Here is a 52775-nt window from a genome sequence, read left to right as displayed (position 1 = left end):
GCCGTGAGGGAGAGGCCGTAGTACTTCGTTATCGCGAAGGAGAGCAGAGTAGCAAAGACCATCGCCACGACTATGCTGACCGTCTGGCCGAGGAACTTGCCGAGCAGGTATGAAACCCTCCCCAGTGGCTTGCTGAGTGACACCCTCACCGTTCCGTCCTCAAGGTCCGAGTTCACGGCAGTTGCCCCCGCCATGAGGGCGTAGAGGCCGATGAAGAGGAACGCACTGACCGCTATGTAACCCACGACGCTCGTGACGAGCACTTCCTGCGGGTTCGTGGCACCTTCAAGGTTGTCCCGCACTTCCCTGAAGGCCATGGCGTAGATTAGCAGAATCAAAACCAGTATCAGCCAGAACTTCTTCGTCCTTAGACTTTTCTTCAGCTCAAGCTCGAACCCCCACATTCTATCACCTCAGGTCGGCTTTTCTGAATGCGAGCCACGAGATGGTTAAGTAGACAAGCGTCGGGACGACCAGCATAGCCAGATTGCCAGGATAGCTTAGAACCTCCGATACCGATTTGGGCGGAAGGCCCCTACTCGGAGAGACGGCCATCGCAAGCACGGTGTAGTGCAGGTTAGGACTCGGCACGGGGAGGGAGTTTTTGGCCAGAGCATCGTGGAAGGAATCCCCTACCGAAGTTGAGGCCGCGGTGATGGAGATTGGAACGGCGAAGCCCAGCAGGAAGGCCAGAACCAGCGAGGAGAAAAGCGCCTTCCTGCCCCTCATGAAGACCGAGAGCAAATAGCCGAGGGCCAGGTACTGGACGAGCGAGAGGAAAAGGAGGGAGCCAAAGGCAAGGCCGAGCTCAAGGGTTTTACTCAGGGGGGCACCCAGGTGGAGGGCGTAGGCAACGAGGGTGGCCAGATAGAGGGTAGCCCCGATGAAGACGGCAGAGATATCGCTCAGGAGCGTCCCGAGGAAAAAGTCCCTCCTCCTCAACGGCTTGCTCAGCAGAACTCTAACAGTGCCGTTCTCGATGGCCGAGCCTATCGAGACCGCCCCGAGGGGGAGGACAACAAAGGGGAGGAATACACCGGCCAAAGCCGAAATTAGGGCGTTCAAAATGCCGGGGACTCCCCAGCTGGCGTAATAATCCCCAAGCATGTCCAAGTTAAAGAAGGCCGTTAGGGTTGCCAGAGCTATGAAAGCCATGAAGCGCTTGCTCTGGAGGCTCAGCCCGAGGAAAACGCCGTAGAGCCCGCGTGGAGAGAAGGAAAAACGGGGGGCCGAGAACGATTCAGAAGCCCTCAGCTCCCTCCTCCGGAAGGCCTCCATTCCCGCGAGCGACAGGCCAACGGAAAGGGCCAAAAGTCCTCCAACGGCCTTATGGGAGACGGAAACGCTCCCCCCGATGGAGATTGCCCCATCAAGATAAGCGGTCGGGATGAAGGAATAATCGAACTTTCCAAGGAGAAGGAGAACTACAAACGCTCCCAGCCCGAGGAAGACCCCCGAATCGCGGGAGGTCGCTAAAGGGAGGAGGAGCAGGGCGATTCCGACTACACCAACCAGCGAGAGCGAAAGGGCGAGGGAGCCGATGATGTAGTCCCTAACCTCGAGACCGTGGGCGAGCATCGCGAGCGCTCCCGAGAGTGAAATCCCAAGAGCGGAAATTAGTGCGAGCTTCAGCCCCTCAAGAGCCCAGCCGAGGAAGTAGCGCCTCCTCGTGAGGGGCTTTGAGAGGAGTAAACGGACATTGCCCCGCTCGAATTCCGACCCAAAGCGCGAGAGGAGAAGGACTAAGACGAGTGGAATCAAAAGGAACTTGATGAAGTTTGGAAACCACTTAGAGAGCAAATCGGCCGTTATCAGGTAGCCGAGTTTTTCGGGAGACACGTTGGGGTAGTGAGCGGTAAACCTGTTAACGTCTACCTCTACCGCTACGGCCGGGAAGAGGGAAAGGAGGAAGAGCAGGAGTTTGGTTCTCACCTGACACCACCCCAAGCGCTGAAGTCCATCCTCGAAAGCCTGAACGCTGAAAGGATGAGCGGGATAGCAGAGAGCACCATAAGAACCAGAGACGCCTCCGCTGAGCTAATCGCCGGAGCGAAAAGGAGCGCGAGCACCGGAATAAGGATTAGAGCACCTTTCCTCGTGAACAGTCCTATGAAGAAAGTCAGGGACGCTAAAAAGAAGGCCACTCCAAAGGAAAACCTGCACACGGGGATTGAGATTCCAAAGAGCAGGGAAGTAATGAGAAAGCGCCTCAGGAGGTAGCTCCTACCAACTGGTTTGCTGAGTATTAAAACGGGGTTCTCCGAGAGAACTTCAAGGGAGGCGAGGGGCAGGAGGAATAGCAGTGCGAAGGACTTCAGTGTCCCGTCAACGGGAAGAATCAGGAGAACGAGAAGGGCCTGAAAAGTTCTTGAGGCCCACAGGCCAGCGAGTTCTTTTCCAATCCACCAGGGAAGGGAGGGGATATACAGTGCAGGGAGAGAGGGTTTGATAACGGTTCCTGGCTCAAAGCGCAGGAAGAGGAGGAAGGTGAGCACGGTGAGGGCCAAGAAGGTGGCCAGCGTTATGGAGAGCCTGAGGAAAGCATCGCTGTCGCCTGTTTCGACGTCCTTCGCGAAGAGCTCAAGCTGTGCACCGGGAGAAAGGAAGGCGTAGTTTGAGTAGCGTCTCTCAAGCTCAGTAACGAGCCTGCCATATTCTTCTTTATTAGCCTTGTAGTCTTCCAGGCTCTTTATCTCAAGGGCACTCTGGGCCTTTTCCTGGGCCTTAAGCTGGACGATTCCCGGTGGAACGAAGGTGAGCAGGAGAAAAATTACAATGCCCGCGGTCATGGCCTTTTTGGGGCTCTTAATTGCAAGGGAAGTCAAATAACCCAGGGGGAGGAAGGGGATGGCAAACAGGGCAAAGACCACAGAGCGGACGTCAAAGAGAGCAAATGGGGCAATCATAAGGAAAACCATCAGCAGGTGGGAGAGAAAGAGCTCAAAAAAGAGGTGCAGTCGCCGGTAAGGCTTGGAGAGAAAAACCTGGGCTGTCTCCCAGAAATCACCGGAGAACGCCACGAAGAGAAAACCCGCAACAAAGTAGGGTAACACGAGGCGTGCATCATCGAGGAGGGGATAAAGGGCTAATCCCACCGCGTAGAGCAGGAACACGTTCCACTTGAGCTTCAGCAGTTCGACCTTAAACACCGGATATGCCCCGCGCCAGACAACCCCCGACATTAAACCACATCCCTCCAGACAGAAGCTACAAAGACTTTTATAAGATTTTTCTATCTCTGAAGAGTTATCCGGGTGTTAAAATTTTTCCAACCACCCAAAACCAAAAAATAAATGAAAAGCCGCCCGAAGCTCCGTTAGCTCCTCAGCGCTTTAACGACGTCAAGCCTGTTAAGCACCCTCTCCGTCAACAGGACTATGAAGACCCCATAGAAGGGGTAAAGCACCAGCAGTAGAGGGAATATTTTAGTCAAATCGCCCACACCAAGCTCCGCTGGCAGAACGATATTCCCGATGTACTCCCCGACCTTAAGGCTTACCGGCAGGGCCAGGAGCGAGCCTGCAATCAGCGAGGGCAGAGCCTTTCTCAGGGACTCTTTCCAGACGTGGGAGTTCGGGATTCCGACAGCTTTGAGCGTTGCGTAGACCTTCTCGTTGCTCTCGATTTCGAGGTAAATTAAGGCGAAGAGCGCGAAGAGGCTTATGAGGAAGATTATGCCCATCACCCCGTAAGCCGCGGCCTTAAAGAGCATTAAGTTGTTCTCCGTCTGCCTCTTTAAATCATCTATGGTATGCACCTTCAACCCAAGCCTCTCATATTCCTCCTTTAGCTCCTCCGGGTTTTCCGCGTTCAGAAAGGCGACTCTATCTGGGACAGCGTTAATCTTCGGAAGAAACACTGCTTTGAAGTCGTAGAAGTACATGTCGCTTATCCCAACAACGCGGTATTCCCTCTCCTCCCCGAGAAGCTGGACTTTAATCGTATCGCCCACCTTCAGGCCGAGCTTCCTCGCGAGGCCCTTCTCAATGACTGCCTCGTCTTCCTTCCCGAACCACCGGCCGGCGATGAGGGCTTTCTCAAAGATGCTTTCATAGTCAAAGAAGTATATCTCCGTGGTCATTCCGTTAACCTTTTGCCCGCTCAGATAGCCGGCCTTCTCCCCGGGAATCTGTGCTATTTTCGAAGGATCACCCCACACCTCAAGATTATAGGGAAGTTCAAGGGTTAGTGTGTTTTCAATCCCCTTGACGCCAAAGTATGCCGAGGAGGAGGCTAAGAAAACGACGAAAAAGGCGGCGAAGAACCTGAGCCGGGAGCTCTTTCTGGGGGTGAAGCGCAGGGCCTCGATCGTCCGAATCCTCGAAACGTAGAGGTAGGGGAGCGAGAGGATTAAGGCTGTGCCGAGCAGAATTATGACATCGAACTTCAGCGGGTAGAGACAATCCGGACTCGTTGAGAGCGGGAATCTTGAAGATACGTAGGAATGGCCGAGTTTTATTCCAAGCGGAATGCCGACCAAATATGCAGTTAAAGCGATGAGAAGATAGTCTCCAGCAAAGAGGGAAAACGTGAAGGAATCTGAAAGGCCCAGCGCTTTTAAAATCCCGACCTCTCTTACATTTCCCTTGACGTGCGTCACCGTGAGGAGGACGATGACGACCAGCGAGGCACCGAGGAGCAGGTAGAAAAAGCTCATTGCGAAGTTTTTGATGTTCTTCAAGCTGTCCATGTATGGAATTTCACTGTCTTCATAGACCTGGAAATAATCAACCTTCGCGTTCTCCATTAAGAACATGGCCAGGGCTTCCGTGTTGTTGCAACGCATAAGGGCGTAAAGATGTTGACCCTTTTTATTTACCAGCACAAATGGAACGCCTGAGAGATAGTAGTACGAAGCCCTGACTTCATACTCCCTGTCCCCAATCTTAATTCTATCGCCCTTCTTTATCCTTAGGAATGCCAAAACAACGGCACCATCTTCAGGTGTTTTCACGTGGAGGGACTTGAACTCACCGTAGCCAACCGATGCCCGGTATTCTTTCCCGTTGAGCTCCACCTCCGTGTCGTTAAAGTAGACGTAGTTCACGACTTCCCCAAACCTGCCCAGCTCCTCGACCGTGACCCCCTCGACGGCAAGCTCCACGTTCCCCCGCTTGGCAAAATCCTCAACGGCCTTGCTTATACTGCCAACCGCCGAGAGTGTAAAGTTGAAACCGAGGCTTACAAAGAGAAACGCCAGGAATACAATAGCAACCCTTTTCTTTTCGTGCCTGAGCTTTCTAAGGGTTACTTTTAACTTCATGAACCTCACCGTCCCTGAGGATTATTAAAACGTCGGCGAACTCGAAAAACTCCCTCTCGTGAGTTGAAGCTATAACAGTAACGCCCTCTTCCTCGTTTATTTCCCTCAGCAGACGCCAGATTCTCATCTTGTTCTCCCAGTCTAAATTGGCAGTCGGCTCATCCGCGAAGAGGTATCTCGGCTTATTAGCTAAAGCCCTCGCGATTGCAATCCTCTGCATTTCTCCACCGCTCATGTGTTCGGGCAGTTTGTCCGCTAAGTGCTCCGCGTTGACCAGCTTCAACAGCTCCCTAGCTCTCTCTTCAGGATTTTTAATCTTCTTGGAGTATTTCATCGGAAGCAAAACGTTCTCCAGTCCCGTCAGGTACGGCACCAGGTAGAAGAACTGAAAGATTATCCCGAAGTTCTCCAGGCGATAGCGCCTAAGCTCCTTTTCCTTCATTTCCGTGATGTCCCTTCCATCAATGAGAACCCTGCCTTTGGTGGGCTTGTCAATGCCCGTCAGGATGTTGAGCAAAGTCGTTTTCCCGCTCCCAGAAGCCCCCGCTATAATGTAGAACTTCCCGTCCTCAAAGGTCAGGTTTATGCCCCGGAGTGCCCTAACTTTTCCGAATTCGTAAACCTTTTCGATATTATGAGCCTCAATCATTTTTATCACCTTAGACGTGACTGAGAGTGCCCCCCATCACCGCAACCTGGATTAGAAGGCCTATCAGGTAGCTGACCACGTCCCAGCGGTAACTGAAAAAGACCTCCCTCTGAATGTTGAAGAACTCGCGGACTATTCCAACACCGTCCCTCATTCCCACCAGAAGAAGTCAGCAGAAAGAACTTAAAAGAATATCGGAGGTATAGGCTCACTTGTTCATCATCAGCCTTATCCTCTCGGCGGCGTCCTTGGCCTTGTCCGAGATGTTGCTGAGGGTCCTCGCGATGTTGAGGATACACAGACCGGTTCCCCAGTCAAGCCTGTCCGAGTTCTCGAAGACGAGCCTCATCAGCTTCGTGTCGAGGCCGTCGATTTTGCTCTCAACCTCCTCAATGGCGCGAATCAGTTCATATTCCCTCGCTATTTCCTGTTCTGCAAAACCGCTCTCTATCACCCTGTCCATCTGCACTATGGCCTCGTAAACGAGCTTCGCCGCCTTGATGCTCTCAGTACCCATCTGGAGGACTACATCTTTTATTTCTTCGGGAATACCGCAGGGGCTCTTGACGAGGAGCCACTTGGCCGTGTCCTCGGCAGAATCGGCGACCTTGTCCTGCATGTGGAGGTATATGAGGACGTCCTCCCTAGCGACGGCCATCATGAGCTTTGAGCTCAAGGTGTCGCGGATTTCCTCCTTTATCCTGTCGGCGACGTCCTCAAGCCTGTCCACCTCGACGGCAAGCCTCTCCATCTCCTCCGTTTTCCCGTCGTGCCAGGCCTGGAGGGCCTTCTCAAGAGTTTCAACCGTCTGAATGACCACTTCCGCGTGCTTTATCAGGGGCTTGAACGGGCTCTTTGCGAAGAGCTTAGTCCACACCTGCATGGTATCACCCCACGATCATCAGGAGTTTGAAAATGGCCGCGCTTATCAGCCCAGCGACCGGGACGGTAACGAACCAGGAAATTATTATGTCCCTAACGATGTCTTTATTTATTGCCTTTACTCCCCTCGCAAGGCCTATTCCTATGACAGCTCCAACGACGGTGTGCGTCGTCGAAATCGGCATTCCGAGCCAGCTCGCGATGAGGACGACGGTTGCCGCTGAAAAATCTATAGTGAACCCGCGGGTGTTCGTCAGTTCTGTTATCTTCTTGCCAACGGTCTCCATGACACGGTAGCCGTATGTGGCGACGCCGACCGCTATGCCGAGACCACCGAGGGCCAAAATCCACCTCGGCACGGGCACCTTCATTCCGGCCAGCCCCATCGTGGCAACGGCGTAAACGGCCGCAACAGGGCCGATGGCGTTTGCGACGTCGTTGGCACCGTGCGCGAGGGCAACGTAGGCGGAGGTAATCACCTGTGCTTTCCTGAATATTGCCTCGACGCCAATGAACGGGTCACTGCTCGGGAAGCGGAGCCTTATCAGAAGGTAGGTCATTGCAAACACGACTACTCCCAGAGGAATGCCATACAGCAGAACTCCGGTCTTGAGGTCGTTTCCATGGAGAACCTTAAGATAGAACATAGTTCCGATCACGACAAACGCCATACCAATCCAGAAAGGCGACCATATCCGAGCACTCCTAACGGGGTCTCTCGTCTCGAAGATGCTCTTCGTGAACATCTTGAATATTAAATATGCCATTACGGCACCGACTATGGGCGAGAGAATCCAGCTGAGGACGACCTGGCCCATTTTGCCCCAGTTGACTATCTCAGTACCGGCGTAAACTATTCCATAGCCTGCTATTCCGCCTATGATGGAGTGTGTTGTCGAGACGGGCAGGCCAAACTTGGTGGCTATGATGAGCCAGATGGTCGCGGCCAGGAGCGCTGCCACGGAGCCATATATGAGGACGTTCGGGTCAGTTATCATAGACGGGTCGAGGATGCCCTTCCTAACCGTCTCGGTAACGCTCTTTCCAAAGAAATAGGCGCCAGCGAACTCAAGGACGCCGGCTATCACAACAGCCTGCTTCGGGGTTATAGCCTTTGCACCCACGGCCGTGCTCATCGAGTTAGCGGCGTCGTTCGCACCTATCGCCCAGGCCATCGCGAATCCAAGGGCAATCGTTATCAGCAACCAAGGGTCCATCAATCACCACCGGACTGGGCTGAGCACCCTACAATAAATATCTTGCCGCAGTAGAATATAGCCAGCTAAAGGTCTCTATATAGATGCAAATAGAAAAGAGAGAAGTCACTCGGAGACCTCAACGGGCTCAACGGTAATGTTCCCATCGGCCCCCATTCCCAACCTGACGTAGTGGTAGAAGCCTCCCTCATCATGCTTAGCGTAGAGGGGAGCCCCTCCTCCACCGGTTATGACGAAGTGGACGCCGTCATAGGTTCCGTTCCAGAAGATGTGGATGTGGCTGAAGATTCCGAACGCGTTGTACTCCCCCATCAGTGCAAGCAGTTCCTTGGCGCTTTCCTCGTCCATCGCGTGGTCGTGGCTATGCCTCGGGTCGTAGGGCGGGGCATGCATAACTATTACAGGCCTCTCACCACGCTCCTTAGCTATTTCAAGCTGTTCTTTGAGCCAGGCAAGCTGCTCCTCGGTGAGGCGGTAGCCGTTGTCTACGTTGTTGGCAAAGATGTAGCGGTAGCCCCCGAAGCTGAAGGCGTAGTCGGTCGGGCCGAAGTAGTAGTGGAAGATGCTGACGCCTTCTCCCTGATACTCGTGGTTTCCAACCGCTATAAAGACCGGCTTGTTCCAGCGCCAGACCTTCATGAGCTCGGCCCACTGGTAGATTGTTCCGGAGTAAACGAGGTCTCCGCCGTCTATGACAAAGGCCCCGTCCTCTTTGTTAATCTCTTCCATAATCTTGAGGAAGACTTCAGGGGGCTTTTCCCCGCTTCCCGGCCTGTGGTCTCCGAATGCGAGGACTTTGTAGCCAGAGACGTCCTTTGCAACTATGGAGAAGCCCGGCTCGTCAGTGGTGAACTTTATGGTAGTGTTGTCAACGACCTTCGTTCCCTCCGGAAGAACCATGAGCTTGGGGTTGACGTTTTCGAGGACGTAGGTGAGCGGAACCCCCTTCGGGTTCTCAATCTTAACGGTGACGTTGAAGCCGAGGGCCCTTAAGTAAATCGTCGTGCCGTTTACGAGCCTTATGAAACCACCGCTGACGGTGACGTTCTCACCCTTAACGACGCGCCAGTAGTAGTTGAAGGGCTCGTCGAAGAGGAGCTGGTGGAGTTCGTAGTACTCGTCATCGTCCGGGAACCCGTTAAAGTTCACGTCGCCGAGCTCCTTGAGGAGGACTCCCTCAAAGGACTTCGAGCGCACCACTGCGTTGCGGTCAACGGAAAGCGTTCCGTCTTTGAGGCCCTTCAGGAAGTAGAGCGACGCGCCTACCCCGGCCCTGCTCGTTCCCGTGATGACCATCATTGAGCCATTTTCGGAGTTCATGACAGCCACCACACCGAGCCAGGGGCCTGGTAGGTGGGTCCCCTGCTTGTAGGCGATGTAGCCAAAGGGCTCAAGCTCCTGAACCTGGAGTGATTTCCCGAAGAGGAGCCTCGACTTAATCGCGTCTCCGGGGGAGAGAACGGCTATTCCGCTCCCCTCAAAGGCAGAGAACGGCTCGACCTTTGCGTCCGGGAAGTAGTGCTTCACGAGGTCGGCGTAGCCGTCGCTGACGTAGAAGGTCTCGTTGAAGAATTTCCACCAGGCTCCAACAACCTTTCCAGTGGGATGCTGGGAGAAATCGATTCCAGCTACCGTTGAGGTTGAAGTCGTTGAGCCCTCGTCAGAGCCAGAACCAAGGCACCCGGCCGATAAGACAACAAGGATTAACACAAGCCCAAGCAACCGCTTCATACAACCACCATTAAAAACGCGCCGGCGAACCTTAAAAGCGTGAAGGTTTAAATAGGACGCTCCCCAAGAACTAAGCGGTGATACCATGTTCGTAGGCCACTACCAGGACGTCCCCGAGAAGGACACCGGTTTTGAGGGCGTAACGATAAGGTGGCTCGTTTCTCCGAAGCTCGGCGCCAAGAACTTCGCGATGCGCTACTTCGTCCTCAAGGAGGGCGCCGAAATCCCGATACACCAGCACGACTGGGAGCATGAAATCTTTATCGTTAAGGGAGAGGGCATAATAACCAACGGGAAGGAGGAGTACCACGTTAAGGAGGGCAACTTCCTCTACGTCCCGCCCAACGAGCCCCACGGCTACAAGGCCCTGAGCGACACCCTGGAGTTCCTCTGCCTCATCCCCGCCAAGAAGGAGGCCATCCCAGAAGACGAGTGGTGATTCTTCTCATTCTCCGAGCCATTCCCTGTTCTTCTTTATTAACAAAAGGCAAAAGAAAACTTATTCAAGAGCGCCAAGCAGGTATGTCGCGGTGGCGCGGGTGACCTTCGCCTTCACGAGCTCACCAGCCTCTCCTGAGTCGAGTATTACCTCCTTGTAGTTGAACGTCCTGCCCTCGACTCCGCCCTTTTCGCCCGGCCCGTGGACGAGGACTTCGACGGTCTTTCCGATGTAGGCCTCGTTTATCTCGTGGGCTATCTGGAGGCGGAGCCTGTGGAGGAGCCTTGAGCGCTCCTTGGCCTTCCAGCCCGGTATCTGCTTCCACCTCGCCGCTATCGTGCCGGGCCTTGCAGAATAGCGGGAGACGTTTACCTTGTCGGGCCTCACGCGCTTGATGAGCTCGACCGTGTTCTGGAAGGCCTCGTCTGTCTCCCCGGGGAATCCGACGATTATGTCAGTGTTGAGGTTCAGCCCGGGAACTTTCTTCCTGAACTCGCTGACTATCTCCTCGAACTCCTCCACCGTGTAGGTCCTGCCCATCTTCCTCAAAACTTCGTTGTCCCCGCTCTGGACTGGAAGATGGAGGAACTTGTAGACCTTTTCGTCCTGATAAGCCTCAATGAGCTCGTCGAGGAACTCGAGGACATGGTTGGGATTCATCATGCCGACCCTGACGCGGAAGTCACCTTCAATGGCCGTTATCTCATCGAGGAGCTTTGCCAAATTAGTTCCAATGTCAAAGCCATAACAGCCGGTGTCCTCGCTGGAAAGCTGTATCTCCTTATAACCTCTCGCCAGAGCTTCCTTTACCCACTTGACGACTAGCTCGGGTTTGTAGCTCTTGAGGACTCCCCTGGCGAAGCGTGTCGCACAGTAGGTGCAGGCGTTGAGACAGCCCTCACTTATCGGCACAACGAAGGCCACGCCGGACTTCCAGAGGCGCGGGAGCTCAAGCTTGTCGGGATTTCTCTCGCGCCAGCCCTCGACGCTCACGAGCTTTCCGCCATGCTCCGCGGTTTCAACGGCTTCAGCTATCCTGTCTATGCTCTTGACCCCGAGGATTCCGGAAACGCGAGGGTCTATGACGTCCGGATTGACGTGGACGAGACAGCCGGTGACTATGACCTTCTTTCCAGAGTCGAGGAGCTCCCTTATGCGCCTCGCCATCTTGACCTCTGTCGGGTCTTTCACGGCGCAGGTGTTCACAACGACGTAGTCCGCACTCTCAGGAGTCTCGGCTAGCTCGTAGCCCGCACTGAGGAGGAGCGCTTCCATTATCTCGCCGTCTGCCTTGTTCCTCGTGCACCCGTAGCTCTCGACGTGAACCCTGACCATCGGGCCAGGCTGGGCCGAGGTGTTTAAAAAGGGTGCGGTTCAGAAGTGGGAAATTGCATCAGCAAAGACGTGTCATAAGCTTCACTATAAGATAAGAAGTAGAAGAGGAAAAAGCCATCACTCGATGACCGAGGCGAAAGCGAACTTCCTCTTGACGGAGTTAATCACAATCTCAACTTCGTCCCCGACCTGGGTGTTCGGGACGAATATAACGAAGCCCTGAATCTTGGCGATTCCATCGCCGCCCTTTCCAAGGCTCTCGATCTTGACAGTGTAGCGCTCTCCAACCTTAACCGGGGCTTCGCTCCCGTAGTCCCTTCCATATCCACCAAATCTATCTCCGTACATACACAACACAACCTTTCCATTTTCGGAACCTTCTCGAAAGACTCCGAGAAGAGTCCCATTGGGGAGTTAGCTGGAGGGTATATAAAGGTTTGCATTGAGAGCCGGCATCATTCTGGCCAACAGGTATTTCACGGATTCATAATGAACATCAGACCGTAAGTTCTCCACATGCAAAGCAAGGACCGAGAACAAACTCAAACGCTTCGTTGAAAACCCCTGGTTCAGTAAAAGCGGTTCAAAAAACGCCTTTTAACCTCAATAATGGAAAGTCAAGTGTACAGAAAAAGGATTTGACAAAAATAAGAACGATTTAGACCTTTCACACTGCTCCCTTTTTAAATTTCAGCGGCTTTGACGTATGCTTTCAAGGCACTCTGAAATTAGTTAAATAAATCTGCTTTAATTAATAAAAAAAAGAAAACAAATTCGTGTTTAGTAAATTCCGTAATATTTTTATGCTTTTGTTTACCTTATTGGTTAAAATAATCAGAACTTTACAGAACGTATTGTTAGAAACTGTTGGTTGTACATTTCTGGTTGTAAAAAGGCTTTTATCCTGCCCAAAGTATCTATGAATGAACACATTTGGAGGAATGTACAATGTTGTGGGAGTCCCAGATCCCCGTAAACCAGGTGTTTGAACTCCGTTGCAGGGCCCTGACATACTTCGGCGTGGGGGCCATCAACAGGTTCTACGACATAGCCAAGAACCTTAAGGAAAACCGCGGCATAACCAAGGTCATTCTCGTTACCGGAAGAAGCTCGTACAAGAAGTGTGGCGCCTGGGACGTTGTGAAGCCGGCCCTTGAGGAATACGGCATTGAGTACGTTCACTACGACAAGGTCGGCCCGAACCCAACCGTTGACATGGTCGACGAAGCCGCCCAGCTCGGTAGGGAATTCGGGGCACAGGCCGTCATTGGCATCGGTGGTGGAAGTCCGATTGACACCGCCAAGGGCGTTGCAATTCTGCTTGAGTACACCAACAAGACCGCCAGGGACCTTTACGAACTTAAGTTTACCCCGATGAAAGCGAAGCCCATCATAGCGATAAACACAACCCACGGAACCGGAACCGAGGTTGACAGGTTCGCAGTGGCTTCGATTCCAGAGAAGGAGTACAAACCGGCCATAGCCTACGACTGTATCTACCCGCTCTACTCGATTGATGACCCTGCCCTCATGACCAAGCTCCCAGCCGACCAGACGCGCTACGTAACCATTGATGCTCTCAACCACATTACTGAGGCAGCCACCACCAAGGTCGCCAGCCCGTACTCGATACTCCTTGCCCAGGAAACGGCAAGGCTGATATTCGACTACCTGCCTGAAGCTCTGAACCACCCGGACAACCTGCAGGCCAGGTACTACCTGCTCTACGCCTCCGCAATTGCGGGGATAAGCTTCGACAACGGCCTGCTCCACCTGACTCACGCCCTCGAGCACCCGCTCAGCGCAGTAAAGCCGGAGCTTCCACACGGACTCGGTCTCGCCATGCTTCTGCCAGCGGTTATCAAGCACATCTATCCCGCCACCGCCAGGATACTCGCCGAGGTTTACAGGCCTCTCGTCCCAGAAGCCAAGGGGGTTCCAGGGGAAGCCGAACTCGTGGCGAAGAAGGTTGAGGAGTGGCTCTTCAACATCGGTATAACCGAGAAGCTCACCGACGTTGGATTCAGCGAGGAGGACGTTGACAAGCTCACCGAGCTGGCTATGACGACGCCAAGCCTAGACCTGCTTCTTTCGCTCGCCCCCATTGAGGCCACCAAAGAGAGAATCGCGGCCATATACAGGGACTCACTGTACCCACTGAACAGATGATACCGCAGGTGATACCCCTTATTCTTTTTTCTTCGTGCAAAGCCCGAACTTCTGCAATATCATATCCCGTTCTAAACCTTTAGTTCAAAAAACGCTTTTATCGTGCGTTTCGAATTCAAAAACGGAGTGAGAAGAGGAGGTGAGCGCTTTGGGCGAAGTAACCCTCGACAAGGTGTGCAGGATTGCAGGTGAGGCCAAGCTCATCCTGTACGAGGAAGACGGAATCGTTCAGGACGCCCTCTTCATAGCGACTGCCCCTGTGAGGGGCTTCGAGAAGATGGTGATCGGAAAGAACCCCCTCTTCGCAGTCGAAGCGGTCATGAGGATATGCGGCCTCTGCCACGCCTCCCACGGCATAGCGGCTAGTGAGGCCATAGAGCACGCCATAGGCGTTACTCCCCCGAGGAATGGAAGGCTCATGCGGGAAGCCCTCGGCCTGATAAACAGGGCCCAGAGCCATGCACTGCTCTTCCTGATGGTCGCGGGCGACTTGATTAAGGAAGAGAAGAGGAACGAAGTGCTCTTCAAACTCATGGACTTCCACGCGAAGATTAGCGACTACCTGCTAAAGCTCGGTGGCGCTGCGACACACCCACCGAACCTGACGATAGGCGGCATGCTCTCAGTTCCGAAGTGGAGCGTTTTCAACAACCTGAAGGCAAGGTTCAACGACCTCGTGACAAGCTGGGAGAGAATCGAAGAACTTTTGGTTGACGAGGACATTCAGACGGAAATTGCAGAGGAGCTCAGAGAGGCCAAAAGGCCGTTCAAGTACCTTACAAGCGGCTTTTTCTACGGGGACAGGTACAACATCGAGTGGGAAAAGGTCTCAAGTGTTCCGTACTATGAGTTGCGGAAGGAGGAAGCAGCAAAGGAATCAACGACGCTCGTTTCATTCTACGACGGCGAGAAAGTTGAGACGGGGCCGAGGGCGAGGATGGTCACCTACCGTGAGTTCAAGGACGAGTCCCTCTACGGCCTGCACCTCGCGAGAATCGAGGACACGAGACTGGCCATCCAGAGGCTCGGCGAAATCCTTGACGAGATAAGAATGGAGGAGCCCTTCAGGGCTGGTGACATAACGTTCAGGCCGGGGAAGGGCGTTGGAGTTTACGAAGCTCCAAGAGGGACGCTCATCCACTACGTCGAGCTCGGGGAGGAGGGAAGGGTTCTGAAGTCAAGGATAGTCGTCCCGACGATGTTCAACATCCCCGTTATGGAGGAGATGGCGAAGGGTCTGAGCGTTAAAGCCGCTGAGGCAGTTATGAGGCTCTACGACCCGTGCATACCCTGCACAACCCACGTCGTGAGGATGAGGTGATGAGTATGGAGAAGCTCAAAGTTCTTCACGTGGACTTCGGCGGGTGTGAGGGGTGCAACGTCAGCATAATCAGGGCGTATCCAAAGCTGATGAACGAGGTAGAGCTCGACATATCCTACCTCCGCGACGGTCCATGCAAGTACGATGAGTACGACGTAGCTTTGATAACCGGTGGGGCCTGCATGAACGAGCCGAGGGTTCTCGAGGAGCTGAAGGAAATAAGGGAGAAGGCCAGGGTCGTTGTCGCCTTCGGCTCGTGCGCGGCACTCGGCGGAATATTGCGCTTCTGCCGCGGAGGCCAGGAGCCGAGGCCCGACCACAGGAACTTCCAGCCGATAAACAGCGTAATAACAGTTGACTACTCCATCCCAGGCTGTCCCCCAACACCGCAGATGCTCCAGTCGTTCTTCAAGTTCTTCATGGCGGGGAACGAAGCTAGGCTCAAGCTGTTCAAGGTAACCGCCGGCCTGAAGAAGCTGAGCGGGTTTGACCTCATCGACGACATAGTCCTGACGGGCCTCTGCATAGGCTGTGGCGCCTGCGAGCTTTCGTGTCCAACCGGCGCGATAAAGCTTGTGGACAAAAGACCGACCTTAATCCAGGAGAGGTGTATCCGTTGTGGAACCTGTTACATCCGCTGTCCGCGTGCGTCCCAGTTAATGTGCCTCGGGGGTGAAAAAACATGATGCCCGTTAGTGAAAGCCTTCTCGGGCAGTTTTATGGGGTTTACCTCGCCCGGGCGAAGGACGAGGAAATACTCAAGAGGAAGGTCGCGAGCGGTGGAGCGGTAACGGCGCTCCTCTGCTACGCCCTCGACAAGGAGCTCGTTGATGGAGTTGTGACTTCAAAGAGGGTGAAGGGGTTCGAGGGCAGGGCTATTGTCGCCCGCAACAAGGACGAACTGCTCGATGCAGCAGGAAACAGCTGGAGCATTGTCCCATTTGCGGCAAGGATAAAGGCTAAGATTGAAGAGGAGGACCTCAAAGAAGTCGCGGTAGTCTGCCTCCCCTGCCAGGCGCAGTTCTTCGGACAGATGAGGGACTTCCCGATACTCGAGACGGACTTCGGCAACAGGATTAAGTACATAATCAGCCTGTTCTGCATGGGCACGTTTGCATTCGAAGCCTTCCTGAACTACCTGCGCGTCAAGTACGGGGTTAGAGCTGAGGAGATAGAGGACATAAGGCTCTCAAGAGAATCCCTCGAAATCCACAGGGAAACGGGGGTTCTCGCGATACCGCTCAAGGAAGCATACTCCTACCTCCAGACTGGCTGTCTGGTGTGCACCGATTACACGGGGCTGTGGAGCGACATCTCGGCTGGGTTCGTCGAAAGCGAGCCGGGCTGGACTGTTCTGATAACGAGGAATGCCCGCGGAGAGGAGCTCGTCAGGAGGGCAGAAAAGGAGGGATACATAGAACTTCGCGACGGTTCTTACGTCCTTGGAGACGTTCTAAAGAGGGCAAGGGAGAAGGTCGCCAGGGCTCAGAGAAACATGGCACATCTGTTCTGACTCCTATTTTCTCATATCTCTTCTACGTGAGACCATCGCAGAAGACAGTGGAGCACCCAAAAACTGAACCTGGACTCAAGCACTTCTTTAACTTTTGGTTTACAACGAGCAGTTTCCTACCTTTTTTTGCCAACACAGAGCTTTAGAAAACTGTTTTAAGCGAAAAAAGAGAAGTCTACATTGAGGGTAAACAAAAGCGTTAATGTGGAGGTGATAGCTTGCCCTTCATAGCCGCGTTCGTCTTTGCCTATATACTCTGGCTCATCTTAACGGCCGGGAGCAAAGGACTTCTCTGGAGCACGCAGGAACTCATAGCGGGCCTGATATTCGCAGGGATAATAGGATACACAACCAAAGACATCATCGGAGAAAAATCAACCCGCTTCCTCAACCCGATCAGATGGCTCGAGTGGATAGCCTACATCCCGGTCCTGTTCTGGGGAATGGTCAAGGCAAACTTCCACGTTGCGTGGCTCGTCATAACGGGGAAGATAAGGCCCGGAATCGTCAGGGTTCCCGTTGACCTCGAAGAGGACGCCCAGTACACGATACTCGGCAACTCGATAACTCTCACGCCCGGAACGCTAACCATAGATGCCTGTCCCAAGGAAAAGGCCCTATACGTCCACTGGATTGACATACCGGAGGGAATGGAGAGGCCCGAGAGCTCGGAACCCGTCGCGGGACCCTTTGAGAAGTGGGCCAGGAGGTTGGGAAAATGATTGAGCCCGTGTTCTTCTACTCGGCACTGATAATCTCGTTTGCAGCGTTCTTAGCTATACTCAGGGTTCTCCTCGGTCCCAGTGTTCCGGACAGGGTCGTCGGAGTTGACACCCTCAACACTCTCGTCGTCGCGGGAATGGTTCTCCTGGGAGCCGCATACGACAGGACGATTTACATCGACATTGCAATAGTTTATGCGCTCCTCAGCTACATCGGGACGCTCATAATCGCGAGGTACCTCCAGGGGGGATTGAAATGAGCTGGGTTAACTACCTGATTTACGCCTTCCTCGCGGTAAACATCACCTTCAACCTCCTCGGGAGCATAGCCCTCCACCGCTTCCCGGACGTTTACACGAGGCTTCATGGAGCAACCAAGTGCACGACCTTCGGAACGATATTCGCCGTCTTCGCGGTTGCGGCCCACGCCCTCTACCAGCTCCACGTCACCGGCGACGCGAAGTACCTCCAGATGACCCTTCACAGCTTCGTAGCTTTGATAGCGCTCCTCCTCACGAACCCGGTCGGAGCGCACGCCATAGCAAAGGCCGCCCACCTGAGCGGTTATAAGCCCGCCAAGGCTGTCGTTGACGCCTACGAGGAGAAGCTCGGGGGTGGAAAGGAATGAACGCCCTGACCCTTGACATGATAATTCAGGCAATCGTCCTCATAGGAGTCCTAATCACCGCTTACCTCACGGTTAGGTTTAGAGACCTGCTCGCGGCAGCTCTGTCTTCCACAGCCATGAGCCTCCTCCTCAGCCTGGAGTTCTACATGCTCCACGCGCCGGACGTTGCGATAGCAGAGGCGGCGGTTGGTGCGGGCGTTGTTACTGCCATAGTCGTGTATGGAATTGCTAAGACTGAGAGATGGGAGCGTGAGGGACCATGAAGAGAACAATCGCTTTCCTCTCGTTGCTGTTCGTCCTTGGGGCGCTCCTTTACATAGCCAACCCCGATTACGGCCTCAAGTTCGGCCTCGGCAGCGAGGACTGGAAGAACCTCCGCTACACCGACGACTACTACATCGAACACGGTGTGGATGAAGTCGGAGGTACCAACATCGTTACCGACATAGTCTTCGACTACCGTGGCTACGATACCCTCGGAGAGGCCACCGTCCTGTTCACGGCCATTGCCGGTGCGGTGGCCCTTGCGAGGCCCTGGAGGGGGGACGAGCAATGAGGCCGAAGTGCGGTGGCGATATGGGGCTTATCGTTAAAACCTCGGCGAGGGCCATAATCCCGCTCATCGGAATATTCGGCGCCTACGTGGTCTCCCACGGTCACCTCACCCCCGGCGGTGGATTCCAGGGAGGAGCCACCATAGCGGGGGCCGGAGTGCTCTTCCTCGTCGCATTCGGCCTCAGCGAGATGAGGAAGCACTACAACAAGCACCTCTATTCAGCGCTTGAGGGACTCGGCGGTCTAGTCTTCCTCGGCGCGGCGATGCTTGGCATAGGCACGGCGTTCTTCTACAACACACTATGGCACAACGGGCCTATACTCAACGGAAAGCCCGGGACGCTTCTCTCAGCTGGATTTCTACCCATAATGAACCTCGCCGTTGGCCTTAAGGTCTTCACGGGTCTCGTGAGCGCTCTAGTTGCCATAGCCATGTACAGGAGGTGGAAGTCATGATCCAGTTTCAGTTCATAACGGCCTTCCTGCTCATAGCCCTCGGAATATACGCCTTCCTCTACAAGAGGAACCTCATCAAGCTGGTTCTTGCCCTCGACATCATAGACTCCGGCATCCACCTGCTCCTTGTGAGCCTTGGATACCGCATGGAGCTGAACGAAGTCCCAACAGCGCCAATTTACACTGGCTACGAGACGCTCAAGAGCGCCATGGTCGGCCCGCTCCCGCAGGCCCTCGTGCTCACAAGCATAGTCATCGGCGTCTGTGTCCTTGCCCTCGCGATGGCCCTCACGATAAACGCCTACCGCCACTACGGAACCCTTAACGTGAGAGCCCTCAGGAGGTTGAGGGGATGAACGGGGAAGCGATACTTCCTTACCTCATAATCATCCCGCTCTTCGGAGCGTTCTCAATGCCGATAGTGAGCCTCGCAGGGAAGAAGGCGAGAGAGGCATGGGCAGTGCTCATAAGCGCCCTTACGCTGGTTGTAGCCTCCGCAGTGTTCTACCACGTCTGGGACACCAAGGAAATCATAGTCTACACCCTCGGCGCAAAGACCCCGTTCGGCCAGGGGGTTGACTTCCCCATCAGGATAGTCTGGGAGGTTGACCTCCTCGGTGCAATAATGGCGCTGACCGTGGCCTTCGTCTCGCTGATGGCGATCCTCTACTCCATCGGCTACATGAAGCACGACACCGGGCTCGATAAGTACTACACCCTTATACTCGTCCTCGAGCTCGGAATGCTGGGCATAGCCATAACCGGCGACCTGTTCAACTTCTACGTCTTCCTCGAAATCATGAGCATAGCCAGCTACGCCCTCGTCGCCTTCAGGAACGACACCTGGGAAGGTATCGAAGCGGGAATCAAGTATATGTTCGTCGGCTCAATAGCGGGCTCCTTTATCCTTCTCGGCATAGCGCTCCTTTACGGCCAGTACGGAACCCTCACGATGGGATACATAGCCCTCAAAATCCTGGAAAACCCGACCGTTACGGCAAAGGTCGCACTGGCCCTCTTCATAGCGGGACTCCTCTTCAAGAGCGGTGCTTCACCCGTCCACATGTGGCTTGCCGATGCACACCCAGCGGCCCCCAGCAGCATCTCGGCAATGCTTTCGGGCCTGGTCATCAAGGTCGGTGGAATCTACGCGCTCGCGAGGATACTCTTCAGCATCTACACCCCAATGGGCCACGTAGTCGTCCTCAAGTCCTATCTCCAGCCCTACATCAACATGACAGCGGTAGGCTGGCTCATCATAATCTTCGCCTGCCTGACGCTGATAATCGGCAACGCGATGGCCGTAATCCAGACCGACATGAAGAGGCTCCTCGCCTATTCATCAGTGGGACAGATAGGCTACATCCTCCTCGGCCTTGGAATAGGCCTGGCGGCTTACGGAACCCATGCTGGTGAAGTCGCCCTTGCCGGTGCAATCTACCACACCGTGAACCACGCCCTCATGAAGGCACTCCTGTTCCTTGTCGCAGGTGCTGTAATCCACGAGGTAGGCACTAGGAACCTGAACGAGCTCAGCGGACTTGCGAAGACCATGCCAAAGACCACGTTCGCTTTCCTCATCGGAGCTGCTGCCATAGTCGGCCTCCCGCCGCTGAACGGCTTCGCCAGCAAGTGGCTCATCTACGAGAGCTCTGCCATATACAACCCGGTTCTCGGCGCGATAGCCATAATAGGAACGGCTTTCTGTACCGCCGCCTACGTCAGGGTGCTCTACACGTTCTTCGGCAGGCCAAGCGAGAGGGTGGCGAACGCCAAGGACCCGGAGACCTCAATGATGCTCCCAATGATCCTGCTCGTGCTCGCAATAATCGTCATGGGCCTCTTCCCGTGGCAGATAAGCGACAAGGTAATGATACCCGCGGCCAGGATGCTGGAGCAGTTCAGGTTGGAGTACATAAACGCCCTGATGGGCCTGCTGGGGGGTGCGTGAAATGTTCGGCTACTGGGACGCCCTTTACTTCGTCTTCATCTTTATTATCGGCCTAATCCTAGCGTGGCTGCTGAACGAGTGGGCCAAGAAGTCAGGTATGGGCACCAGAGAGACAGGCGACGGAACCAAGATATTCATCAGCGGTGAAGACCCGGACAAAGTCATTCCGGGCTTTGAGCACCTAGAGGGCCACTTCACAGGCAGGAACGTCATGTGGGGCCTCACATACGCCCTCAAGAGGTTCTTTACCGTCCTTAGAGCGGACCACACCGGCCTGCTTACTGATTACGTGAGCTACCTGCTCATAACCACCGCCTTCGTGCTTGGAGTGCTGTTAATATGGGGGTGAACAAGGTGATTGTCATGCACGGGTTTGAAAGAAAGAACGTGAGAAACCCAATCACCAGAGGGGCCCTCGAAGAGACCCCAAAACTTCCGCGAGCGCTTGCGAAGGCAAGGGCTCATAGGAGGTGATTGAATGAGCATCAAGGTTCCCGCTGACCAGAACAAGACGAATGTGGCCACGAGCGAGCGTGAGAAGCTTGAGAAGAGGATAGCCCAGCTGTGCCGCTTCATAGGGAGGTCACCATGGGTATTCCACGTGAACAGCGGCTCCTGCAACGGCTGTGACATCGAAATCATAGCCGCCTTAACGCCTCGCTACGACGCCGAGCGCTTTGGTGTCAAGCTCGTCGGCTCGCCGAGGCACGCCGACGTTCTCTTGGTGACCGGGCCCGTCACGGACCAGAGCCTCGAAAGGGTCAAGCTCGTCTACGAGCAGACCCCAGACCCCAAGATAGTCATAGCCGTCGGGGCCTGCCCAACAGGTGGCAGCGTGTTCTACGAGAGCCCCTTCACCAACGCACCGCTGAGCAACGTTATCCCGGTGGACGTCTACGTGCCGGGCTGCCCGCCGAGGCCCGAAGCTATCCTCCACGGCGTCGTCCTGGCACTTGAGAAACTGGCAAAGATGCTGAAAGGTGAAGTCCCGGAGGGTGAGGAGAAATGATGGGCGAAGTTAATGATAACGCTAACGTTGAGAAGATCACTGAGGAAATTAAAGAACCAACCAAGGCTGAGAAGGTCGCGAGTGCAATAGCGGAGCGCTTCCCAAACGCCCAAGTTGAGGTCAGAGTAAACAAGTGGGGGCGCGAGAGGGTCTGGGTGAGAATTCCTAGGGAAGACTACAAGGCGCTCATGAAGTTCATCGTTGAGCTCGACCCCAAGGCCCACTACTCGATAGGCATCGAGCAGGACTACGGCGAGGAGCTCGGCTACATGAGCCACATCCTCCTGCACTACGAGGACGCCCCGGGAGTTTCACTGCTCGTCGAGGTCAGGGCACCGAAGGACGACCCCGTCATTCCAGACATCAGCGACGTCTTCCCAATAGCGACCCAGTACGAGAGGGAAGCGGCCGAGATGATGGGCATAGTCTTCGAGGGAATCCCTGACAGCAGGAGGCTCTTCCTCCCGGACGACTTCCCGGAGGGCATCTACCCGCTCAGGCTTGACGAGAAGGGCATCTCTGAGGAGACCGTCAAGAACGCCGGACACCCGTACTACATAAAGGGGGGAGGTAAATGACCGAGAAGGTCGAGTACTGGGTAAAGGTCCCAATCGGGCCAATTCACCCCGGCTTAGAAGAGCCCGAGAAGTTCATACTCACCCTCGACGGCGAGAGGATAATCAACGTTGATGTCAAGCTCGGTTACAACCTTCGCGGAATCCAGTGGATAGCGTACAGGAGGAACTACGTCCAGATGATGTACCTGGTAGAGAGAATCTGCGGCATCTGCTCATTCTCGCACAACCACACATACAGCAGGGCCGTCGAGGAGGCGGCAGGCATAGAGGTGCCTGAGAGGGCCGAGTACATACGCGCCATAGTGGGCGAGCTGGAGAGGGTTCACTCCCACCTGCTCAACCTCGGTGTTGTCGGCCACGACATAGGCTACGACACGGTTCTCCACCTCACATGGCTGGCGCGTGAGAAAGTCATGGACGTCCTTGAGGCAATCTCCGGAAACCGCGTGAACTACTCGATGGTGACCATAGGCGGCGTCAGAAGGGACATAGACGAGAAGGGCAAGAGGCTCATCCTCGACCTGATAAAGTACTACAGGAGCATAATGCCACAGATAGAGGAGGTATTCCTCCACGACCCGACAATTGAGGCCCGTCTGAGGGATGCGGCGGTGGTGAGCAGGCGCATCGCCAAGGAGTACGGTGCAGTCGGCCCGACCGCCAGGGGTTCCGGGCTAAAGGTGGACGCCAGGTGGAGCGAGGGGCTCGGCGTTTACCCGGACCTTGGAGTTAAGCCGGTGCTCCCGCAGGACGTCACCGGCGAGAAGCCGCACGGCGACGTTTACGACAGGACGGCGGTGAGGATTGGGGAAATCCACCAGAGCCTTGAGATACTCGAACACGCCCTCGACCAGATGCCGGACGGAAAAATCAAGGCCTTCCCTAAGGACAACGTCCTCGTCGCCAAGCTCAAGATTATGGTCGACGGGGAGGGAATCGGAAGGTACGAGGCCCCGCGTGGCGAACTGGTGCACTACGTCCGCGGAAAGAGGGGCTCGGACAAGCCGCTCCGCTGGAAGGCGAGGGAGCCGACCTTCCCGAACCTATTCACCATCGCCAAGGGACTGGTGGGCAACCAGGTCGCGGACGTCGTGGTTGCCATCGCCTCAATAGACCCCTGCCTCAGCTGTACAGACAGGGTTGCCGTGATTCAGGACGGAAAGAGGAGAGTCCTCACGGAGAGAGACCTCATCAAGGCCTCGATAGAGAAGACGCGCGAGCTCAACCCCGACGTTAAGGGAGACCCAAGCCCGCTCGGAGTGGGCTGTGTGAGGTGATGGAGATGGACGTCATGGCAAACATCGTCTATCCTGTAGCAGGTCTGATAGGCATCTACGCCTTCGTCTCACTCGCTTCACTCGTCTGGGAGGGAATAGACAGGAAGCTGGTCGCGAGGATGCAGAGGAGGGTTGGCCCGCCGCTCCTTCAGCCCATCTACGACTTCCTCAAGCTGGCGAGCAAGGAGACAATAGTCCCCAACACCGCCAACTACATGTTCAGAGCGGCACCCGTGCTTGCCCTAGCGACAGCCATAGCACTCCTCGCCTACACCCCGATGGGCTTCGAACCACTGCTCTCAAGCAGGGGAGACGTCATCGTCTTCATCTACCTCCTTACGCTGATATGCTTCTTCAAGATACTCGGTGCAATAAGCTCTGGAAGCCCCTACGCGAAGATAGGTGCGGCGAGAGAAGCGGCGATAATGGTCTCCAGGGAGCCCGCAATGATGCTGGCCATCTTTGCGATAATGTGGCGCCTTGGAAAGCTCGGCGTCGAGAAGCCGTTCAGCATGGGGGTCTTCTACCAGCACAACATCTGGGAGATAGGAACCCCGCTAAGCTTCGTGGGTGCAGTGATACTCCTCTACGTCTTCGTCATCTGGCTGGCGAGCGAGATAGAGGCCGGATACTTCAACATCCCCGACGCGGAGGAGGAGATAGCAGAGGGGCTGCTCGCCGAGTACAGCGGGCGCTACCTGGCCTTACTAAAGCTCACGAAGGCCCTCAAGACGTACATAGCGGCGTCGCTCGTCGTGTCAATATTCTTCCCGTGGGGAATAGCGGGCTACCTCAACCTCAGCGGGCTTTCAGCGGACATCGTGAACCTGCTCTTCCACACGCTCAAGGTGTTCATACTCCTCTTCGCAGTCCAGAGCGTCTTCAGGGCCACCACCGGCAGGCTCAGGGTGACTCAGGCCGTTGAGCTCCTCTGGAAGAACGTCTTCCCGGCCTCGCTCATCGGTACACTCCTCATAGCGATGGAGGTGATAATGTGAGGCTCTCACCACTCATCCCAACGGTGCTCAGGAACATGTTCAGGAAGCCAGCCACCAACCTCTTTCCCAAAACAGAGCCAGTGCCAGTCCCCGAGAACTTCAGGGGGCAGATAAAGTACAACGTGGACAAGTGCGTCGGCTGCAGGATGTGCGTCACTGTCTGTCCGGCAGGAGTCTTCGTCTTCCTGCCCGAGATAAGGAAGGTCGCCCTGTGGACGGGCAGGTGCGTCTACTGCGCGCAGTGTGTCGATGTCTGCCCGACCGGGGCGCTCCAGATTAGCGACAACTTCCTGCTGGCCAGCTACGACAACTACGACGACAAGTTCATTCCGCTCAAGCCCGAGAAGGTCGAGGAGATCAAGAAGAAGCTTGAGGAGCAGAAAAAGGCAAAGGAAAAGGCCAAAGCTGAGAAGAAGGACTCAAAGTAGCCCCTTCTTTTTTCTCCATTCGTAGAGGGCCTTTAGGGCAGAGTGATGTCCCCTTTCGATGTCGGCCAAATAGAGGTAAACCTTCTTGAGCTCCTCACTCTCAGTCTCCTCCGCGAGCTTTCTGTAAATCGCCTCCGCGAGCTTTTCAGCTTCCATAGCGTTCAGGAGAACGTCCTCGAGGTCTTCGACCTTCCAGAACTTTCCGAGGACGTGGGTTCCCTCCACGCTCGGTATGTTGACATCAACCAGTTCCTCGCCGTACCTCTCCCTGTAAATCTTGTAGAGCTCGTCGCCGTGGCCCTTGGATTCCTTGCCAAGCCTCTCAAAGGTCTCGTAGACCTCCTTTGGAAGGCCGAGCTCTTTTGCTCTTTCAGCGAGCTTGAGGTAGGTTTCGGCCTCCTCGTATTCGCCCCTAATCCAGTAGCTGAGAAGCTCCCTTTCGTTGAGCTTTCTTATCTCGTTTAGAATCTCCACAACCATTTCAACCACCCAACCGTTCGTATTCCCGTTTGAGGGCCTCGTAATGCCCCTTTTCAACCTCTGCGAGCTTGAGGTAGAGCTCCCTCAGGTGCTCGTCCCCAACTTTCTCGGCCAGCGCCTGGTACGCCCTCATCGCTATCAGCTCGCTCTCCATTGCAGTTTCGAGAACTTCCCTGACCTGGTCGGCGCGCTCAAACTTCCCAAGGACGGGGAGAACCTCCAGCGGTGGAACATCGCTCGAAGGCTCCCTGCCAAATGACAACTTGAACTGCTTCGCCAGCTCCTCGGCGTGCTTTTCGGAGTCCCTGCTGAGCTTGAGAAACGTCTCAACGAGGCTCTCAGGAAGCCCAAGGTCTCTCGCCCTCCCGGCAAGTTGCCTGTAAAACTCCGCCTCCTCCCTCTCGCTCGCTATCCAATAAGCTAAGGCCTCCTCATAGCCCAGCCCCTTGAGCCTCTCGATGACTTCTTCAATGTTGAACATCGTTACCCCCGGAACATTTTGTAGGCCAACCTAATAAGCTTTTATCATGTAAAATTTCAATACCCACAACTCAGGACTTTCCAAAATCAAATCCCGAACCCCTCAGTCCTTTACCTCGAACTTGAGAACCTCCCCTTTCCGGACGACGCCGATTCCCGCCCGCTTTCCGAGAACCTCAACGAGGACCGTGTAATCGGGCTCGCTCAGGTTCACTTTGAGGCCGTAGCGCTCGACGAGAAGGGAGCCAAGTTTAATCTCAAGCTCCCTCTGGGAGAGCCTCTTGTTGCCGCGGACTTTGGCGCGGACTGCAAAAGTCCCGTTTATCCTCTTTCCGAGCTCAAGGACCGCCTTTTCAACCTCTTCCCACTTCGCAGGGACTACGATTTCAAGCGGGACAACCCTCTGTATTGCCTGCGTCTCAAACTCCCTGAGCCTTTCAAGGGCTTCATCTTTGGAGAGAGGCGTCTCGGCAAGGAGAACGCCCCTCCAGTCCGTCCCCCTAACCCTGACGTCGCCAAGGGCCCACTCAAGTTCGAGTATTGCGGCCCCTTCCCTGCCGGGGGGTGCCGTTACAAGGAGAATCATTTCCGCTCACCAATGAACAAGCTTTTATATTCAGAGACCTTAAACACTTCGGTGGGTGAAATGGAGGGTCTTAAACTTTACCAGTCATACGAGGTCTACGGCCTCTCAGCTAACCCCTTTGAACAGCTCGCCAGTGAGGGGATAAGCGACGTCGAGAGCATTCACGTTTATCAGGAGGTGGACATGCGCCTCCAGATGATAGTCTCGGAAGTCATAGGAAACAAGAGCTCAATAGCGCTCAGCATCGTCGGGCCCCTCGGCATGGGCAAGACCCAGAGACTGAAGACGCTCATGAAGGCGATAGAGGAAAACAAAGGAAAGGCGATATACGTCAAGGTTGACACGAACGACATCCTCAAGCTGACGCGCGACATATTCTACGCGCTGAGGCCGCCCAAGAGCAGAACCAACATCTTCCTTGAGAACCTAAGCAAAAAGCTCGGCTTCATAGACAGGCTCGAGAAGATGCTCAGCGACCCAAAGGAGTACAAGAGCAGGGACATAGCCGAGCTTCTCGTCGAGCAGATGAGCAAATACCCATACTGCGCCCTGCTCCTGGACGAGCTCGAAAACATGCAGGGCGCAAGGGAGCAGGAGAAGATACAGTTCTTCGAGATGCTCAGGCACTTCATAAGCACGATGCCTAAGGGGTGCATCGTTGCCTTCGCGTGCGTCCCGGAGGCCTATGAGGAGTACAGCAAGATTTTCCCGGCGTTCTTCATGCGCCTCCACTACGAGTTCAAGCTCAGGCCGATGAGCCTTGAGGAGACATTTGAGCTCGTGAAGAAGAGGTTAAACAGGGTTCGCATAAGGGATACCGATGACCCAATATACCCCTTTACCGAGGAGGCAATAAAGCTCATCCACCAGCTCGGAAAGGGCAACCCGAGGCAGATTTTAAGGTTCCTGCACTACGTCCTGAGCGAGGCGGCGAAGCACAAGTTCGACCCGATTGACGACTACGTCGTGACTACAATCCTTGAGGAGCCCAAGAGCCTTGAGGAGTACCTCATGCGGATTCCAAAGGACTACAAAGACCTGGTGGAGGCCATAGTGTTTGAGTTCAACGGCGGGCCGGTAAGCTACATACAGGTGGCAAAGACCGTCAAGAAGCCGGGAATGCAGGTCTATGACAAGCTCAACGAGCTGGTAAGGCTCGGCTTCCTCGTGGGCGACCCCAAGGGCAACTACAAGGTTCCGGACTACGTCAGAAAGTTTTTAGAGGAGGGGCAGGTGGAGAAGCTGAAGGGTGAGTGAAGTGCCAAACTACGATACCCACGTGCTCAGCGGAATAGTGACCTACCCGGCAGTGGTGCTCATGGGAGAGCTCCTGAAGGTCTACCTCCACCTGCCCATCGAGCTAACCACGACAGCGCTGGTGCTCGGCTATGCCTTTTACGTCCTCGGGAGCGATTTGCCGGACATAGACCACCCCGACGCACTGATACACAGGGGCTCAAAGCCGATAGTGAGCGTCGCGGTGGGAAGTGCAGTCTTCCTGTGGGCAAAGGACTTCGTGAACCTAAACCCTCCCTGGCTCAACCATGTTGTTTCATGGCTTACCGGCGCCTTCGGGGGCCTCGCCGCGTGGTACCTGTTCACCGCGATAATGCCGAAGCACAGAGGAATCGTCCACTCGCTCCTCTTTGCGGCAATCTATGGAATGCTAGCGTTCCTCCTCGTTAACTACGGCCTCGGCATGAGCGAGGGTGCCGGCCTATACACAGGGCTCTCCGCGTTCCTCGGATACACCCTCCACCTGCTCCTCGACCGCTCGGTTAAGCTGGTATGAGGAAAGGGCCGTGTGATGAAGCCCAGAACCTCTTTTTTTATTTAATACACGTCTGACCTCCTCCCCGCCGTGAACGGCGAGGCTTTCAAAAGAAAAATGTAACTAACAGGATTAAGCTCGACGCGGAAACCCCTCCAGGCGAAATAAGGGTCGAGGTCGTGGTTTAAATACACACCGCTGGGCAATAATGCTTTTAAGTATTCAACCAAAAGTTGGGAACTGGAGGTGAGTTAAGATGTTCAGCCTCGGAGGATTTTCAGGCGGAAAAGACTACGAGAACAAGACCTGGGACGTGCTCATCATCGGAGCGGGGCCAGCAGGCTTTACCGCGGCAATATACGCGGCGCGCTTCGGCCTTGAGACCCTAATCATAAGCAAGGACATCGGCGGAAACATGGCGCTGACCGACCTCATAGAGAACTACCCAGGCTTTCCAGAGGGAATCAGCGGCTCGGAGCTGGCAAGCAAGATGCACGAGCACGTCAAAAAGCTCGGCGTTGATGTCGTCTTTGACGAGGTCGAGAGGATTGACCCGGCGGAGTGCGCCTACTACGAGGGCCCGTGCAAGTTCGTCGTCAAAACGAAGAACGGCAAGGAGTACAAGGGGAGAACCATAATCATAGCCGTTGGAGCAGCGCCGAGGAAGCTCCACGTCCCTGGAGAGGAAGAGTTCACCGGAAGGGGCGTTTCCTACTGCGCCACCTGCGACGGCCCGCTCTTCAAGGGCAAGAAGGTCATAGTCGTCGGCGGCGGGAACACCGCGCTCCAGGAGGCCCTCTACCTCAAGAGCATCGGCGTTGACGTCACCCTCGTCCACAGGCGCGACCAGTTCAGGGCCGACAAGATACTCCAGGACCGCTTCAAGGAGAGCGGAATTCCAACCATACTCAACACCGTCGTCACGGAGATTAAAGGAACCAACAAGGTTGAGGCAGTTAAGCTGAAGAACGTCAAGACCGGCGAGGAGTGGGAGATGGAGGTTGACGGCGTCTTCATATTCATCGGCTACGAGCCGAAGACCGACTTCGCCAAGCACCTCGGCATAACCGACGACTACGGTTACATTCCCGTGGACATGTACATGCGCACGAAGGTTCCGGGCATATTCGCGGCCGGCGACATAACCAACGTCTTCAAACAGATAGCGGTAGCGGTCGGCCAGGGAGCCATCGCGGCGAACTCGGCTAAGGAGTTCCTCGAGGAATGGAAGACGAAGAACGGGGTAGAGTGAAGCGAATCCCTTCCTCATCTTTCTTTTAACCACATTGATTTTTCACCTCACCCTGGTAAGACGGCACTCTTTTACAGGTTCAAGTTTTCCGAAGCATTCTCGAAAAACTTTCGGCCAAAGATGTCCATTATTGAGCGTAGAGTTATATAGTCGAACGTTGAACATCGTTTGGTGATGAATATGGTAGTTAGACCGAACGTTAAAGAACTCCCCGGACCAAAGGCAAGGGAAGTAATAGAGAGGAACTTTGAGTACCTTGCCGTGACCACTCAGGACCCCGAGACCCTCCCCATAGTTATAGAGCGCGGAGAGGGGATCCTCGTCCACGACGTTGACGGAAACACCTTCTACGACTTCGGAAGTGGTGTCGGCGTGCTTAACGTCGGCCACACCCACCCGCGCGTCGTTGAGGCCATAAAGAGGCAGGCCGAGAAGTTCACCCACTTCGCCCTCAACGACTTCTTCTACGAGAACGCCGTGATACTGGCCAACAAGCTCGCGGAGCTGGCCCCCGGCGACTTCCCGAAGAAGGTCGTCTACCAGAACAGCGGTGCCGAGGCAAACGAGGCAATGATGAAGCTCGTCAAGTACGGCACCGGCAGGAAGAGGTTCATAGCCTTCTACCACGCCTTCCACGGCAGAACTCAGGCCGTTCTTTCGCTTACCGCCAGCAAGTGGGTTCAGCAGGACGGCTTCTTCCCGACCATGCCGGGAGTCGAGCACATACCCTACCCGAACCCCTACAGGAACCCCTGGCACATTGACGGCTACGCCGAGCCCGACGAGCTCATCAACCGCGTTATTGAGTTCATCGAGGAGTACGTCTTCAGGCACGTCCCGCCGGAGGAGGTCGGCGCCATAGTCTTCGAGCCGATACAGGGTGAGGGCGGCTACGTCGTCCCGCCGAAGAACTTCTTCAAGGAGCTCAAGAAGCTCGCCGACAACTACGGAATCCTCTTAGCGGACGACGAGGTTCAGATGGGCGTCGGTAGGACCGGAAAGTTCTGGGCCATCGAGCACTTCGGCGTCGCCCCTGACACCATACAGTTCGGCAAGGCAATTGGCGGTGGAATCCCGCTCGCCGGTGTCATCCACAGGGCAGACATAGCCTTCGACAAGCCGGGCAGGCACGCCTCGACCTTCGGCGGCAACCCGGTTGCCATTGAGGCCGCCCTCGAGGTCGTCGAAATCGTCAAGGAGCTCCTGCCGCACGTCCAGGAGGTCGGGGACTACCTCCACAAGCGCCTCAAGGAGTTCGAGGAGAAGTACGAGGTCATCGGAGATGCCCGCGGTCTCGGTCTGGCCCAGGCCGTCGAGATTGTCAAGAGCAAGGACACCAAGGAGAAGCACCCAGAGCTCAGGGACAAGATCGTCAAGGAGGCCGTCAAGCGCGGTCTCATCCTGCTCGGCTGCGGTGACAACAGCATAAGGTTCATCCCGCCGCTGACCATCCAGAAGGAGGAAATCGACGTCGCAATGGAAATATTCGAGGAGGCCCTCAAGGCGGCCCTCAAGTGAAGTTTTTAACCTCTTCCTCCCCTTTTCTAACTTGGGTGATTGAATGGACGAGACACTGGTCGAGCTTTCGAGGTATACCCCCTATGCGTTTGCGGTTGCAATAGTGGTCTTTGTGCTCTATCTGTGGCTCAACCGCCGGAAGTTCAGAAACGTCAATGTTGTAGCCGTTGCAGGAGTTTCAACGGCGCTCGTTGCCGTCGCGACGAGGGCAATCAACATCCCCACGCCGGCCACAGGAGGATACATCAACCTCGGCGACACGATGGTCATGTTCGTCGCAATGGTCTTCGGGCCCGTGATTGGGACCTTCGCCGGCGGTGTGGGTTCGGCCCTTGGAGACGTTATATCCGGATATCCCGGCTGGGCACCGGTAACACTCATCATAAAGGGCATCGAGGGCCTCGTAGTCGGCTACATATCCCAGAAGTTCGAAGGCGTCGGGGGCCTCATAGTAGCTGGAACGGTAGGCGGAATACTCATGGTCTCAGGCTACTTCCTCTTCGAGTACTACGCCTTCGGCTTCAGCAATGCGTACAGCGAGCTCCCAGGGAACCTTGCCCAGGCGGTTACTGGAATAATCGTCGGAACTGGGCTTGCTAACGCAATAAAGAAAAGATATCCGGAAATCGAGAGCCTTCTTTAAACGTCCAGTTTCTCCAATTCTTTCCAGACCCTCTCTTCCTCAAGGAATGGCTCAACTGAAATCCTGCGGGAGGCCTTCTTTATCTGGCTGAGGTAGTTTGAGTCCGCTATCACCGCATCGTAGCCAAGCTCGTCTATCCTGTAGATTTTAAGGCCCAGCGACGGCAGGAGCTCCCTGGCGTGCTCGATAAACCCTGGCCCAGCGAGCATTATGTCCGGGTTCATGTCGTCCTTCTTGAGCTCCTCAATGGCCTTGAGTATGACCTCTTTCAGCTCCTCAATGTTCTTCATTTTTGGGCGCCCTCCACAATTTTTACACCGCTCGACGTGCCAATCCTGTTCGCACCGGCCTCTATCATGGCAACGGCCTGATCGTAAGTCCTTATTCCGCCGGAAGCCTTAACGCCCATCTCGGGGCCGACTACCTTTCTCATCAGCCTGACGTCCTCAACTGTGGCACCGCCGCTTCCAAAGCCGGTCGAAGTCTTCACGAAGTCTGCTCCCGCCTCCTTTGCCAGCTCACAGGCCTTGACCTTCTCCTCGTCGGTTAGGTAGCAGGTCTCGATTATGACCTTGACCTTTGCCCCTTTCTCGTGCGCTACCTTCACGACCTCCTCTATGTCCCTCTTTACGTACTCGTAGTCCCCGTCCTTGAGGGCGCCTATGTTGATGACCATGTCGAGCTCATCGGCGCCGTCGTCAAGGGCCTTCTTTGCCTCGAAGACCTTGACTTCCGTTGGCGTTGCTCCGAGCGGGAAGCCGATGACGCTGGCAACCTTGACGTCCGCCCCCTTCCCGCTCAGGTAGTCTTTGGCGAGCTTGACGCGGTAGGGGTTCACACAGACAGCGTAGAAGCCGTACTGGATTGCCTCATCGCAGAGCTTGATGATGTCCTCCTTCGTCGCGTAAGGCTTTAGATGGGTATGGTCTATGTAGCGTGCAATCTCGCGGGCATTCATTGATGACCACCTGAAGTGAGTAGCTTGAAAGAACTATTTAGCGTTTTCTCTCCTTCGTTAGGGAAGAACCGAGATTATTGATTTTCAAAGCGTCTGACCTCCTCCCCGCCCTAAAGGGCGAGGCTTGGAAAAGAGAAAAGTCAAGCTTCTCAGGACGGTGATGAGCTGTTCTTCCACGGAGGAATCTTCAAGCTCGGGCCTTACTTCTCCCCGTGCTATGGCGTCAAGAACTTCAACAGCGTTGTCCCAGCTCTCCTCAAGGGTTTCGCCCTTGGGAATCGGGTTCCTGAGGACGTGCCAGCGCCCGGTTTCCTCCGAGTAGACAAGAACCCTCGGAATGTAGTCGATGTCCAGGAAGGTGTTGTCGAGGCTCAGCTCGATTCTGAGGCCGTCGAGCTCGATGTAACCTTCTTCCCGGAGCTTTCGTTTCCAGTCCATGATAAAAAGTTAAAGAATGTGTTTAAAAGCTCATCTCTTCCAAAGTAGGGCGACCAGAGACAACCCAACCATCAGGGCAGGGCCGCAGATTTCCCCGCTCGGCGGGCCATTAGTCGAAGTCGTAGTATCTGTTGAGGGCGGCTGAGTTGCGGTTGGCCCGACATAAGCCGTTCCGTTCGGGAGGTCGTAGGCGGGCACAACGGGCGAGGTGCACCTGACCAGGGAGGGGTCTTTGCTCTCATCGTAGGGTATCCAGGCATAAGTGCCGTTTTTTGTCTCGTACCAGCCGATGTGAGAGTTCCAGCCGGCCTTTCCAGGCCCGGCAACCCTGGTTATTGCCTCGATGTCTTCATCGTTTATCTGGAGGACTCCCACTTCCCTCAGCCACTCAAGCTCTGTCTTTACCGCTACGGATAAGTTTACCTCGGAGGGGTCTATTACGGGGGCAATCTCCACCTGGGGCGAAATTGCAGGGTCCGATAGTGGCAGGCAGTCAACTCCAAAGGCGGAGAGAAACTCCCCGACCGCGGCCTTAAGCTCATCGGGCCCCACGCCGCGAGCTTCGGCTTCCACCTCCACGAGACCCGCCCGGATAACCTGTGATGGGTCAACCCCATGCTTTCTAAGGCATGATTTAAAGTCCCCGTTCGGCTTCCAGGTGCAGAACCCGTTTACACAGCCACAGCTCGTCAGCGAGAAACACTCATACCACGGCTTATAAACACAGGGAGTTACTATCTTCGCGGCCTCGTTTCTGGGGGCGCAGACCTCCCCGGAGCAACCGCCAGTGGCGCAGTCCCTGTCAGAATTACACTCGCTCCCGGCTACAGGCTTCAGGGCTATCGTGATGTTGTCCCTTGTAAAGGTCATGTTGGCTATCTCCTTCCAGCCCCCAGCCTTCAGCTTTTCAATAGCGGAGGCAGTCACAAGTAGGGAGGCGTTGAAAGTAACGCTGGCCACTACCTCCGCAGGAATCTGCACCCTCAAGTGCGGGCCGTCGCTGGCGTTCCAGAGCATGACGATGAACCTCTCATCGTAGTGGGAGCGGAAAATGAAGGTACCGTTCTCAACTATCGCGTTGTGGAGAGCGTTGAAAGTCGGATAGGGCCTGTAAACTATCCCCGGCTTGTTCAGGACTACCTCAACGGCGTAGAAATCCGCAGGACTCACGCAAGCCTTCACGAGGGGAGCAGAGAACAACACCAGGAGCACGATAAATGCGACAGCTTTCCGCATTATCACTCACCGAAATGAGAATATGCAAACGGATATATACGCCTATCCATTGCTTCAGCCCGGATTGAAGCTAAAACCTTTATATGCCCACCCGCGAATATCACCCGAGGTGATTGATATGGAGAACCCGTTTGAGATAACCGGAGTCGTTGCCAGAGAGATACTCGACAGCAGGGGAAACCCAACGGTTGAAGTCGAGGTCTACACGCCGGTCAGCATGGGAAGGGCCGCAGTGCCGAGCGGTGCCTCAACCGGAACCCACGAGGCCCTTGAGCTCCGCGACGGCGGAAGCCGCTACCACGGAAAGGGAGTTAAGAGGGCCGTTGAGAACGTCAACAAGATAATAGCCCCGGAGATCATCGGTATGGACGTCACCTGGCAGAGAGACATAGATATGCTCATGCTTGAGCTCGACGGCACCGAGAACAAGAGCAACCTCGGTGCCAACGCCATACTCGGCGTTTCTCTGGCCGTTGCCAAAGCGGCCGCCAACGCCCTCGGACTTCCACTCTACCAGTACATCGGCGGAACAAACGCCTACGTCATGCCAGTCCCGATGAGCAACGTCATCAACGGCGGTGTCCACGCGGGCAACGAGCTCGACTTCCAGGAGTTCATGATAATGCCCGTTGGAGCGAGCTCCTTTAGGGAGGCCATAAGGTGGGTCAGCGAGACCTACCACGTCCTCAAGAAGGTCATCGCCGAGCGCTATGGTAAAAACGCCGTCAACGTCGGCGACGAGGGTGGCTTTGCCCCGCCGATGAAGGAGGTCACCGAGCCTCTCGACGTCCTCATTAAGGCCATTGAGGAGGCCGGCTACAAGCCCGGCGACGAGATTGCCTTCGCCCTTGACGCCGCTTCCAGCGAGTTCTACGACGAGGCCAAGGGCAAGTACGTGGTCAGTGGAAAGGAGTACGACAGGGGAGAGCTCCTCGAGCTCTACAGGGAGCTCGTCACCACCTACCCGATAGTCTCCATCGAGGACCCGTTCCAGGAGGAGGACTGGGAAGGCTTCGTCATGATAACCAAGGAGCTCGGCAGGAAGGTTCAGATAGTCGGCGACGACCTCTTCGTCACCAACCCAAGGAGGATAAGGAAGGGCATCAAGATGGGCGCCGCCAACGCGCTCCTCCTCAAGGTCAACCAGATTGGAACGCTCAGTGAGGCGATAGACGCAGCTTACACCGCCTTTAGGGCCGGCTATGGAGTCGTTGTCTCCCACAGGAGCGGAGAGACCGAGGACAGCACTATAGCAGACCTCGCCGTTGCCCTCAACGCCGGCCAGATCAAGACCGGCGCCCCAGCCAGGAGCGACAGGAACGCCAAGTACAACCAGCTCATACGCATAGAGGAGGAGCTCGAGGGCATAGCCGTCTATCCTGGCAAGAAGTTCAGGAACCCGTTCCTCTGATGGGGCTTAGGCTTCCTCTTCCCCTTTCTTCTTTGCCTCAAGCATCTCTCTGAGGGCCCTTCTCTTGGCGTTGAGTATCTCACAGACCCTGTCAAGGACTTTAAGGTATTCCTCTATAGCCTCTCTGGCAAGCTCCCGCCCGTAGCCCAGCTCCTCCAGCTTTTTCCTCAGGGCTTCATGGTACTGGAAGGTTATGTAGAGGGACTGAAGAGCCACTTCGTTCGCCTCCCGGAGGTATTCCCATCCCTTTTCAGTTAGGGTGTACTTGATGAGCTTCCGTTTTCCGTGGTACTCTTCCCTCGGCTCCAGAAGGCCTTCTTCAACCATCTTGCTCAGCATGTTGTAGAGGTTGCCGTGGCTCGGCTTCCACGTCCCCCGGCTTATTTTCTCAATCTCCTTGAGGATTTCATACCCATGGGCCTCGCCCTTGAATCCCACAATGACGAGTATGAGATGTCTGATGGGGGCCAGGAACATCTCTCGCAGGGATGAGCGGGGCATAATACCACCTCGAAAGGTTTATAAGATATGTTTGTCTCAAACATATTTGTCGATATGTTTCCTTCGAATATATTATGCTGACCTCCTTAAAAGATTTGAGGTGGTAGTAATGGCGTGGAACGAGTGGATAGCGAAGCACCCGAAGACGGTGCTGGCAGTCTGGGTCGTGCTCATCGTGGTTCTGGCGCCTTTAGCGGGGAAAATCGGTGAGCTGACCGACTATAGCACAGAGCAGATGGTATCCCACAACATAGAGTCCATCAGAGTCCAGGACATCATGAGCGAGGAGTTCACCGGAGCTCAGAACGAAGACATGACGTACCTGCTGATAACGAACATCAGCGTCAACGACGAAAACGCGAGGAAAGCCTATTACGCGTTTAAGGACCGCGTTGAGGGCAGGTACGCCACGAACGTAACCTCCTACTACGACGCCCTCGACATGCTCTGGGACATGGACTACGAGCTGACCCTCAACATCACGAGGATGACCGCTAACATCACGGGAGTCCTCTACACGACAGTTAAGGGCGTCAACGACGGCTACGGAATGGTTCTGAGCCAGACGCTCCTTCTGAAGAACACAACCGAAATGGTAAGGGGAAGCCTCGTTGAAACCGCGGGGGCGTATCTGGCCCTCAAGGCCAACATGACGGCCCTCTACACTCAGCTCAATTCAACTGCCACTCTTCTCAGGGCCGCCGACGGGGCATACCTCCAGATATGCGCTCAGAACCCGAATATGACCACTCAGGAGAAAGTCCTGGCCCTTCAGAACGCCCTTGAGAGCCAGGTTCCTGAGAACCAGAAAGCAATCGTCCCCGTCATAGCCCAGACCGTTGTGTCCGCAGACCCCTACTGCAAAGGTACGCTCCTCTCGAATGATGAGCTCCTCAGGAACACCACGGTCGAACTCGTGTACGGCATGGTCGCGGATACTGGCCTTGAACTCCCCAAGGAGGTTCTCTTCCAGCTGTACGACAGTAAGGGTAATGAGGCCGTTATAGACGCCCTCACCAAGAGCATTCTCAAGGGCCAGATAGCCCAGATGATGGAAAACCTCGCCCCGAACCCCGAGGCCGTTGCGGAGGCAATCGTTGAGGAGGTCGCGAAGGACCCGCAGGGAATAATAAGCGGGGAGAGGCTTGAGGACGCCACGGTCTCAGTCGTCCTTGCCATGGTGCCGCAGAAAACCGACGAAACTGAGAGCCTCGTCAGGGCCCTCTATGAGGGAGCCGATCCAAAGGAGCTCGCAAAGGAGCTCTTCCTCAAGGGAATGGGGGAGCAGTCCGGAGAGCAGGAGATGCCCGAGGAGTTCAAAGAAACAATGGAGGCCCTCATCGAGCAGGTCATAGAGAACTACCCGCTGAGCGAGGAGGAAATCGAGAGCCTTGTGAAGAAGACAGTCCTCTCGACTATATCGAGCTACGCGAAGGACAACCCCTACGGAGTCGAGCTGAAGTTCAACGAGACCCTGCTGGCTGAGATAGCCTTCCGCTTCAAAGACAACCCCAGTGCGATAACGAGGGAGGACGTCAAGCCCCTCGCGGAGGAGCTCTGGCCGGTTGTCAAGGAGAAGGCAGGAACCTACCTCAGCATGCTCAAGAGCGAGGACAACACCACGGTTCTCATAACGTTCATGCCGCTGGGAGAGCCCGGCCCCGATACAGACCCGTACCTCTACTACGCCCAGAACGCCACGAAGGTCAAGGAAATAGCCCTCGAGGAGTTCGGAAAGTACTTCCCTGACGCCTTCGGGGCCCTCGGAGGAACCCCCGTCCAGTCGCACGAGATGACCGCGTACGGCCGGAGCGATAACCAGAAGACCAGCCAGGCGAGCATCATAGGCGCCCTCGTCGTGCTGTTCATACTCATGGGAGGGGCCCTCCTGGCGACGTTACTGCCCTTCACGGGCGTCGCAACCTCTGCGCTTACGGCCCTCGGAATAGCGTACCTGCTCACGAAGGGTGGAATCCTCAACATCGGAAGCTGGGCCCAGATGCTCACCATAACGACCGCCCTCGGTCTTGGAATTGATTACTCGACCTACTACGTCCACCGCTTCAAGGAGTACATAGCCGAGGGCTATGAGCACGAGAAGGCCGTCGCAGAGGCACTCAAGAGGGCTAAGGACGCCGTCCTAGCGAGCGCATTCACGGACATCATAGCCTTCGCGAGCTTCGTCCTTGCCTGGGAGTTCCCGATATTCCAGCAGATGGGAATGGTAATCCCGCTGGCGGTCATAGCTGTGCTCCTCGCCAGCCTGACGTTCATACCGGCAATAACGGCCCTCATAGGCGACAAGGCGATATTCTGGTGGCCGAGGCACATAAAGCACATCGAAACGCTCGATGTCCACGAGAGGAGCAGAATAGCCGAGTGGGTCGTTAACCACGCCAAGGTCGTCCTGCTCATAGGCCTCCTGATAGCGGTTCCTGCAACTTACACGTTCTTCACGTTCGAGGGAACCCACGACATGAGCCTCTTCCTGCCGGAGGGAAGCGAGACATTAACGTTCATGCAGCTGAGCCAGGAGAAGCTCGGAGCGGCCATAACATCCCCGAACTACGTCATAATTGACCTCGGCCACAGCATAAGGGACGACGACCTCAAGGTGATAGAGGAAATAACTGCCCACATAACGACGATGGAAGGCGTCAAGGCCGTCTACTCACCTACCAGGCCCTACGGCGAGCCGGTGAGCAACCTGACTCTGTCAGCGGTCAAGGCGCTCGGAGGAGACAGGTTCATCTCAAGCAAGGGCGACAAGGTGATGATTCAGATAGACCCGGTCTACAAACCGACAGACGACAGGGCCAAGGAGCTCGTCAAGGCGCTGAGAAGCTACATTGCAGAGCTTGAGAAGGAGGGCAAGATAAAGGAGGGACTCGTCGGCGGAGGGGCGGCGCTCTCAATGGACCTCACCGACAGGATAAACGACATCTTCTGGCACAGGATAATTCCAGTGGCCCTCGTGCTGATGTTCCTCTCGCTGATACCGACGCTCAAGGGACTGCCGGCGGTCGTCTCGACGATGATGACAATATTCCTCGGCGTCATGACGAGCATCTGGGTCTCGACGTGGCTCTTCGGCAGGGTCTTTGACCAGGAAATCATGTGGTTCCTGCCGCTCATGGTCTTCGTAGTGCTCATGGGAGTCGGCATAGACTACAACAGCTTCTACCTCGTCAAGGCCAGGGACGAGTTCGAAAGAAGGTCGCCGAAGGACGCCCTCGTCGTGGCGGCGGGAACCATGGACACCCTTGTAATAGGCCTTGCCGTGGTCCTGGCGAGCACCTACGGCGCGCTGATGTTCAGCAGCACGTGGGGAACGAGGGAGATAGGCTTTGCATTGGCCGCTGGAGTCCTGCTGACGGCAACGATGGCGGTGTACTTCATAGGCCCCGCCTTCATGAGCCTCTTCGGCGAGAAGGCCTGGTGGCCGCTGTTCAAGAACCAGGGAGAGGCCAAGAAGGAGTGACCCTTTCCCATTTTTGTCCCGGAAGGGTTTTTAGCCCCTTTTCACTTTTCTCCATGAAGTTCATTCAAAAAGGTGGCCAATGAAGGGGGCGGAAACTTCACCAACTACAACCCCCCGTTCTGCAGGGTGATTAAAATGGTGGAAAGAAGGAAACTCAAAATTTACATCCCCGGAATCAAATTCCCCCCGCAGGATTGGGGGGTTTCACCCCCCACGTCCTTGCTAACCTCCTTCCCCCGAAGGTGAGACTTCGCCCACTGCAACCCCCGGCTCTGAAAGGTGATTGAAATGGAAGCAGAAAAAAAGAAACTGAAGATATACATCCCCGGAATCAAATTTCCCTCTGTCTCGCTCACGGGGAGCTACTGCGCCCTCAACTGCGCCCACTGCGGGAGGCACTACCTTGAGGGCATGAAGAAGCCCAAAAAGAGGGAGCTCGTTGACTTCTGCCTCGACCTCGAGCGCTCCGGCGGGCTGGGCTGTCTGCTGAGCGGGGGAATGGATTCACGCCTGAAGGTACCGATTGACAGGTACGCAGACGAGCTGAGGGAGATTAAGAGGAGAACGAACCTGAAGCTCAACGCCCACGTCGGCTTCATAGATGAGAGCGATTTGGAATGGCTGAAATACGTTGATGTCGTTTCCCTCGACTTCGTCGGCGATGACGACGTGATAAGGCGAGTTTACAAAATAGACAAGAATGTAGAAGATTACCTTCGCATAGTTGAACTTCTGACCGAGAACGAAATCCGCGTGGCGCCACACATAACGATAGGCCTCGACTTCGGGAGAATCCACTGGGAGTACCGGGCGATTGACATGCTCATGGAGTATCCAATAGACGTCCTCGTGCTGGACGTTCTCATCCCGACGAAGGGGACGGAGATGGAGAGCGTTCCAAAGCCGTCAGTGGAGGAGAGTCTGAAGGTCGTGAAGTACGCGCGCGAACGCTTCGACGGAGAGATAAGCATAGGCTGCATGCGGCCGCTGGGAAGGTGGAGGCTTGAGTTCGACAGGGGGGCCGTCTTGGCAGGGGTTGACAGGCTGACGAACCCGCCGAGGAAAATCATAGAGTGGGCAAAAACTGTTAGAGACGTCGAGATAATCTACGAGTGCTGTGTTATGTGAGAGCATCAACGAATCGCTCGACGTGCCTTACCGTAGCCCGGGCCAGTGACGAGCGGCCGTTAACGCGCTCAATCAGGGCATTTATCGAGTTTTTGCCTTCAACGAGAACCCCCAAGGCGAGTTCAATGAATTCTCGCGCGCTCATTCTGTAGGCCCGACCATTGTCGAAAATCCAAATCAGAGAGTTTCCACTCCTTAAAAGCACCGCATGAACGGTCGGGTCAAAGGCTCCAAAGTCCATGTCCAAGTAGAGTTTGACCTTTACTCGCGTTCTCCTTGCCCAGTCGGGGAGCTCTCCAATGGGCTTCAGCACGTCCTCAGGAACCATCCTGCCGTCTCCTGCGGGCGTTTTAACTCCCGGTCCCCCAATGAACTTCCTGAACTCGTTCTACCTTCCGAGCGCGTATAAAATTCCAGCTATGAAGTTTCCAAGAAAGCGGGGGAAGCTTACGGTGGTGGAGAGAACGTTGATGTTCCTGGGAACCTCAGTTAGGAGTGAAGGGTTCTCAATCCAGTGACCCTTAACGGGCAGGTAGTGCCTGAGAAAATTGTCGAAGTCAAAAAGTACTTCTGTCCACTCCAAAAGCTCATCCACGCTTTTAGCGGTTGAATACGGACTCGTTCCTGGAAGATACCAGTAAATCCCCGGAGCACTGTGAGGGGTCATGTTCATCACCCGATACCGGGCATTCTCCTGAATTGGCATCGGCCATTAAACACCTCCCCTGCCTGTGAGCCTTTCGAACTCCCTTTCCGCGTCCCTAATGGCATCATTGACGGCTTTTAAAAGAACCTTCTTCGGGACTCTGAGGGCTGTGAAGGAATACAGGACGAACGCCAGCAAAAATTCATCCTCCCCAGATTTTGCCGCATAGATGACCTCAAAGGGGTCGTAGGTTGAGAGGGTAAAACGGACGAATGGAGGAACCGCTCCTGCCGAGAGCTTTTTAATGCCAGCCAGTTCGCGGAGAAGGCCCCTGTCCTCCGGCCTTTTAAGCCCGCTGGAGGAGAGCCCCTTGATTTCGCCATCCAAGTCCCACTTTACCCGCCACCTTTCACCGGGCAGTTTGCCGTCCGCCACGAAATCCTTGAGAAGTTTAAGCTCCTCAACGTATCCCTCGAGATTAACGAACGCTTCCAGTACGTACGTGCTCCCGTAAACTTGAACTTCGTACTCGTCCATAACGTCCTCAGGTTCACCGAACATCTCAAGCATTTCAGGTGAAGGCAGCTTTAGCTTGAACCTGAGCCACTCCATCCGCACCGATTTACCGTGGAGAACCGCCTTCATATTTTGGAGAGGTCTGAACTATCCCGGAAAGCTTTTTACGGGTGACGTGTACCTTTCCCCCATCCGGTAAGGTCAGGCAAACCCTTCCACCTTCTGCCCTTATCTTCAGGTCCCAGAGCCTTTCTGGCGGGTTCTCCATTGATTGGAGCGCCTTTAGGGAGCTCATGAATTCATCCAGCACCACCGGGTCTTCACTAATGAAAACAGGCCCGTCTTCGAGCACCAGCACGGGGAAGCCCCTGTCTCCATCCTGGAGGAAGAAAGAGAATGTAATCACGCCTCACACCTCAAGCATTCGACGTATTTCCCTTTTCCATCTGGGGGGTATTCGTTCCTTAAGCTGTCCGGAACTTCAGTATCAAGCATTCCACGGCATCAACCCTCGAGCACGTCCTTATACTTGCTCTTCCGCACGAGCTCTTTAACTCTCTCAAGCCCTGTCAGGTAGGCTTCGTCCCTGGTTCCCTTCAGGTACTCCTCGAGGAATTCCAGGGCGGCTTTAACATACTCCCTGACTTCGACTCTCTCCCTACCGACAAACCGCTCGTTTTCGAAGGCTTCAATAAGCAGGTAATCGCCCTCCTTCCTGAACACCACGGGAGAAATCGGCTCGTAAGTGCCAAAACCCACCTCGAGCTTTCCGCCCCTGCAGTTCCTTCTTATCACCCTCCTCTCGTCCTCCTCGAACTTTTCAAGCACGTAGGGAATTTCATCGCATGACGAGACTGCAAAGGTTACTGTGGCGAGGATTGCCGCCAGCGCCTGCACAATGTAGCAGAGCGCCAATACAAACTCTTTTCCGTTAACCTCCACCTCGATCTCAGCCCCAAATCCTTCGGATTCCTCCAGCTCTTCAAGCGAGGTATCAACCGAGAACTTAACCGGCATTAAGACCACCCCCGGCTTTTTCTTTAAAAAATTTAAAGGTGGCGGGTCAATCCAAGTAAGCTGTGATAAATTTGTAAATTCCCCGTGCTCTATCGTACGATAGGACGACTCTAACCTTCCTGCCTACCCACTTGCCCCTAAAATATCCGAACCTCTTTTCGACCACGAACTTGCGGGGAGTGTGCTCGGGGTCACTGCAGTCAATTCTTCCTTTCTTGATTGTTTCTCCGATTAAGGAAAGAATGAAGTCTGCGCTCCAGTCAGAGGGAAAGACTGTCAGTTTTCCTTTTTTGCCCAGCCTCTGTCTTAGAATGTGCCGTTTAATAAAATGAACTGCCCCATATTTGTCGTTACCTTTTTCAATGATGACGTCTCCTTCTGGGAAGTAACTACCACAGGCATATCTTCCCCTGAACTTTACCCGAAAGTTCTTGTACTGCTTGTCAAACTCTTTTGCAAGCTTCTTCGCCTTGTTAGCGTCCCATCCGTTGAGATATGCCTGTGCAAGGAGTTTGCCGTATTCCTTCGGGCTGAATAAGTCTTCGACAGCCTTGACCTCGTCCCTGGTTATTGTGATGATGGGCTTCACTATGATGGCTTCCTTTTTGAGGCCCCACCATTTCTTCTTAACGTAACCGTAACCAATTTCTGCTTTAGTTCCCCCAAAAGTTCTTGTTCTCAATTCCCTTAGCCAGTTCCTGATTGCCGTCCTTAATCTTGTCAGGAATCTCGCTTACGAAGGCCTCGGTGAACTCGCTGACGGGTTTCGAATACACGTACTTGGCAATGGCCGCGACAATGCTCCCTATGGCCACTATCCAGCCAATACCCGGGACAAAGACCTCAAGGAAAGGCTCCACAACAACAGTGGCGCCTCCGAACTGTGGCTGAACCTCATTCCCCGGCCCCTTCTCAGGACTGAACTCTTGTGGAACTTTTACAGTGCCGTTCGCCGTCGCGTTAACGAAGCTTGCCGCGGCGCTCGCTCCACTGACGGTCATCCCAAGGAAGAGCAACACGAGGGCCAAAGCAAGAACCCTCTTCCAGCCCAAGCGGATCACCTCCAATGTTGTTCAGATGGATAACAAATCCAAAACTTAAAGAGTTTACTGTTTTAAGTATTGTCACGGGAATGTAAATTGGAAATACATTACTACTCCACAAAAATTCAATTACATCCCCAGAACAGCACAGTTAAAGGGGCTCCAAAGAGATTAATAGCCAACCAGAAAATCGGAAAATAAAAACCAGCCAAAGGAACCCATTTGCATGTTTACGAACTTAATGGAAATGCAGGGCTCACCCTTCCTCGCATCATCATAAATCAGAAAGGAGAACGCCGATCATCGCCCTCAGACTTCTTCTTTTACCGTGACAAATGAGACCATTGTTACTGTCTGATCTATGCCCTTTATCTCCCTGAGCCTGTCCACGACTATCTTTCCTATCTCCTCAGCGTTCGGTGCGCGAACTTTTATTAGCAAGTCCCACTCACCGGCAACGATGTGGACCTCATAGACGCCCTCAAGGGCAGCGACCCTCTCGGCTACTTCCCTCTGAGTGAGCCCCGAATCAGGGTCGTAGCGCGCCAGTATGAAGGCTGTCGTTCCCAGGTCAAGTTTCTTGTAGTTGGGCTTAACCGTGAACTTCTCGATTATCCCTTCATCAACCAGCTTCTTTATCCTGTAGTGCACTGTCGTCCTCGGGATGCCAAGTTTCTTGCTCAGAGATGCTATGTTCTCCCTGGCGTTTTCCTTAAGTTCCCTCAACAACCTTATGTCTGTAGCATCAAGCGAACTCGCCATCGCGATCCCCTTTTGTCATTATTACAATTCACACCGTGATAATTGGAATGATTTCATTATTTAAGGTTTTCCTTTAACCAAGTTGCAAAAGCGTGCAACGCCCTGCCCCTGTGAGATATCCTGTTCTTTTCGTCCGTTGTCATTTCGGCAAAAGTTCGGTCGAAACCTGAAGGTCTGAATATGGGATCGAACCCGAATCCACCGGTTCCCCTCGGCTCCTCGGTTATAACACCATCCACCCTGCCCTCAAAAATGTGAAGCTCACCGTCCCAGTACGCCACGATGCTCTTGAAATAGGCCCTCCTGTCCTCAATGCCCCCCATAAGCTTCAGGATACCGTTTATTCCAAGAGTTTTGTAGACGTAGGCAGAATAAACCCCCGGAAAACCGTTAAGGGCCGAAATAAACAGGCCCGAATCATCTATGAAGAAAGGACCCTCAACTCTCTCCGCCAGCCATTTTACCCCGTAGTCCGCCACCTCCTCGAGGGAATCCGCCTGTATCTCTGGATACTCAACCTTCAGCTGGTAGACTTCCAACCCAACGCTGGCAAGGTACCTCCTGGCCTCCTCCACCTTACCAGGATTTGAAGTTATAAAAGCAACCCTCATCGAACCACCGTAGAAAGGTATAAGGAAAGTCCTAAAAAAGTATGGCTTCAGTCGATCTTGTAGCCTATCTTCTCCACGAGCTCCCTGCGCTCCTTCCTCTGCTCCTCGGTCTCTATTTTGTTGGCCGCCTTGCCGTCAACAACTCCAAGGACGCTCCGTCCAAGGTCGGTCTCGGCGACGATGACCTGGAACGGGTTCTCGCTGGCGCCGTAGACCATGACCACAGCTGGGTGGTTCTTGACGGTGTTCAGGACGTTTATCGGGAAGGCGTTCTTCATCAGGATGACGAAGACATGGCCCGCGCCGATTTTCACGGCGTTCTTTGCGGCGAGCTCTTCAAGCTCCTTGTCGTTTCCGGTGTAGCGCGTGAGCTGGGGCTTGGCTTCGTTCATTGCTATGCCGAACTTTATCCCTGGAACAGCCGTGAGAAGGGCCCTCGCAAGGTCGTCAACCGTGAATATCGAGAAGTTACCCTGTCCGATTATGACCTCCACGCCCTCGGGCTTTTCAATGTCAACGACTTCAATCTTCACCATGGCCACCACCGGAAGAATTTAATAACCGAGGGGATATAACTTTTTCCGAGGGGTAATTTTTCAACTGCGGTGGTGCCGCGAATGGGCGAGGTTAAACAAGATGAAATCGAATTCCTCGTGGAGCTTCTGAGTAAGTACCCCCTCGAAAGCCTCAGAAAAATAGCCTCGACCGAGGGGATAGACTATTACAGACTGAAGAGAATTTACGACCGCTATTACGGTAAATACCTTGTCATCAGTGCCACATACAACATACGGCGTATCGGACTGAAGAGCTTTGTCGGATTTCTCAGCGTCCCGGCCGAAAGGCTTATGGAAGTCGCCGTTAGGATGACAAAAAACCCCTTCATCGGCTACGTTAACCCGGCGTTCGGGTTCAAGAACGGCCTGTCAATCATCTTCTACGTCCCGAAAGACCAGGTGAAGGATATAGACGAGATGCTCGCCAAATATTCCGATGACTTTGAATACTACGAGGTCTGGGCGTATCCACCCCCCGAAAAGCCCAGAGAGTGGGGAGACTGGGAGCTGGGCCACGACTACGCGGTCCTGATGGACATCTTGAAATGGGACGCACGGACGCCGATAAAGCGAATAGCAGAGCGGCTCGACAAGACGAGACCAACGATAAGGTACATGATAAACAGGCTCAGGGAGAAGAAAATCCTCACCGGGTTCTCCCCCATGGTGGATATGAACGTCCACGACAGGGGCGTTATTGGAATATCAAGCGAAATCAAAGAAGACGTCCTGAACAGGTTCAAAGAGTACGAAATCATGGCAGGATACCTCCCGGGCAGGGGCTACCTCCTTGAATGGTTCTTCTCATCGAAGGAGGACATGGGGGGAAAGGTTCTGGAGTTCAGCGCCTACGTAGAAAAGCTCCTGATAGAGTACTTTGAACCGAGCTTCAAAGAGCTTAATGACGGCAACAAAAAGACAGCGTTCCAGAGAATGGTAAAAGAAGACGGAAGCGGCTACCGCTCGATCCTAGAGTTTTAGAGGGATATCAGGCAGTACTCCATGCCGTCTATCTCGCCCGTCGCCTGATACTCAAGGGCCCTGCAGTCGTGGCAGATGTATTTGAACGGACATGTGGCGCAGGTGGGTATGTTGTCCTTCGTCATTCTCCAGAACGACCTAAGCCTCTTTTTCCTCAAAGTCTCCTTGAGTGTCATTCTGGTAAGGTCGCCTGCGACGTAGTTCCTCAGGAGCGGGCAGGGCAGAACGTAGCCGTCAGCGGTGACCGCGACGGTTCCGGAGAGGCAGTCGTGGTACTTCTCCGCACTGGGGTTGTATATCCTGCGGAGCTCAATGACGTTGAAGTTGAGCCTCCTGGCCGAACCCGGGAAGAGGACGTCAACGTAGACTTCGCCTCTGAAACTGCCTGAGAGCAGCCCGGTGCGGAAGTCTTCAGGGGCCACCATTATGAGGGCGCCGTGGAGCCAGGGGTATGCAGAGAGCTCATCGAGGGTGTGCTCTGGGTAGCTGAGCTCCGCGATGAAGTTGACGCCCTCAACCGGGGTAACCTTGTCGAGGTCATCAAAGAGGACAACCGCGTAGACCTCAGGGAACTCAAGCTCGCTCGCGAACACCGAGAGGGCAAGGAGCGTCTCAACGTTGTCGTAGTTGGTAAGCCACACTTCTTTTCCGCCCAACTTCCGGAACTCAAGGAGTATCTCTTTCATTCTCTCAATGCTCAGCGGCTCCCTGCGGAGAATGAACCTGTTGTTGCCAATGCAGCCGATTGAACGGGGGATGCCCTCAACCTCGGAGAACTTTCCCTTACCCGCGCCGAGCTGGAGTATGAGCCTCTCAAGCTTTCCGTTGCTGGTTTTATTCGACCAAGGAGGCTTCGCGACGCTCACCACAGACTGGGACTGAAAAACCTCGCCAGCCGAACCAGCACAAACGGCCTTCTCCATCACCGCTCACCGGGAGCAGGTACGAAGGACGGATATATATACTTTTTCTATTCGGATTTTGCTGACTATTGAGAATAGTATGCAAAAAGTGGAGAAAGTCAGACTGGAACCTGCCTGTCTCCCTCAATCCAGAACGTGCCCTCATCTGTCACTTCCTTCTTCCACACCGGAACCCTCTTTTTGACCTCGTCCAGCGCCCAGGAGCAGGCCTCAAAGGCCTCCTTCCTGTGCTTTGCACTGGCCACTATGAGTATTGTGTCTTCCCCAACCGGGAGCTCGCCGTAGCGGTGCCATATGAGCATGTCCAGAATCGGAAACTTCTCAAGGGCCTCCTTTCTTATCCTCTCCATCTCGGCCTCGGCCATCTCAGGATAGGCCTCGTAAATGAGCTTCTCAACCCTCCTGCCGTGGCTCTCATTCCTGACCTGACCTAGAAAGACCACGTACGCCCCGCTCTCAGGGATACGGAGAAGGCTTATCGCTTCATCAACGCTGAAGGGCTCCTTTGTCAGCTTGACTTTCATGCCTAATCCCCTGGGAAGATAAGCCCGGAAGGTTTAAAGTTTTAGTTCCAGAGCAGATGCCGGTGAAAGCATGAGGAAGCTTACGGTGCTGATACTCGTGCTTATTGTAGTCTCGGCGGGGTGCATTGGAGGGGACACTTCCCAGCCCCAGACTTCAAAGGCAGACGGGGAGACAACAAGCCCACAGAGCCCCATCAAAACCGGCTCCGAAAAGGAGAACACCCCGATTGACCCTGTGAAGGCCTTGGAAGAAATAAAGCAGTACTCCTACGCCGAGGATGCCAGTGTTGAGCTGGACATGGAGATGAAGTCCGGAAACTTCACACAGGAAGCAAACTTCACCATGATAATAGAGGAGATGGGGTACGTGGACTTTGAAGAGAAGAAGGCCAAGATTATGACAACGACGACCACACTGCCAGACAACGTGACGTTCAATATGAGCCTGGTTGTTGTCGACGGAAAAGTCTACATCAAGGATATTGGTGAGAGGATTGCCAAAAACGATACTTCGTTCTGGCGCATCAACCCGGTTTCGGTTGCAAGGGAACTACTCAAACTCCAGCCGGTCGGCAACTACACAGAAAACGGAACACTTGTCCTCGTATATTCTGTTCCAGAGGAACTGATACTCCCGATGGCAGAGTTTTATTTCGCAACCCCCGACATGAACACCACCGTGACCGACGCGACCGCCGAGCTGTACTTCACCGATGAAGGGTTCACTGGAATGAAACTGACCTACGGAATCATCGCCACCACTACGGCAGAAGACATAAGCGGGGAAATAATAGAAGTCACCGAGAGGGGCTACTGGAAGGGGACAATAAAAATAACTTCCATCAACAAAAAAGAAGAAGTTGAAGCCCCGTCTACCTGAGCTCAACGACGTCAAAGTTGTTGTAGGCCAGGTCAACCAGCAGGAGCCTGTTGAGAAGGGGCTCACCGACCCCGGTCAGGAGCTTTATGACCTCCATCGCCTGTATTGAACCAATGACGCCGGCGGTGGCCCCGATTATCGGGAACTTCCCGCTTTTTTCTTTCACACTGGGGAAAATCTCGCGCAGGCTCTTTGTTTTTCCGGGGACTATTGTCGTCACCTGGCCAAAAGTCCCCTCGACGGCACCGTGGACGAGGGGAATGCCCTTTCTCTGGGAGTACTCATCGAGCAGGAAGCGGGTCTCAAAGTTGTCGAGGCAGTCAACGATTACATCGACCCCCTCAAGGACTTCGTCAACGTTATCCTCACTCAGCCTCCCCACGAATGTCTCGATTTTTATATCGGAGTTGAAACGCTCCAGCTTCCACTTCGCGGAGAGGGGCTTCGGGTTCCTCGCCACGTCCTCTTCCCAGTGGAGTATCTGCCTGTTGAGGTTGCTGAGCTCGGGCTCCTGCTCGTCTATCAGGAGGAGTGTTCCCACCCCCGCGGCGGCCAGGTAGTAGGCCACAGGGCTTCCGAGACCGCCGACGCCAACCACCGCGACCTTCGCCCGTTTGAGCTTCTCCTGTCCCTCCGTTCCAAAAATCATTATCTGTCTGTCGTACCTCTCCAGCTCCCTCTCGCTCAGCATATCAACCACCACTCACCGGCGGGAAGAGCGCCACGGCATCACCGTCCCGGAGAACCTCATCAAAGCGGGCATAGCGGCCGTTCAGGGAGACGTTGACGTCAGCTAAGTCGTCGTCCTCGGCAAAAACCTCGTTCTTCAGAACCGGGTGCCTCTCCTTGAGGATTTCTATCAGCTCTCTTATCGTTATTCCATCGGGAACCTCAAGCTCCTCCTCACTCTTACCAACGAGGGAGCGGTAGCGGGCAAAATACCTCACCTTGACCCTCATCCACACCACCGGAAGAAGTTGGGAGGAGAGTTAAAAAGGGTTGCTGGACGGCTTTGTCACCAAGGGACGCTCTTCCAGCCCATTTTGTAGGCAAAGTAGTTGGCGCCCCAGTGGATGAAGGGCGAAACTACGAGGAGGAAGATAATCTGCCCGCTGGAGAGAGTCTTAACAGGATAGGCGAAGGCAAGGGCGCTTATCAGGAAACCGAGCTGGTCGAGGCCTATGGCCGGAGCACCGCGCGGGAGGTTTGCGCGCCTCTTGATGAAGCTCCCAACGAGGTCACCAAAGAGCGCACCGAATGAAAGCAGGAACGCGAGCTTTACCGCCGTCGGAAGGTCTCCGTAGAACCCAGGGGTTATGAAGTACTGGACTACACCAACGAGGGTCCCAATGGCAACTCCACCGATGAAGCCCCGCCAGGTCTTTCCATCTCCAAGAATCCTCCGTCCGTCCCTCCACTTTCGCCCGCCGTCTATGGGCGGCCCTCCCCCCACGAGAACCGGGGAGGCGTTGGCAAAGTAGGCGGGAAGGATGTACCAGAACGCCCAGAACACGGATTCCAGCCCCATTTCACCACCAGAGGAATAAACTGGGAACCTTTTATAAGGGTTGGGGCTGGAATCCGAGACAGGGTGACAGGTATGATAAAGAAGCTCGTTGCAATAGTGCTCCTCGCGTTGCTCCTATGGGGGGCTTATGTCTCGTACACACTCCTCAGCTCGCCACCAAAGCTCAGCGCCCGCTGGGGCACAGTGACCGAGACAAACACGGAGCTGATAATCGAGGGTGAATGGAACCGGCCCCTTCTCCTGCCGGTTTCACTGGAGAACACCACAATGGGCTTTATGGGAATACCCATCGCCAGGACGGAACGGGTTGAGCTCTCTGGAGAGAACGCACTCATCGCCCTCAGCATAGACAACCAGAACCTGATCAGCGCGCTTTTCAAGTACCTTGAGAACGGACAGAGCGGAACTTTTGAAGTTTCCTTCAAGGGGACGGCCCTGAAAGTAATCCCCTTGAGGTTCAGCGTGACCCGAAACGTCGGTATGGACGTCTTCAAGACCTTCAACTTCACCTCCGAGAGCAAGCCTGTGCTCGGGGGCCTCGCGTACACGCCCGCACTCCTCGAGACCAAAGTCACCAGGGTGGAAGAGAAGGACGGTAAGGGAACGTTAATCGCCGACATGAGGCTCTACAACCCCAACTCGTTCCCAATCCCGCTCTCAAACCTGACGTTTGATGTGTACGCGAATGATGTAAAGATTGGAACCGGGTACCTCCTTAAGCCCACTACAATTCCGGCCAAGGACTACGCGACCGTCAGGACGACAATAGAGCTCGATAAGAGCGCACTGGCCAGGGCCTGGGCTCTTCACGTGAAGAACGGCGAAAGGAGCACCATAGAAGTCCAGATGGGGGTCTCAGTGAGCCTGCTGGGTAAAAACCTCAAGATACCCCTCAAAACCGAGAAAAGGTACCTCGAGACCCACATAATAGAGGACATCAACGGGGCACTGGCAGGGCTCGTGCGGGGGTGAGCTTTTAAATCAAGCCCCTCTTTTTTCACTATGGTGAGAGAAATGAACGTTAAGGAAATCCACGAGTTCCTCAACAGAATCTGGAACGACATCTTCACGCTCAACGAGGAGCTCAAGGTCGAGCTCCCAAAAGAAGGGTTCAAAGTGGAGGACGTGGAGGAGGTCTTTGGAGCGTACATATTCCTCGACGGCGAGTGGGTTAGAATGGACTACCCCCACCCGGCTTTTGAGGTGAAGCCGCAAATCGAAGTCGGGGCGACGCCGGAGAGCTACTACTTCGTGGTTGCAGTTCCAAAGGAGAGAATAAACGAGGGCTTCCTGGAGGCGTTCCTTGAGCTCTTCCCGAGGAGCTTCATCTACGGGAGCGAGGACTTCCTGAGCGACGTCCACAACTGGAGAAGAGGGGAGGCGTCGCCTGAGGAAATCCTTAGAAGAATCGAGGAGAGCCGTGAGAAGGTCTTCCAGTTTGAGGCGAACTTTGAGAGCGCCGGAGAGCTGAAGAAAGGGCTTTTGAAGCTCATTGAAGCCGGAAAGCGCTTTGAAATCTTTGACCTGTGAGGTGTCGCGATGAGCCCGGAGGAAGCGTTTCCAGCGGAGCTCAGGGAGTACTACCGGAAGCTCTTCGGGAGCGAGGCAGAGGAGATAATGGCGTCGCTCAGGACTCCCGTCGAGAAGTACTACATCCGCGTCAACACCCTCAAGACGAGCAGGGAAAAGCTGATGAGAATCCTCAGGCGCGAGGGCCTGAAGCCGAAGAGGAGCCCCTACCTAAAGGAGGGCATCTACTTCGAGAGGGAGGGCCCGAACTTCC

The 52775-nt window shown here is 54.7% G+C and carries 66 protein-coding genes (2 of these 66 only partly in view); 32 read left to right on the top strand and 34 right to left on the bottom strand.

The window, feature by feature from the left end; all coding sequences use genetic code 11:
• The 9 genes from ACZ5ER_RS02595 to ACZ5ER_RS02555 all read right to left on the bottom strand — a co-directional run.
• Positions 1 to 404, bottom strand: the 5' portion of a protein-coding gene (locus ACZ5ER_RS02595) for an ABC transporter permease subunit (protein ID WP_050002170.1). 517 nt of this gene lie to the left of the window's left edge; only the first 404 of its 921 coding nucleotides appear in the window; the start codon lies at positions 402 to 404; its stop codon lies off the left edge, out of view.
• 4 nt (positions 405 to 408) lie between these two features.
• Positions 409 to 1932 carry an ABC transporter permease subunit gene (locus tag ACZ5ER_RS02590; RefSeq protein WP_464934737.1) on the bottom strand — a complete coding sequence of 508 codons (1524 nt, stop codon included), beginning with the start codon at positions 1930 to 1932 and terminating at the stop codon, positions 409 to 411.
• A complete protein-coding gene (locus tag ACZ5ER_RS02585) occupies positions 1929 to 3182 on the bottom strand; it encodes an ABC transporter permease subunit (protein WP_464934735.1) in 1254 nt (417 codons plus the stop codon). Before ACZ5ER_RS02585 ends, ACZ5ER_RS02590 begins: the two co-directional genes overlap by 4 nt.
• A 134-nt stretch (positions 3183 to 3316) precedes the next feature.
• Positions 3317 to 5263, bottom strand: a complete 1947-nt coding sequence (locus tag ACZ5ER_RS02580; protein WP_464934734.1) for an ABC transporter permease — start codon at positions 5261 to 5263, stop codon at positions 3317 to 3319.
• Positions 5241 to 5912, bottom strand: coding sequence for an ABC transporter ATP-binding protein (locus ACZ5ER_RS02575; protein ID WP_464934733.1), 672 nt, complete (start codon positions 5910 to 5912; stop codon positions 5241 to 5243). Before ACZ5ER_RS02575 ends, ACZ5ER_RS02580 begins: the two co-directional genes overlap by 23 nt.
• 10 nt (positions 5913 to 5922) lie before the next feature.
• Positions 5923 to 6072 carry a hypothetical protein gene (locus ACZ5ER_RS02570; protein ID WP_174412690.1) on the bottom strand — a complete coding sequence of 50 codons (150 nt, stop codon included), beginning with the start codon at positions 6070 to 6072 and terminating at the stop codon, positions 5923 to 5925.
• 48 nt (positions 6073 to 6120) lie between these two features.
• Complete coding sequence (locus tag ACZ5ER_RS02565; RefSeq protein ID WP_050002172.1) at positions 6121 to 6795, bottom strand: TIGR00153 family protein; 675 nt, start codon at positions 6793 to 6795, stop codon at positions 6121 to 6123.
• Between the two features lie 4 nt (positions 6796 to 6799).
• Positions 6800 to 8011, bottom strand: coding sequence for an inorganic phosphate transporter (locus tag ACZ5ER_RS02560; protein WP_050002173.1), 1212 nt, complete (start codon positions 8009 to 8011; stop codon positions 6800 to 6802).
• A 105-nt stretch (positions 8012 to 8116) separates the two neighbouring features.
• Positions 8117 to 9742 (bottom strand): metallophosphoesterase family protein, encoded by a 1626-nt coding sequence (locus ACZ5ER_RS02555; RefSeq protein ID WP_050002174.1) that lies wholly within the window; start codon positions 9740 to 9742, stop codon positions 8117 to 8119.
• 85 nt (positions 9743 to 9827) lie between these two features.
• On the opposite strand from ACZ5ER_RS02555, the gene ACZ5ER_RS02550 reads away from it, so the two are divergent.
• Complete coding sequence (locus ACZ5ER_RS02550; protein WP_050002175.1) at positions 9828 to 10181, top strand: cupin domain-containing protein; 354 nt, start codon at positions 9828 to 9830, stop codon at positions 10179 to 10181.
• Positions 10182 to 10241: 60 nt separating this feature from the next.
• On the opposite strand, the gene ACZ5ER_RS02545 is transcribed toward ACZ5ER_RS02550, so the two are convergent.
• The gene (locus ACZ5ER_RS02545) at positions 10242 to 11516 is read right to left on the bottom strand and encodes a tRNA (N(6)-L-threonylcarbamoyladenosine(37)-C(2))-methylthiotransferase (RefSeq protein WP_050002176.1); all 1275 of its coding nucleotides are present in this window, start codon (positions 11514 to 11516) and stop codon (positions 10242 to 10244) included.
• A 117-nt stretch (positions 11517 to 11633) separates the two neighbouring features.
• Positions 11634 to 11864 (bottom strand): TRAM domain-containing protein, encoded by a 231-nt coding sequence (locus tag ACZ5ER_RS02540; RefSeq protein ID WP_050002177.1) that lies wholly within the window; start codon positions 11862 to 11864, stop codon positions 11634 to 11636.
• A gap of 600 nt (positions 11865 to 12464) precedes the next feature.
• Between ACZ5ER_RS02540 and ACZ5ER_RS02535 the strand changes: the two genes are divergently transcribed.
• The 18 genes from ACZ5ER_RS02535 (at position 12465) to ACZ5ER_RS02450 (ending at position 25121) form a co-directional block, all read left to right on the top strand.
• On the top strand, positions 12465 to 13685 hold the full coding sequence (locus ACZ5ER_RS02535) for an iron-containing alcohol dehydrogenase (RefSeq protein WP_227738745.1): 1221 nt from the start codon (positions 12465 to 12467) through the stop codon (positions 13683 to 13685).
• Between the two features lie 139 nt (positions 13686 to 13824).
• Positions 13825 to 15006, top strand: coding sequence for a nickel-dependent hydrogenase large subunit (locus ACZ5ER_RS02530; RefSeq protein WP_227738746.1), 1182 nt, complete (start codon positions 13825 to 13827; stop codon positions 15004 to 15006).
• Complete coding sequence (locus tag ACZ5ER_RS02525; protein ID WP_227738747.1) at positions 15006 to 15692, top strand: NADH-quinone oxidoreductase subunit B family protein; 687 nt, start codon at positions 15006 to 15008, stop codon at positions 15690 to 15692. Before ACZ5ER_RS02530 ends, ACZ5ER_RS02525 begins: the two co-directional genes overlap by 1 nt.
• Complete coding sequence (locus tag ACZ5ER_RS02520; protein WP_464934732.1) at positions 15689 to 16519, top strand: Coenzyme F420 hydrogenase/dehydrogenase, beta subunit C-terminal domain; 831 nt, start codon at positions 15689 to 15691, stop codon at positions 16517 to 16519. Before ACZ5ER_RS02525 ends, ACZ5ER_RS02520 begins: the two co-directional genes overlap by 4 nt.
• A 218-nt stretch (positions 16520 to 16737) precedes the next feature.
• Positions 16738 to 17241 (top strand): monovalent cation/H+ antiporter subunit E, encoded by a 504-nt coding sequence (locus ACZ5ER_RS02515; protein WP_050002181.1) that lies wholly within the window; start codon positions 16738 to 16740, stop codon positions 17239 to 17241.
• Positions 17238 to 17501, top strand: a complete 264-nt coding sequence (locus tag ACZ5ER_RS02510) for a cation:proton antiporter (protein WP_050002182.1) — start codon at positions 17238 to 17240, stop codon at positions 17499 to 17501. Before ACZ5ER_RS02515 ends, ACZ5ER_RS02510 begins: the two co-directional genes overlap by 4 nt.
• Positions 17498 to 17869: a monovalent cation/H(+) antiporter subunit G gene (mnhG, locus tag ACZ5ER_RS02505; RefSeq protein ID WP_050002183.1), complete on the top strand. Its 372-nt coding sequence runs from the start codon at positions 17498 to 17500 to the stop codon at positions 17867 to 17869. Before ACZ5ER_RS02510 ends, mnhG begins: the two co-directional genes overlap by 4 nt.
• Positions 17866 to 18132: a DUF4040 domain-containing protein gene (locus ACZ5ER_RS02500; RefSeq protein WP_050002184.1), complete on the top strand. Its 267-nt coding sequence runs from the start codon at positions 17866 to 17868 to the stop codon at positions 18130 to 18132. The genes mnhG and ACZ5ER_RS02500 overlap by 4 nt, the downstream gene beginning before the upstream one ends.
• Positions 18129 to 18425: a hydrogen gas-evolving membrane-bound hydrogenase subunit E gene (gene mbhE / locus ACZ5ER_RS02495; protein WP_050002185.1), complete on the top strand. Its 297-nt coding sequence runs from the start codon at positions 18129 to 18131 to the stop codon at positions 18423 to 18425. Before ACZ5ER_RS02500 ends, mbhE begins: the two co-directional genes overlap by 4 nt.
• A complete protein-coding gene (locus ACZ5ER_RS02490; RefSeq protein WP_227738748.1) occupies positions 18422 to 18880 on the top strand; it encodes a Na(+)/H(+) antiporter subunit B in 459 nt (152 codons plus the stop codon). The genes mbhE and ACZ5ER_RS02490 overlap by 4 nt, the downstream gene beginning before the upstream one ends.
• Positions 18877 to 19236 carry an NADH-quinone oxidoreductase subunit K gene (locus ACZ5ER_RS02485; RefSeq protein ID WP_050002186.1) on the top strand — a complete coding sequence of 120 codons (360 nt, stop codon included), beginning with the start codon at positions 18877 to 18879 and terminating at the stop codon, positions 19234 to 19236. The genes ACZ5ER_RS02490 and ACZ5ER_RS02485 overlap by 4 nt, the downstream gene beginning before the upstream one ends.
• A complete protein-coding gene (locus tag ACZ5ER_RS02480) occupies positions 19233 to 20831 on the top strand; it encodes a proton-conducting transporter transmembrane domain-containing protein (protein WP_050002187.1) in 1599 nt (532 codons plus the stop codon). The genes ACZ5ER_RS02485 and ACZ5ER_RS02480 overlap by 4 nt, the downstream gene beginning before the upstream one ends.
• Before the next feature lies 1 nt (position 20832).
• Positions 20833 to 21180, top strand: a complete 348-nt coding sequence (locus ACZ5ER_RS02475) for a hypothetical protein (protein WP_050002188.1) — start codon at positions 20833 to 20835, stop codon at positions 21178 to 21180.
• Positions 21181 to 21309: 129 nt separating this feature from the next.
• On the top strand, positions 21310 to 21840 hold the full coding sequence (locus ACZ5ER_RS02470; RefSeq protein ID WP_464934731.1) for an NADH-quinone oxidoreductase subunit B family protein: 531 nt from the start codon (positions 21310 to 21312) through the stop codon (positions 21838 to 21840).
• Positions 21840 to 22418 (top strand): NADH-quinone oxidoreductase subunit C, encoded by a 579-nt coding sequence (locus tag ACZ5ER_RS02465; RefSeq protein ID WP_050003912.1) that lies wholly within the window; start codon positions 21840 to 21842, stop codon positions 22416 to 22418. Before ACZ5ER_RS02470 ends, ACZ5ER_RS02465 begins: the two co-directional genes overlap by 1 nt.
• The gene (locus tag ACZ5ER_RS02460) at positions 22415 to 23695 is read left to right on the top strand and encodes a hydrogenase large subunit (RefSeq protein ID WP_050002190.1); all 1281 of its coding nucleotides are present in this window, start codon (positions 22415 to 22417) and stop codon (positions 23693 to 23695) included. Before ACZ5ER_RS02465 ends, ACZ5ER_RS02460 begins: the two co-directional genes overlap by 4 nt.
• Before the next feature lie 5 nt (positions 23696 to 23700).
• On the top strand, positions 23701 to 24693 hold the full coding sequence (locus tag ACZ5ER_RS02455; protein ID WP_464934730.1) for a respiratory chain complex I subunit 1 family protein: 993 nt from the start codon (positions 23701 to 23703) through the stop codon (positions 24691 to 24693).
• A 35-nt stretch (positions 24694 to 24728) separates the two neighbouring features.
• Complete coding sequence (locus ACZ5ER_RS02450) at positions 24729 to 25121, top strand: 4Fe-4S dicluster domain-containing protein (protein ID WP_050003913.1); 393 nt, start codon at positions 24729 to 24731, stop codon at positions 25119 to 25121.
• On the opposite strand, the gene ACZ5ER_RS02445 is transcribed toward ACZ5ER_RS02450, so the two are convergent.
• The 3 genes from ACZ5ER_RS02445 to ACZ5ER_RS02435 all read right to left on the bottom strand — a co-directional run bounded on the left by ACZ5ER_RS02445 (position 25113) and on the right by ACZ5ER_RS02435 (position 26667).
• A complete protein-coding gene (locus tag ACZ5ER_RS02445) occupies positions 25113 to 25601 on the bottom strand; it encodes a ferritin-like domain-containing protein (protein ID WP_050002192.1) in 489 nt (162 codons plus the stop codon). The genes ACZ5ER_RS02450 and ACZ5ER_RS02445 overlap by 9 nt on opposite strands.
• A 1-nt stretch (position 25602) precedes the next feature.
• Positions 25603 to 26082 carry a ferritin-like domain-containing protein gene (locus tag ACZ5ER_RS02440; protein WP_050002193.1) on the bottom strand — a complete coding sequence of 160 codons (480 nt, stop codon included), beginning with the start codon at positions 26080 to 26082 and terminating at the stop codon, positions 25603 to 25605.
• A gap of 102 nt (positions 26083 to 26184) precedes the next feature.
• Complete coding sequence (locus tag ACZ5ER_RS02435; protein ID WP_050002194.1) at positions 26185 to 26667, bottom strand: THUMP domain-containing protein; 483 nt, start codon at positions 26665 to 26667, stop codon at positions 26185 to 26187.
• 60 nt (positions 26668 to 26727) lie between these two features.
• Between ACZ5ER_RS02435 and ACZ5ER_RS02430 the strand changes: the two genes are divergently transcribed.
• The 5 genes from ACZ5ER_RS02430 to ACZ5ER_RS02410 all read left to right on the top strand — a co-directional run bounded on the left by ACZ5ER_RS02430 (position 26728) and on the right by ACZ5ER_RS02410 (position 31851).
• Entirely contained in the window at positions 26728 to 27924 is a 1197-nt protein-coding gene (locus ACZ5ER_RS02430) for an AAA family ATPase (RefSeq protein WP_464935060.1), read from the top strand.
• 1 nt (position 27925) lies between these two features.
• Positions 27926 to 28459 (top strand): metal-dependent hydrolase, encoded by a 534-nt coding sequence (locus tag ACZ5ER_RS02425; RefSeq protein ID WP_050002196.1) that lies wholly within the window; start codon positions 27926 to 27928, stop codon positions 28457 to 28459.
• A gap of 235 nt (positions 28460 to 28694) precedes the next feature.
• Entirely contained in the window at positions 28695 to 29690 is a 996-nt protein-coding gene (gene trxB / locus ACZ5ER_RS02420) for a thioredoxin-disulfide reductase (protein ID WP_050002197.1), read from the top strand.
• A 180-nt stretch (positions 29691 to 29870) separates the two neighbouring features.
• Complete coding sequence (locus ACZ5ER_RS02415) at positions 29871 to 31208, top strand: ornithine aminotransferase (protein ID WP_464935059.1); 1338 nt, start codon at positions 29871 to 29873, stop codon at positions 31206 to 31208.
• Positions 31209 to 31251: 43 nt separating this feature from the next.
• Positions 31252 to 31851, top strand: coding sequence for an ECF transporter S component (locus ACZ5ER_RS02410; protein WP_050002199.1), 600 nt, complete (start codon positions 31252 to 31254; stop codon positions 31849 to 31851).
• Here ACZ5ER_RS02410 and ACZ5ER_RS02405 read toward each other — a convergent pair.
• The 4 genes from ACZ5ER_RS02405 to ACZ5ER_RS02390 all read right to left on the bottom strand — a co-directional run bounded on the left by ACZ5ER_RS02405 (position 31848) and on the right by ACZ5ER_RS02390 (position 34483).
• Positions 31848 to 32141 carry a family 4B encapsulin nanocompartment shell protein gene (locus tag ACZ5ER_RS02405; protein ID WP_050002200.1) on the bottom strand — a complete coding sequence of 98 codons (294 nt, stop codon included), beginning with the start codon at positions 32139 to 32141 and terminating at the stop codon, positions 31848 to 31850. The genes ACZ5ER_RS02410 and ACZ5ER_RS02405 overlap by 4 nt on opposite strands.
• Positions 32138 to 32809 carry a deoxyribose-phosphate aldolase gene (gene deoC / locus ACZ5ER_RS02400; protein ID WP_464934729.1) on the bottom strand — a complete coding sequence of 224 codons (672 nt, stop codon included), beginning with the start codon at positions 32807 to 32809 and terminating at the stop codon, positions 32138 to 32140. Before deoC ends, ACZ5ER_RS02405 begins: the two co-directional genes overlap by 4 nt.
• A gap of 84 nt (positions 32810 to 32893) precedes the next feature.
• Positions 32894 to 33247 carry a hypothetical protein gene (locus tag ACZ5ER_RS02395; protein ID WP_464934727.1) on the bottom strand — a complete coding sequence of 118 codons (354 nt, stop codon included), beginning with the start codon at positions 33245 to 33247 and terminating at the stop codon, positions 32894 to 32896.
• Between the two features lie 30 nt (positions 33248 to 33277).
• Positions 33278 to 34483, bottom strand: a complete 1206-nt coding sequence (locus ACZ5ER_RS02390) for a CGP-CTERM-anchored Cys-rich protein (protein ID WP_464934726.1) — start codon at positions 34481 to 34483, stop codon at positions 33278 to 33280.
• 118 nt (positions 34484 to 34601) lie between these two features.
• On the opposite strand from ACZ5ER_RS02390, the gene eno reads away from it, so the two are divergent.
• Positions 34602 to 35894 (top strand): phosphopyruvate hydratase, encoded by a 1293-nt coding sequence (eno, locus tag ACZ5ER_RS02385; RefSeq protein WP_464935058.1) that lies wholly within the window; start codon positions 34602 to 34604, stop codon positions 35892 to 35894.
• A gap of 6 nt (positions 35895 to 35900) precedes the next feature.
• Here eno and ACZ5ER_RS02380 read toward each other — a convergent pair whose 3' ends face one another.
• A complete protein-coding gene (locus ACZ5ER_RS02380; RefSeq protein WP_464934725.1) occupies positions 35901 to 36395 on the bottom strand; it encodes a PadR family transcriptional regulator in 495 nt (164 codons plus the stop codon).
• Positions 36396 to 36504: 109 nt separating this feature from the next.
• Here ACZ5ER_RS02380 and ACZ5ER_RS02375 point away from each other — a divergent pair, with 109 nt between their 5' ends.
• On the top strand, positions 36505 to 39876 hold the full coding sequence (locus tag ACZ5ER_RS02375; protein ID WP_464934724.1) for an MMPL family transporter: 3372 nt from the start codon (positions 36505 to 36507) through the stop codon (positions 39874 to 39876).
• Between the two features lie 288 nt (positions 39877 to 40164).
• Positions 40165 to 41004, top strand: coding sequence for a radical SAM protein (locus tag ACZ5ER_RS02370; protein WP_464934723.1), 840 nt, complete (start codon positions 40165 to 40167; stop codon positions 41002 to 41004).
• On the opposite strand, the gene ACZ5ER_RS02365 is transcribed toward ACZ5ER_RS02370, so the two are convergent.
• The 10 genes from ACZ5ER_RS02365 to ACZ5ER_RS02320 form a co-directional block, all read right to left on the bottom strand.
• On the bottom strand, positions 40997 to 41332 hold the full coding sequence (locus tag ACZ5ER_RS02365; protein ID WP_464934721.1) for a hypothetical protein: 336 nt from the start codon (positions 41330 to 41332) through the stop codon (positions 40997 to 40999). The two genes, ACZ5ER_RS02370 and ACZ5ER_RS02365, sit on opposite strands and share 8 nt — an antisense overlap.
• Positions 41333 to 41392: 60 nt before the next feature.
• The gene (locus ACZ5ER_RS02360) at positions 41393 to 41677 is read right to left on the bottom strand and encodes a hypothetical protein (RefSeq protein WP_464934720.1); all 285 of its coding nucleotides are present in this window, start codon (positions 41675 to 41677) and stop codon (positions 41393 to 41395) included.
• A gap of 39 nt (positions 41678 to 41716) precedes the next feature.
• Positions 41717 to 42268: a hypothetical protein gene (locus ACZ5ER_RS02355; RefSeq protein WP_464934719.1), complete on the bottom strand. Its 552-nt coding sequence runs from the start codon at positions 42266 to 42268 to the stop codon at positions 41717 to 41719.
• A gap of 4 nt (positions 42269 to 42272) precedes the next feature.
• On the bottom strand, positions 42273 to 42572 hold the full coding sequence (locus ACZ5ER_RS02350; protein ID WP_464934718.1) for a hypothetical protein: 300 nt from the start codon (positions 42570 to 42572) through the stop codon (positions 42273 to 42275).
• Between the two features lie 98 nt (positions 42573 to 42670).
• Positions 42671 to 43183 carry a hypothetical protein gene (locus tag ACZ5ER_RS02345; RefSeq protein WP_050002210.1) on the bottom strand — a complete coding sequence of 171 codons (513 nt, stop codon included), beginning with the start codon at positions 43181 to 43183 and terminating at the stop codon, positions 42671 to 42673.
• A 46-nt stretch (positions 43184 to 43229) separates the two neighbouring features.
• The gene (locus ACZ5ER_RS02340; RefSeq protein WP_464934717.1) at positions 43230 to 43865 is read right to left on the bottom strand and encodes a hypothetical protein; all 636 of its coding nucleotides are present in this window, start codon (positions 43863 to 43865) and stop codon (positions 43230 to 43232) included.
• Positions 43837 to 44235: a hypothetical protein gene (locus ACZ5ER_RS02335; protein ID WP_464934716.1), complete on the bottom strand. Its 399-nt coding sequence runs from the start codon at positions 44233 to 44235 to the stop codon at positions 43837 to 43839. The genes ACZ5ER_RS02340 and ACZ5ER_RS02335 overlap by 29 nt, the downstream gene beginning before the upstream one ends.
• Positions 44236 to 44535: 300 nt before the next feature.
• Positions 44536 to 44988 (bottom strand): Lrp/AsnC family transcriptional regulator, encoded by a 453-nt coding sequence (locus ACZ5ER_RS02330; RefSeq protein ID WP_050002212.1) that lies wholly within the window; start codon positions 44986 to 44988, stop codon positions 44536 to 44538.
• Between the two features lie 56 nt (positions 44989 to 45044).
• On the bottom strand, positions 45045 to 45599 hold the full coding sequence (locus tag ACZ5ER_RS02325) for an XTP/dITP diphosphatase (protein ID WP_050002213.1): 555 nt from the start codon (positions 45597 to 45599) through the stop codon (positions 45045 to 45047).
• Between the two features lie 47 nt (positions 45600 to 45646).
• The gene (locus ACZ5ER_RS02320; RefSeq protein WP_050002214.1) at positions 45647 to 46135 is read right to left on the bottom strand and encodes an adenosine-specific kinase; all 489 of its coding nucleotides are present in this window, start codon (positions 46133 to 46135) and stop codon (positions 45647 to 45649) included.
• 81 nt (positions 46136 to 46216) lie between these two features.
• Here ACZ5ER_RS02320 and ACZ5ER_RS02315 point away from each other — a divergent pair, with 81 nt between their 5' ends.
• On the top strand, positions 46217 to 47137 hold the full coding sequence (locus ACZ5ER_RS02315) for a winged helix-turn-helix transcriptional regulator (protein ID WP_464934715.1): 921 nt from the start codon (positions 46217 to 46219) through the stop codon (positions 47135 to 47137).
• Here ACZ5ER_RS02315 and ACZ5ER_RS02310 read toward each other — a convergent pair.
• Positions 47134 to 48060 carry an SPASM domain-containing protein gene (locus ACZ5ER_RS02310; RefSeq protein WP_050002216.1) on the bottom strand — a complete coding sequence of 309 codons (927 nt, stop codon included), beginning with the start codon at positions 48058 to 48060 and terminating at the stop codon, positions 47134 to 47136. The genes ACZ5ER_RS02315 and ACZ5ER_RS02310 overlap by 4 nt on opposite strands.
• 98 nt (positions 48061 to 48158) lie before the next feature.
• Complete coding sequence (locus ACZ5ER_RS02305; protein WP_050002217.1) at positions 48159 to 48584, bottom strand: molybdenum cofactor biosynthesis protein MoaE; 426 nt, start codon at positions 48582 to 48584, stop codon at positions 48159 to 48161.
• Between the two features lie 70 nt (positions 48585 to 48654).
• Here ACZ5ER_RS02305 and ACZ5ER_RS02300 point away from each other — a divergent pair, with 70 nt between their 5' ends.
• Positions 48655 to 49464, top strand: a complete 810-nt coding sequence (locus ACZ5ER_RS02300; protein WP_050002218.1) for a hypothetical protein — start codon at positions 48655 to 48657, stop codon at positions 49462 to 49464.
• Here ACZ5ER_RS02300 and ACZ5ER_RS02295 read toward each other — a convergent pair.
• From ACZ5ER_RS02295 to ACZ5ER_RS02285, 3 genes are read right to left on the bottom strand one after another with little or no spacing between them, the layout of a single operon-like run.
• Complete coding sequence (locus ACZ5ER_RS02295; protein WP_050002219.1) at positions 49457 to 50155, bottom strand: ThiF family adenylyltransferase; 699 nt, start codon at positions 50153 to 50155, stop codon at positions 49457 to 49459. The two genes, ACZ5ER_RS02300 and ACZ5ER_RS02295, sit on opposite strands and share 8 nt — an antisense overlap.
• A 1-nt stretch (position 50156) precedes the next feature.
• A complete protein-coding gene (locus tag ACZ5ER_RS02290; RefSeq protein ID WP_050002220.1) occupies positions 50157 to 50423 on the bottom strand; it encodes a ubiquitin-like small modifier protein 1 in 267 nt (88 codons plus the stop codon).
• A 56-nt stretch (positions 50424 to 50479) separates the two neighbouring features.
• The gene (locus ACZ5ER_RS02285) at positions 50480 to 50992 is read right to left on the bottom strand and encodes a CDP-2,3-bis-(O-geranylgeranyl)-sn-glycerol synthase (protein WP_464934714.1); all 513 of its coding nucleotides are present in this window, start codon (positions 50990 to 50992) and stop codon (positions 50480 to 50482) included.
• 72 nt (positions 50993 to 51064) lie between these two features.
• Here ACZ5ER_RS02285 and ACZ5ER_RS02280 point away from each other — a divergent pair, with 72 nt between their 5' ends.
• The 3 genes in view from ACZ5ER_RS02280 to ACZ5ER_RS02270 are tightly spaced (at most 42 nt apart) and all read left to right on the top strand, a layout consistent with a single transcriptional unit that may run on beyond the window.
• Positions 51065 to 51964 (top strand): LEA/WHy family protein, encoded by a 900-nt coding sequence (locus ACZ5ER_RS02280; RefSeq protein ID WP_050002222.1) that lies wholly within the window; start codon positions 51065 to 51067, stop codon positions 51962 to 51964.
• 42 nt (positions 51965 to 52006) lie between these two features.
• On the top strand, positions 52007 to 52522 hold the full coding sequence (locus tag ACZ5ER_RS02275) for a DUF3201 domain-containing protein (RefSeq protein ID WP_050002223.1): 516 nt from the start codon (positions 52007 to 52009) through the stop codon (positions 52520 to 52522).
• Between the two features lie 9 nt (positions 52523 to 52531).
• Positions 52532 to 52775 carry the 5' portion of an RsmB/NOP family class I SAM-dependent RNA methyltransferase gene (locus ACZ5ER_RS02270; RefSeq protein ID WP_050002224.1) on the top strand. 908 nt of this gene lie beyond the right edge of the window, so the window shows 244 of its 1152 coding nt (coding positions 1-244); it begins with the start codon at positions 52532 to 52534; its stop codon lies beyond the right edge, outside the window.

The sequence above is a fragment of the Thermococcus marinus genome, assembly GCF_055389025.1.
Note: the sequence above shows the minus strand (reverse complement) of the source record. Positions and strands in the feature narration are given on the sequence as shown.

What these genes read in the sequence shown, in the direction of transcription:
- ACZ5ER_RS02585 (WP_464934735.1), bottom strand. Translation starts at nt 3,182, where the DNA reads ATGTCGGGGGTTGTCTGGCGCGGGGCATATCCGGTGTTTAAGGTCGAA.
- ACZ5ER_RS02580 (WP_464934734.1), bottom strand. Translation starts at nt 5,263, where the DNA reads ATGAAGTTAAAAGTAACCCTTAGAAAGCTCAGGCACGAAAAGAAAAGG.
- ACZ5ER_RS02575 (WP_464934733.1), bottom strand. Translation starts at nt 5,912, where the DNA reads ATGATTGAGGCTCATAATATCGAAAAGGTTTACGAATTCGGAAAAGTT.
- ACZ5ER_RS02565 (WP_050002172.1), bottom strand. Translation starts at nt 6,795, where the DNA reads ATGCAGGTGTGGACTAAGCTCTTCGCAAAGAGCCCGTTCAAGCCCCTG.
- ACZ5ER_RS02560 (WP_050002173.1), bottom strand. Translation starts at nt 8,011, where the DNA reads ATGGACCCTTGGTTGCTGATAACGATTGCCCTTGGATTCGCGATGGCC.
- ACZ5ER_RS02555 (WP_050002174.1), bottom strand. Translation starts at nt 9,742, where the DNA reads ATGAAGCGGTTGCTTGGGCTTGTGTTAATCCTTGTTGTCTTATCGGCC.
- ACZ5ER_RS02550 (WP_050002175.1), top strand. Translation starts at nt 9,828, where the DNA reads ATGTTCGTAGGCCACTACCAGGACGTCCCCGAGAAGGACACCGGTTTT.
- ACZ5ER_RS02545 (WP_050002176.1), bottom strand. Translation starts at nt 11,516, where the DNA reads ATGGTCAGGGTTCACGTCGAGAGCTACGGGTGCACGAGGAACAAGGCA.
- ACZ5ER_RS02540 (WP_050002177.1), bottom strand. Translation starts at nt 11,864, where the DNA reads ATGTACGGAGATAGATTTGGTGGATATGGAAGGGACTACGGGAGCGAA.
- ACZ5ER_RS02535 (WP_227738745.1), top strand. Translation starts at nt 12,465, where the DNA reads ATGTTGTGGGAGTCCCAGATCCCCGTAAACCAGGTGTTTGAACTCCGT.
- ACZ5ER_RS02525 (WP_227738747.1), top strand. Translation starts at nt 15,006, where the DNA reads ATGAGTATGGAGAAGCTCAAAGTTCTTCACGTGGACTTCGGCGGGTGT.
- ACZ5ER_RS02520 (WP_464934732.1), top strand. Translation starts at nt 15,689, where the DNA reads ATGATGCCCGTTAGTGAAAGCCTTCTCGGGCAGTTTTATGGGGTTTAC.
- ACZ5ER_RS02510 (WP_050002182.1), top strand. Translation starts at nt 17,238, where the DNA reads ATGATTGAGCCCGTGTTCTTCTACTCGGCACTGATAATCTCGTTTGCA.
- mnhG (WP_050002183.1), top strand. Translation starts at nt 17,498, where the DNA reads ATGAGCTGGGTTAACTACCTGATTTACGCCTTCCTCGCGGTAAACATC.
- ACZ5ER_RS02500 (WP_050002184.1), top strand. Translation starts at nt 17,866, where the DNA reads ATGAACGCCCTGACCCTTGACATGATAATTCAGGCAATCGTCCTCATA.
- mbhE (WP_050002185.1), top strand. Translation starts at nt 18,129, where the DNA reads ATGAAGAGAACAATCGCTTTCCTCTCGTTGCTGTTCGTCCTTGGGGCG.
- ACZ5ER_RS02490 (WP_227738748.1), top strand. Translation starts at nt 18,422, where the DNA reads ATGAGGCCGAAGTGCGGTGGCGATATGGGGCTTATCGTTAAAACCTCG.
- ACZ5ER_RS02485 (WP_050002186.1), top strand. Translation starts at nt 18,877, where the DNA reads ATGATCCAGTTTCAGTTCATAACGGCCTTCCTGCTCATAGCCCTCGGA.
- ACZ5ER_RS02480 (WP_050002187.1), top strand. Translation starts at nt 19,233, where the DNA reads ATGAACGGGGAAGCGATACTTCCTTACCTCATAATCATCCCGCTCTTC.
- ACZ5ER_RS02475 (WP_050002188.1), top strand. Translation starts at nt 20,833, where the DNA reads ATGTTCGGCTACTGGGACGCCCTTTACTTCGTCTTCATCTTTATTATC.
- ACZ5ER_RS02470 (WP_464934731.1), top strand. Translation starts at nt 21,310, where the DNA reads ATGAGCATCAAGGTTCCCGCTGACCAGAACAAGACGAATGTGGCCACG.
- ACZ5ER_RS02465 (WP_050003912.1), top strand. Translation starts at nt 21,840, where the DNA reads ATGGGCGAAGTTAATGATAACGCTAACGTTGAGAAGATCACTGAGGAA.
- ACZ5ER_RS02460 (WP_050002190.1), top strand. Translation starts at nt 22,415, where the DNA reads ATGACCGAGAAGGTCGAGTACTGGGTAAAGGTCCCAATCGGGCCAATT.
- ACZ5ER_RS02455 (WP_464934730.1), top strand. Translation starts at nt 23,701, where the DNA reads ATGGACGTCATGGCAAACATCGTCTATCCTGTAGCAGGTCTGATAGGC.
- ACZ5ER_RS02450 (WP_050003913.1), top strand. Translation starts at nt 24,729, where the DNA reads ATGTTCAGGAAGCCAGCCACCAACCTCTTTCCCAAAACAGAGCCAGTG.
- ACZ5ER_RS02445 (WP_050002192.1), bottom strand. Translation starts at nt 25,601, where the DNA reads ATGGTTGTGGAGATTCTAAACGAGATAAGAAAGCTCAACGAAAGGGAG.
- ACZ5ER_RS02440 (WP_050002193.1), bottom strand. Translation starts at nt 26,082, where the DNA reads ATGTTCAACATTGAAGAAGTCATCGAGAGGCTCAAGGGGCTGGGCTAT.
- ACZ5ER_RS02435 (WP_050002194.1), bottom strand. Translation starts at nt 26,667, where the DNA reads ATGATTCTCCTTGTAACGGCACCCCCCGGCAGGGAAGGGGCCGCAATA.
- ACZ5ER_RS02430 (WP_464935060.1), top strand. Translation starts at nt 26,728, where the DNA reads ATGGAGGGTCTTAAACTTTACCAGTCATACGAGGTCTACGGCCTCTCA.
- trxB (WP_050002197.1), top strand. Translation starts at nt 28,695, where the DNA reads ATGTTCAGCCTCGGAGGATTTTCAGGCGGAAAAGACTACGAGAACAAG.
- ACZ5ER_RS02415 (WP_464935059.1), top strand. Translation starts at nt 29,871, where the DNA reads ATGGTAGTTAGACCGAACGTTAAAGAACTCCCCGGACCAAAGGCAAGG.
- ACZ5ER_RS02410 (WP_050002199.1), top strand. Translation starts at nt 31,252, where the DNA reads ATGGACGAGACACTGGTCGAGCTTTCGAGGTATACCCCCTATGCGTTT.
- ACZ5ER_RS02405 (WP_050002200.1), bottom strand. Translation starts at nt 32,141, where the DNA reads ATGAAGAACATTGAGGAGCTGAAAGAGGTCATACTCAAGGCCATTGAG.
- deoC (WP_464934729.1), bottom strand. Translation starts at nt 32,809, where the DNA reads ATGAATGCCCGCGAGATTGCACGCTACATAGACCATACCCATCTAAAG.
- ACZ5ER_RS02395 (WP_464934727.1), bottom strand. Translation starts at nt 33,247, where the DNA reads ATGGACTGGAAACGAAAGCTCCGGGAAGAAGGTTACATCGAGCTCGAC.
- ACZ5ER_RS02390 (WP_464934726.1), bottom strand. Translation starts at nt 34,483, where the DNA reads ATGCGGAAAGCTGTCGCATTTATCGTGCTCCTGGTGTTGTTCTCTGCT.
- eno (WP_464935058.1), top strand. Translation starts at nt 34,602, where the DNA reads ATGGAGAACCCGTTTGAGATAACCGGAGTCGTTGCCAGAGAGATACTC.
- ACZ5ER_RS02380 (WP_464934725.1), bottom strand. Translation starts at nt 36,395, where the DNA reads ATGCCCCGCTCATCCCTGCGAGAGATGTTCCTGGCCCCCATCAGACAT.
- ACZ5ER_RS02375 (WP_464934724.1), top strand. Translation starts at nt 36,505, where the DNA reads ATGGCGTGGAACGAGTGGATAGCGAAGCACCCGAAGACGGTGCTGGCA.
- ACZ5ER_RS02370 (WP_464934723.1), top strand. Translation starts at nt 40,165, where the DNA reads ATGGAAGCAGAAAAAAAGAAACTGAAGATATACATCCCCGGAATCAAA.
- ACZ5ER_RS02365 (WP_464934721.1), bottom strand. Translation starts at nt 41,332, where the DNA reads ATGGTTCCTGAGGACGTGCTGAAGCCCATTGGAGAGCTCCCCGACTGG.
- ACZ5ER_RS02360 (WP_464934720.1), bottom strand. Translation starts at nt 41,677, where the DNA reads ATGAACATGACCCCTCACAGTGCTCCGGGGATTTACTGGTATCTTCCA.
- ACZ5ER_RS02345 (WP_050002210.1), bottom strand. Translation starts at nt 43,183, where the DNA reads ATGCCGGTTAAGTTCTCGGTTGATACCTCGCTTGAAGAGCTGGAGGAA.
- ACZ5ER_RS02330 (WP_050002212.1), bottom strand. Translation starts at nt 44,988, where the DNA reads ATGGCGAGTTCGCTTGATGCTACAGACATAAGGTTGTTGAGGGAACTT.
- ACZ5ER_RS02325 (WP_050002213.1), bottom strand. Translation starts at nt 45,599, where the DNA reads ATGAGGGTTGCTTTTATAACTTCAAATCCTGGTAAGGTGGAGGAGGCC.
- ACZ5ER_RS02320 (WP_050002214.1), bottom strand. Translation starts at nt 46,135, where the DNA reads ATGGTGAAGATTGAAGTCGTTGACATTGAAAAGCCCGAGGGCGTGGAG.
- ACZ5ER_RS02315 (WP_464934715.1), top strand. Translation starts at nt 46,217, where the DNA reads ATGGGCGAGGTTAAACAAGATGAAATCGAATTCCTCGTGGAGCTTCTG.
- ACZ5ER_RS02310 (WP_050002216.1), bottom strand. Translation starts at nt 48,060, where the DNA reads ATGGAGAAGGCCGTTTGTGCTGGTTCGGCTGGCGAGGTTTTTCAGTCC.
- ACZ5ER_RS02305 (WP_050002217.1), bottom strand. Translation starts at nt 48,584, where the DNA reads ATGAAAGTCAAGCTGACAAAGGAGCCCTTCAGCGTTGATGAAGCGATA.
- ACZ5ER_RS02300 (WP_050002218.1), top strand. Translation starts at nt 48,655, where the DNA reads ATGAGGAAGCTTACGGTGCTGATACTCGTGCTTATTGTAGTCTCGGCG.
- ACZ5ER_RS02295 (WP_050002219.1), bottom strand. Translation starts at nt 50,155, where the DNA reads ATGCTGAGCGAGAGGGAGCTGGAGAGGTACGACAGACAGATAATGATT.
- ACZ5ER_RS02290 (WP_050002220.1), bottom strand. Translation starts at nt 50,423, where the DNA reads ATGAGGGTCAAGGTGAGGTATTTTGCCCGCTACCGCTCCCTCGTTGGT.
- ACZ5ER_RS02285 (WP_464934714.1), bottom strand. Translation starts at nt 50,992, where the DNA reads ATGGGGCTGGAATCCGTGTTCTGGGCGTTCTGGTACATCCTTCCCGCC.
- ACZ5ER_RS02280 (WP_050002222.1), top strand. Translation starts at nt 51,065, where the DNA reads ATGATAAAGAAGCTCGTTGCAATAGTGCTCCTCGCGTTGCTCCTATGG.
- ACZ5ER_RS02275 (WP_050002223.1), top strand. Translation starts at nt 52,007, where the DNA reads ATGAACGTTAAGGAAATCCACGAGTTCCTCAACAGAATCTGGAACGAC.